At 72.0% G+C, this 57,671-nt stretch carries 42 protein-coding genes (1 of these 42 running past the window's edge); 17 read left to right on the forward strand and 25 right to left on the reverse strand.

What is annotated here, in order from left to right; all coding sequences use genetic code 11:
- Together Mam01_RS07725 and Mam01_RS07730 are read right to left on the reverse strand one after the other, a co-directional pair.
- On the reverse strand, positions 1-660 hold a 660-nt coding region (locus tag Mam01_RS07725; RefSeq protein ID WP_204284717.1), incomplete at its 3' end, for a cellulose-binding domain-containing protein.
- A gap of 34 nt (positions 661-694) precedes the next feature.
- Positions 695-2,071 (reverse strand): glycoside hydrolase family 10 protein, encoded by a 1,377-nt coding sequence (locus Mam01_RS07730; protein ID WP_239101124.1) that lies wholly within the window; start codon positions 2,069-2,071, stop codon positions 695-697.
- A gap of 784 nt (positions 2,072-2,855) precedes the next feature.
- On the opposite strand from Mam01_RS07730, the gene Mam01_RS07735 reads away from it, so the two are divergent.
- Complete coding sequence (locus Mam01_RS07735; protein WP_204284718.1) at positions 2,856-4,136, forward strand: hypothetical protein; 1,281 nt, start codon at positions 2,856-2,858, stop codon at positions 4,134-4,136.
- Between the two features lie 16 nt (positions 4,137-4,152).
- Here the strand turns inward: Mam01_RS07735 and Mam01_RS07740 are convergent, their stop codons facing one another.
- Positions 4,153-5,304 (reverse strand): acyl-CoA dehydrogenase family protein, encoded by a 1,152-nt coding sequence (locus Mam01_RS07740; protein ID WP_204284719.1) that lies wholly within the window; start codon positions 5,302-5,304, stop codon positions 4,153-4,155.
- An 87-nt stretch (positions 5,305-5,391) separates the two neighbouring features.
- Between Mam01_RS07740 and Mam01_RS07745 the strand changes: the two genes are divergently transcribed.
- Positions 5,392-6,072: a winged helix-turn-helix transcriptional regulator gene (locus Mam01_RS07745; RefSeq protein WP_204284720.1), complete on the forward strand. Its 681-nt coding sequence runs from the start codon at positions 5,392-5,394 to the stop codon at positions 6,070-6,072.
- A gap of 14 nt (positions 6,073-6,086) precedes the next feature.
- Here the strand turns inward: Mam01_RS07745 and Mam01_RS07750 are convergent, their stop codons facing one another.
- Positions 6,087-7,223 carry a HupE/UreJ family protein gene (locus tag Mam01_RS07750; protein WP_204284721.1) on the reverse strand — a complete coding sequence of 379 codons (1,137 nt, stop codon included), beginning with the start codon at positions 7,221-7,223 and terminating at the stop codon, positions 6,087-6,089.
- 93 nt (positions 7,224-7,316) lie between these two features.
- Positions 7,317-11,267: a metallophosphoesterase gene (locus tag Mam01_RS07755; protein WP_204284722.1), complete on the reverse strand. Its 3,951-nt coding sequence runs from the start codon at positions 11,265-11,267 to the stop codon at positions 7,317-7,319.
- 374 nt (positions 11,268-11,641) lie between these two features.
- Here Mam01_RS07755 and Mam01_RS07760 point away from each other — a divergent pair, with 374 nt between their 5' ends.
- From Mam01_RS07760 to Mam01_RS07770, 3 genes are all read left to right on the forward strand, one after another.
- The gene (locus Mam01_RS07760) at positions 11,642-14,098 is read left to right on the forward strand and encodes an ExeM/NucH family extracellular endonuclease (protein ID WP_204284723.1); all 2,457 of its coding nucleotides are present in this window, start codon (positions 11,642-11,644) and stop codon (positions 14,096-14,098) included.
- Positions 14,099-14,441: 343 nt separating this feature from the next.
- Positions 14,442-15,737 (forward strand): cytochrome P450, encoded by a 1,296-nt coding sequence (locus tag Mam01_RS07765; RefSeq protein ID WP_204284724.1) that lies wholly within the window; start codon positions 14,442-14,444, stop codon positions 15,735-15,737.
- A 142-nt stretch (positions 15,738-15,879) separates the two neighbouring features.
- On the forward strand, positions 15,880-17,004 hold the full coding sequence (locus Mam01_RS07770) for a HesA/MoeB/ThiF family protein (protein WP_204284725.1): 1,125 nt from the start codon (positions 15,880-15,882) through the stop codon (positions 17,002-17,004).
- A 2-nt stretch (positions 17,005-17,006) separates the two neighbouring features.
- On the opposite strand, the gene Mam01_RS07775 is transcribed toward Mam01_RS07770, so the two are convergent.
- From Mam01_RS07775 to Mam01_RS07805, 7 genes are all read right to left on the reverse strand, one after another.
- Positions 17,007-18,308 (reverse strand): sensor histidine kinase, encoded by a 1,302-nt coding sequence (locus Mam01_RS07775; protein ID WP_204284726.1) that lies wholly within the window; start codon positions 18,306-18,308, stop codon positions 17,007-17,009.
- Positions 18,305-18,994 carry a response regulator transcription factor gene (locus tag Mam01_RS07780; RefSeq protein ID WP_204284727.1) on the reverse strand — a complete coding sequence of 230 codons (690 nt, stop codon included), beginning with the start codon at positions 18,992-18,994 and terminating at the stop codon, positions 18,305-18,307. Before Mam01_RS07780 ends, Mam01_RS07775 begins: the two co-directional genes overlap by 4 nt.
- A gap of 140 nt (positions 18,995-19,134) precedes the next feature.
- Positions 19,135-20,466, reverse strand: coding sequence for a cation:proton antiporter domain-containing protein (locus Mam01_RS07785; RefSeq protein WP_191910105.1), 1,332 nt, complete (start codon positions 20,464-20,466; stop codon positions 19,135-19,137).
- An 18-nt stretch (positions 20,467-20,484) separates the two neighbouring features.
- A complete protein-coding gene (locus Mam01_RS07790) occupies positions 20,485-21,849 on the reverse strand; it encodes a cytochrome P450 (protein ID WP_204284728.1) in 1,365 nt (454 codons plus the stop codon).
- Positions 21,843-22,889 (reverse strand): alpha-hydroxy acid oxidase, encoded by a 1,047-nt coding sequence (locus tag Mam01_RS07795; RefSeq protein WP_204284729.1) that lies wholly within the window; start codon positions 22,887-22,889, stop codon positions 21,843-21,845. Before Mam01_RS07795 ends, Mam01_RS07790 begins: the two co-directional genes overlap by 7 nt.
- Complete coding sequence (locus tag Mam01_RS07800) at positions 22,886-24,454, reverse strand: NAD(P)-binding domain-containing protein (protein ID WP_239101125.1); 1,569 nt, start codon at positions 24,452-24,454, stop codon at positions 22,886-22,888. The genes Mam01_RS07795 and Mam01_RS07800 overlap by 4 nt, the downstream gene beginning before the upstream one ends.
- A 64-nt stretch (positions 24,455-24,518) precedes the next feature.
- Positions 24,519-26,159, reverse strand: a complete 1,641-nt coding sequence (locus tag Mam01_RS07805; RefSeq protein WP_204284730.1) for a class I adenylate-forming enzyme family protein — start codon at positions 26,157-26,159, stop codon at positions 24,519-24,521.
- A gap of 256 nt (positions 26,160-26,415) precedes the next feature.
- On the opposite strand from Mam01_RS07805, the gene Mam01_RS07810 reads away from it, so the two are divergent.
- Positions 26,416-27,057: a GNAT family N-acetyltransferase gene (locus tag Mam01_RS07810; RefSeq protein WP_204284731.1), complete on the forward strand. Its 642-nt coding sequence runs from the start codon at positions 26,416-26,418 to the stop codon at positions 27,055-27,057.
- Here Mam01_RS07810 and Mam01_RS07815 read toward each other — a convergent pair.
- The 5 genes from Mam01_RS07815 to Mam01_RS07835 all read right to left on the reverse strand — a co-directional run bounded on the left by Mam01_RS07815 (position 27,054) and on the right by Mam01_RS07835 (position 31,153).
- Positions 27,054-27,464, reverse strand: a complete 411-nt coding sequence (locus Mam01_RS07815) for a DUF2000 domain-containing protein (protein WP_204284732.1) — start codon at positions 27,462-27,464, stop codon at positions 27,054-27,056. The two genes, Mam01_RS07810 and Mam01_RS07815, sit on opposite strands and share 4 nt — an antisense overlap.
- Positions 27,465-27,574: 110 nt before the next feature.
- Positions 27,575-28,036: a PPOX class F420-dependent oxidoreductase gene (locus Mam01_RS07820; RefSeq protein WP_150933887.1), complete on the reverse strand. Its 462-nt coding sequence runs from the start codon at positions 28,034-28,036 to the stop codon at positions 27,575-27,577.
- Between the two features lie 54 nt (positions 28,037-28,090).
- Positions 28,091-30,289, reverse strand: a complete 2,199-nt coding sequence (locus Mam01_RS07825; RefSeq protein ID WP_204284733.1) for an ATP-binding protein — start codon at positions 30,287-30,289, stop codon at positions 28,091-28,093.
- A gap of 90 nt (positions 30,290-30,379) precedes the next feature.
- Entirely contained in the window at positions 30,380-30,607 is a 228-nt protein-coding gene (locus Mam01_RS07830; RefSeq protein WP_204284734.1) for a hypothetical protein, read from the reverse strand.
- Positions 30,608-30,679: 72 nt separating this feature from the next.
- The gene (locus Mam01_RS07835; RefSeq protein ID WP_225311461.1) at positions 30,680-31,153 is read right to left on the reverse strand and encodes an NUDIX domain-containing protein; all 474 of its coding nucleotides are present in this window, start codon (positions 31,151-31,153) and stop codon (positions 30,680-30,682) included.
- Between the two features lie 174 nt (positions 31,154-31,327).
- On the opposite strand from Mam01_RS07835, the gene Mam01_RS07840 reads away from it, so the two are divergent.
- On the forward strand, positions 31,328-33,580 hold the full coding sequence (locus Mam01_RS07840) for an MMPL family transporter (RefSeq protein ID WP_204284735.1): 2,253 nt from the start codon (positions 31,328-31,330) through the stop codon (positions 33,578-33,580).
- Between the two features lie 48 nt (positions 33,581-33,628).
- Positions 33,629-34,705, forward strand: coding sequence for an MFS transporter (locus Mam01_RS07845; protein WP_275408915.1), 1,077 nt, complete (start codon positions 33,629-33,631; stop codon positions 34,703-34,705).
- On the opposite strand, the gene Mam01_RS07850 is transcribed toward Mam01_RS07845, so the two are convergent.
- The 3 genes from Mam01_RS07850 to Mam01_RS07860 are packed head-to-tail and all read right to left on the reverse strand — an operon-like array spanning position 34,702 to position 36,288.
- Complete coding sequence (locus Mam01_RS07850) at positions 34,702-35,214, reverse strand: GNAT family N-acetyltransferase (protein ID WP_204284737.1); 513 nt, start codon at positions 35,212-35,214, stop codon at positions 34,702-34,704. The two genes, Mam01_RS07845 and Mam01_RS07850, sit on opposite strands and share 4 nt — an antisense overlap.
- A complete protein-coding gene (locus Mam01_RS07855) occupies positions 35,211-35,516 on the reverse strand; it encodes a type II toxin-antitoxin system TacA family antitoxin (RefSeq protein WP_150933880.1) in 306 nt (101 codons plus the stop codon). Before Mam01_RS07855 ends, Mam01_RS07850 begins: the two co-directional genes overlap by 4 nt.
- Positions 35,517-35,556: 40 nt before the next feature.
- Positions 35,557-36,288, reverse strand: a complete 732-nt coding sequence (locus Mam01_RS07860; protein ID WP_204284738.1) for an MBL fold metallo-hydrolase — start codon at positions 36,286-36,288, stop codon at positions 35,557-35,559.
- Between the two features lie 54 nt (positions 36,289-36,342).
- On the opposite strand from Mam01_RS07860, the gene Mam01_RS07865 reads away from it, so the two are divergent.
- Both Mam01_RS07865 and Mam01_RS07870 read left to right on the forward strand, forming a co-directional pair.
- Positions 36,343-37,158 (forward strand): putative RNA methyltransferase, encoded by an 816-nt coding sequence (locus Mam01_RS07865; protein WP_204284761.1) that lies wholly within the window; start codon positions 36,343-36,345, stop codon positions 37,156-37,158.
- A 110-nt stretch (positions 37,159-37,268) separates the two neighbouring features.
- A complete protein-coding gene (locus tag Mam01_RS07870) occupies positions 37,269-39,050 on the forward strand; it encodes a S9 family peptidase (RefSeq protein ID WP_204284739.1) in 1,782 nt (593 codons plus the stop codon).
- 19 nt (positions 39,051-39,069) lie between these two features.
- Here Mam01_RS07870 and Mam01_RS07875 read toward each other — a convergent pair whose 3' ends face one another.
- Complete coding sequence (locus Mam01_RS07875; protein WP_239101126.1) at positions 39,070-40,602, reverse strand: PP2C family protein-serine/threonine phosphatase; 1,533 nt, start codon at positions 40,600-40,602, stop codon at positions 39,070-39,072.
- A 158-nt stretch (positions 40,603-40,760) separates the two neighbouring features.
- Between Mam01_RS07875 and Mam01_RS07880 the strand changes: the two genes are divergently transcribed.
- The 3 genes from Mam01_RS07880 to Mam01_RS36425 all read left to right on the forward strand — a co-directional run bounded on the left by Mam01_RS07880 (position 40,761) and on the right by Mam01_RS36425 (position 46,836).
- Positions 40,761-44,975 carry a HAMP domain-containing protein gene (locus Mam01_RS07880; protein ID WP_204284740.1) on the forward strand — a complete coding sequence of 1,405 codons (4,215 nt, stop codon included), beginning with the start codon at positions 40,761-40,763 and terminating at the stop codon, positions 44,973-44,975.
- 3 nt (positions 44,976-44,978) lie between these two features.
- A complete protein-coding gene (locus tag Mam01_RS07885) occupies positions 44,979-45,611 on the forward strand; it encodes a response regulator (RefSeq protein ID WP_204284741.1) in 633 nt (210 codons plus the stop codon).
- 100 nt (positions 45,612-45,711) lie between these two features.
- Positions 45,712-46,836: a MerR family transcriptional regulator gene (locus Mam01_RS36425; RefSeq protein WP_239101127.1), complete on the forward strand. Its 1,125-nt coding sequence runs from the start codon at positions 45,712-45,714 to the stop codon at positions 46,834-46,836.
- A 242-nt stretch (positions 46,837-47,078) separates the two neighbouring features.
- Here Mam01_RS36425 and Mam01_RS36430 read toward each other — a convergent pair whose 3' ends face one another.
- Both Mam01_RS36430 and Mam01_RS07905 read right to left on the reverse strand, forming a co-directional pair.
- Positions 47,079-49,334, reverse strand: coding sequence for an NYN domain-containing protein (locus Mam01_RS36430; protein ID WP_239101128.1), 2,256 nt, complete (start codon positions 49,332-49,334; stop codon positions 47,079-47,081).
- A gap of 228 nt (positions 49,335-49,562) precedes the next feature.
- Positions 49,563-52,628 (reverse strand): RNA polymerase sigma factor, encoded by a 3,066-nt coding sequence (locus Mam01_RS07905; RefSeq protein ID WP_204284742.1) that lies wholly within the window; start codon positions 52,626-52,628, stop codon positions 49,563-49,565.
- A gap of 141 nt (positions 52,629-52,769) precedes the next feature.
- Between Mam01_RS07905 and Mam01_RS07910 the strand changes: the two genes are divergently transcribed.
- Positions 52,770-53,312: an orotate phosphoribosyltransferase gene (locus Mam01_RS07910; RefSeq protein WP_204284743.1), complete on the forward strand. Its 543-nt coding sequence runs from the start codon at positions 52,770-52,772 to the stop codon at positions 53,310-53,312.
- Here the strand turns inward: Mam01_RS07910 and Mam01_RS07915 are convergent.
- Complete coding sequence (locus Mam01_RS07915; protein ID WP_204284744.1) at positions 53,284-53,730, reverse strand: hypothetical protein; 447 nt, start codon at positions 53,728-53,730, stop codon at positions 53,284-53,286. The two genes, Mam01_RS07910 and Mam01_RS07915, sit on opposite strands and share 29 nt — an antisense overlap.
- Before the next feature lie 78 nt (positions 53,731-53,808).
- Positions 53,809-54,513, reverse strand: a complete 705-nt coding sequence (locus Mam01_RS07920; protein WP_225311455.1) for a DedA family protein — start codon at positions 54,511-54,513, stop codon at positions 53,809-53,811.
- A 177-nt stretch (positions 54,514-54,690) separates the two neighbouring features.
- On the opposite strand from Mam01_RS07920, the gene fbaA reads away from it, so the two are divergent.
- From fbaA to Mam01_RS07935, 3 genes are all read left to right on the forward strand, one after another.
- A complete protein-coding gene (fbaA, locus tag Mam01_RS07925; RefSeq protein WP_150933871.1) occupies positions 54,691-55,713 on the forward strand; it encodes a class II fructose-bisphosphate aldolase in 1,023 nt (340 codons plus the stop codon).
- Between the two features lie 101 nt (positions 55,714-55,814).
- Entirely contained in the window at positions 55,815-56,237 is a 423-nt protein-coding gene (locus Mam01_RS07930; protein WP_204284745.1) for a DUF3151 domain-containing protein, read from the forward strand.
- A gap of 160 nt (positions 56,238-56,397) precedes the next feature.
- A protein-coding gene (locus tag Mam01_RS07935) for an adenylosuccinate synthase (protein WP_150933869.1) crosses the window boundary here: on the forward strand, positions 56,398-57,671 show its 5' portion. 10 nt of this gene lie beyond the right edge of the window; only the first 1,274 of its 1,284 coding nucleotides appear in the window; its start codon is at positions 56,398-56,400; its stop codon lies off the right edge, out of view.

Below are 57,671 nucleotides of genomic sequence, written 5' to 3' on the forward strand. Positions count from 1 at the left end.
GCCCGACTTCGGCTGCGCCAGCGCGCCCGTCGAGGTCCAGCGGTACGACGACGGCAGGTTGCAGGTGCCGGTCGGCGTCGCGGACGGTGACGGAGACGCGGACGGAGACTGGGACGGGGACTGGGACGGCGTCGAGCTGGGCGACTGCGACGGGGTGGAGCTGGGAGTGGCGCTGGGCGAGCCCGGGCTGCCGGTGCAGGCCACGCCGTTCAGGGAGAACGAGGTGGGCACCGGGTTGCTGCCGTTCCACGAGCCGTTGAACCCGAAGTTGACGCTGCCGCCTGAGGGGATGGAGGCGTTGTAGGAGACGTTGGTGGCCGTCACCGTCGAGCCGGACTGGGTGTTGGTGGCGTTCCAGATCTGGCTGATCTGCTGACCGGCGCCGAAGGACCAGGTCAGCTGCCAGCCGTTGACCGCGTCACCGAGGTTGTTGATGGTGACGCTGGCGCCGAACCCGCCGCCCCACTGCGAGGAGATGGCGTAGTCGACCCGGCAGGCCACGGCGGCCTGGGCGGGCTGGGTGGCCACCAGGCCGGCTCCACCGCCCAGCAGGGCCGTGACGGCGCCGATCGCGAGGCCGCGACGCGAGGTACGCCGGACCGGAGCCGCGGTCGTGCCGTCGGACAGGCGCGGTGACCGCGCTCGCCAGGGCAGATGCATCTGAATTCTCCTTGTCGTCATGTTTCAGCCGCCGTCAGGGGCTGGTGCAGGTGGCGGTGGGGGTGGCCGCGTTGCCGTTGGCGGTGAAGCCGAAGGTCGTGGAGCCGCCCGCCGCGATCGAGCCGTTGTAGGACTCGTTGGTGACCGTCACCGAGGAACCGGACGTGCTCTGCCGGCCGTTCCACAGGCTGCTGATGCTCTGGCCGCTCGGCCAGGTCCACTTCACGGTCCAGCCGTTGACCGCCGAGCTGCCCGCCTGCACCGTCACCTCGGACTGGAACCCGCCACCCCAGCTGTTGATCGTCTTGATCGTCGCCGAGCATCCGCCGGGAAGCGGGGACCTGGTCGGCGAAGCCGACGGGCTCGAACTCGGGCTCGTGCTCGGGCTCGCACTCGGGCTCGCGCTGGGGGAGTTGGACGGGCCGGGGCCCGCGTTGTTCAGAGCGTTGAGGACCGCGTCGTAGGCGGGCTTCTTGTTGTTGCCGCTGAACAGCAGCGGGGTGTCACCGGACCGCCAGGAGTCCTGGTCGCGCACGCCCCACACGGTGATGCCGTTGCAGCGGGGCACCGCGAGGCAGTCGTTGGTCACGGCGGCGTAGGTCTGCGCCGAGGCGCCCTGGATGTCCAGCTCGGTGATCTGCACGTCGACGCCGAGGGCGGCGAAGTTCTGCAGGGTCGTGCGGAAGTTGCTGTTGTACGCGCTGCCGCTGTTGAAGTGCGACTGGAAGCCGACGCAGTCGATCGGCACGCCGCGCGACTTGAAGTCCTTGACCATGTTGTAGACGCCCTGCGTCTTGGCCCAGGTCCAGTTCTCGATGTTGTAGTCGTTGTAGCAGAGCTTGACGGACGGGTCGGCGGCCCGCGCGGTGCGGAACGCCACCTCGATCCAGTCGTTGCCCGTCCGCTGCAGGTTGGAGTCGCGCCGGCCACCGCTGTTGCCGTCGGCGAACGCCTCGTTGACCACGTCCCAGGCGTAGAGCTTGCCCTTGTAGTGGGCCATCACGCCGTTGATGTGGTCGATCATCGCCTGCCGCAGCGAGCTGCCCGACAGGGACTGCATCCAGGGCGGCTGCTGGCCGTGCCAGGCCAGCGTGTGGCCACGCACCCGCTTGCCGTTCTGCACCGCCCAGTTGTAGACCCGGTCGCCGCTGGAGAAGTTGAACTGGCCGCGGTTGGGCTCGGTCGCGTCGGGCTTCATCTCGTTCTCGGGCGTCACCATGTTGAACTCGCGGTTCGCGATGGTCGTGTAGTTCGAGTCGCCGAGCCGGCCGGCGGCGATGGCGGTGCCGAAGTAGCGCCCGCTCTGCGCGGCGGCCGCGCCGAGCGTGCTCGCCGCCGCGTCGGCCGGCGTCGTCGACACCGTCACCGCGGCGACCATGCCGAGTACGCCGACGGCGGCGGCGATCAGCACCCGCGGACTCCTGGAAGGCCGCGACGGAAGTAAGGCTTTGGTGCCCATGAGGGAGTGCTCCAGACTGAATCACGGGAAAAGCGGACACGCGAGGTCTCCCACGCGATCGACGCCGCGTCCCGTGATCGGGAAACGCACACCACTAGGGCGTCGCGAGCTGCGGTCCTCACCGCGCACCACCACATGGCAGGAGGAAGCCGCCTAGGGACACAGTTTGGAAACCATGCCGAAATGTGTCAAGCCCTCCGAGAAAGTTTCAGACTAATCCTCACGCCGTCACGGGCGGCGCCCGCCGATAACGCCTGATGAGCCACACACTCGCCCGCCACCCCTCGGCAGGCGCGGGGTGCCGTCCTTGACGTCTCCTCTTCGCCTCGTATTGGCTCCGATCTGCCCACCACCACCCGCCTGACAGAGAAGGAACCGCGACAGGGAAGACATGTGAGCGCTAACAGCCGAGCCGGGGCCTGACCCGGCGGCCGTGGCGCGGGGCGGTCCGGGGACAGACACCACGTCCCCGCAGCCGCCCTCTCGAACAGTCACCGATGAGGAGGTTCACGGCCGCAAAGACGAACGTCCCGCACGGTCGCCTTCGTCACGTCGTGTCAGCACCGGCCCGGCTCCGGGCCGTCCGGTCCCCCTTACGCGGGACACCCGCGTCACGAGTACATCAAGATCAGCAGCGACTCGCGTCAGGGATCGCTAGGGTGAGCGCCCGCCCCCTTGATCGATCTCCTGGATGTGACGCGTGCGCCGTTGTCGGCCGATCCTTCCCGCCGTCCTCGTGACCGGCGGTTACGCGGCGGCGCTCGTCGTCGCCGCCGGGCTCGCGCTGGCCTCTGACGACGTCGGCCTCCTGTGGCGGCTGTCGCTCTTCACCTGCGCGGACGAGGACGCCGCGGCCACCTGGCCGATCGTGACCGTGCTCGTCCTGGCGGGTGGTCTGTGGGCCTGGGCGCTGTGGCAGAGCCTCCGGGGCCTGCCGTTCCCCAAGCCCTTCTCGGACGACCGCGAGACCCGCTCGCTGCAGTGGGCGCTGTTCGCGGCGGTGGCGTTCTGGGCGTTCTACGCGGTCATGCCGATCTGGCCGTGGTGGGCGGTGGTGCTCGACGCGCTCCTGATGTCGGCGGTCATGGTGCTCTTCCACCCTGTGCTGCGCCGCGTCCTGCGCCACGCCGATCTCGCTCTGGGCGCCGGCCTGCTGGCCCAGGTGTGCGTGGCGGTGACCGAGGTGGCCGACGCGCTCGACTGGCCCCAGGGCTGGCGGACGGCCCTGGACGACAATCTCACCGGCCTCGGAACGCTGGTGTGGTGCGGGCTGGCGCTCGTGGCGCAGCGGCGGGACGGCCGCTGGGGCCGGACGACGGTGTGGTACGGCGTCGCCTCCCAGCTCGCGCCGTTCGTGCTCCTCATCCTGGGACAACCGCTGATGGAGGCCGGTGACCTCTACGGCGTCTACGACGAGGCCACCTCGGCCGCCGCCGACGCCCTGTTCGTGATCTGGCTGGCCCGGTCCGCCCACGAGCTCGCCGGACCATACGGCGGTCCCGCGCCGTACGCGCCGCCGGCCGGCGGGAGGGCCGCGCTCACCTCGGCGGCCCGCCTCACCGCGTGTGTGGTCCTGCTCCTCCCGCCGCTGGCCAACTACCACGCGGCGTGGATAGGTTCCCATGTGCCGATCGACCGGTTGGCCCGCGACCTGAGTGACGTGGCGGCCGGCGTCTCCCCGGCGCTTCTGCGGGGTCTCGACCTGTTCGTGGGCCTCGGCGGGCTGGCCGTGCCGGTGCTCGTCGCACTGCACCGGCGGGCCGTGTTCTGGCCGGCCATGGGCGCGCTGCTCCTCACCGCGTTCGCCGGGCCCGCCGCCATGGCCCTGACCGGCGGGCCCGATCCCGGCCTCTATGACGGCTGGGTTCTCACCCGGCCGGACGGGGCCGACCCGTTCGGGACGACGTTCCCGCCACCGCTGACCGTCTCCCCCTTGTGGGTCACCGCCGCCTGCCTGGTGTCGGCCGCCCTGCTCTTGTGGTCGCGCGCGTCCGGGCGCCTCCCCGGCAAGGGGTGAGCCGTTGACGCGCCGGTCACGGCACGCGTCTCGCCTCGGCCAGCGCGGCGGCGCCGGCCAGCGCCAGGGTCGCCTCGGGGGTGAGGGGGTGGAACGGGCCGCCGCGGACGTCCCGATATGCCCGTTCCAACGGGGAGGTACGGAAGAACGCGGCGCCACCCACGGCGTCGAGGGCGAGATCGACGACGGCCTTCGCCTCGCACACGGCGTGCCGCTTGGCCGTCATCAACGTGACCAGGGCCGGCTCGTCCGCCGGCGGGTCGTCGCCGACCTCCTCGACGGCGGCGAGCAGCGCCCACCGGGCCACCCGCAGGCGGGCGGCCATCTCCCCCAGCTGGCGCACCACGGCGGGAGCCGGGTCTCCGGCACGCGCGGCGATGACGCGGAGCGCCTCGTCGTACGCCCCCTGCGCGATGCCCAGGTAGACCGCGCCCGCGACGGGCGCGAAGTGGATCGCGGCGACCAGCAGCGGCCCCGCGAGCCTGCCGTACGGCCGCCGCCCGAGGATCTTGTCGGCGGGGACGAACACGTCCTCGAACACCAGGTCGTGGCTGGCGGTGCCGCGCATGCCGAGGGTGTCCCAGGTCTCCACCAGGGAGACGCCGGGGCTCGACAGCGGCACGCCCGCGTGCAGCACCTCGGCGCCGGGCCCGGGTTCGCCGAGCACCGCCGAGGTGGAGATGACGGTCGCGGCCGGCGCCTGCGAGCAGAACGTCTTCCGCCCGGTGAACCGGAACCCGCCGTCGACCTCGACGGCCGTCGTCGTCGGGCACACCCAGTCGGATCCGCCGCTGGTCGCCATGATCAGGCCGTCGGCGGCGATCCGGCGCAGCGCGCCCTCGGCGTCCGGCGCGCCCCGGCGGTGCCGCCAGCACTGGACCAGGGTCAGGTAGAGATGCATGGCGGCGGCGAGCGCGGCCGACCCGGCATGGCGGGCGAGCTCGCCCTCGGCCAGCACCACCTGACGCAGCCCGGCGCCAAGGCCGCCGAACTCGGCGGGTACGGCCAGCCGCAGATAGCCGTGGTCCCGCATCGCCTGGTAGCCCTCGGCCACGAAGGTGGCGTCCAGGTCGTGCCGCGCCTCGGTCAGGGCGCATTCCCGTCCCACTTCGGCGGCCAGCGCGACGACGCCGGCGTCGTGCAGGGGCTCGTTCATCGTCAGAGTCATGGCTCGACGCTAGAAAGGCCGGGAGTCCGTCTCTAGTACGAGATGTGTACCACCTGGTGGTTTCGTTCCGGGGTTACGCTGAGCGGCGTGGGTTCCTCGTACGGACAATTCTGTCCCGTCGCGAAGGCGATGGAGCTGCTCGACGAGCGTTGGACACTGCTCATCATCCGGGAGCTGGTCACCGGAAGCCGTTACTTCAACGAGCTGCGCCGCGGGGTGCCGAGGATGTCCCCCTCGCTGCTGTCCAGGCGGCTCAACCGGCTGGAGCGGGCCGGCGTCCTGGAGCGCCGTCCCGACGGCAACCGCGTACGGTACCTGCTCACCCCCGCAGGGCAGGAGCTGCGGCCGGTGGTCGAGGCGCTGGGCGCCTGGGGCATCCGCTGGATCCCGGAGCTGGGCGACGAGGACCTCGATCCGCAGCTGCTGCTGTGGGACATGCACCGCAACGTCGACCACGACGTCGTCCCCGGGCAGCGCACCGTGGTGCGGTTCAGCTTCACGGACGTGCCCGCGAACACCCGTGACTGGTGGCTGGTCATCACCCCCGGCGACGTGGACGTGTGCAACGACGACCCCGGCTATCCGCCGACGGTGAGCGTGATCGCCGGCCTGCGGCGGATGACCGAGATCTGGCGGGGCGACCTCACCTGGTCCGGCGCGCTGCGCTCCGGCGCCGTCGAGGTGCAGGGCCCGGAGGCGGCCCGCCGCGCCCTGCCCCGGTGGTTCAGGCTGTCGACGTTCGCCCAGGTCCCCCGCCCCACCGGCTGACCTGCGGATCCGCGTCAGAGGGGCAGCGCGATCCGGTCGACGCACCAGTAGAGGCTCACCGCCACGATGGGGACCGACATCGCGGCTGTCATCCAGTGGGCGGCGGAGGTGCGACGCAGCAGCGCCAGCAGCGGGAAGAGCACGGCGATGATCAGGAGCTGGGTCGCCTCGATGCCGACGTTGAAGCTGAGCAGCGACAGGAGCAGCTCCCACGACCCCTTCTCCTCGATGTCCAGCGCGCTCGCGAAGCCCAGCCCGTGCACCAGGCCGAAGGCGAAGACGATCGGCAGCCGCCATCTGCCCAGTCTGTCCTCGTCGCGGCCCAGGAGGTTGGCGACGGCCACGACGATGATCGACACCGCGATGACCGGCTCGACGATCCCCGCGGGCACGTGCACGATCCCGAGCGCCGCCAGCAGGAACGTGATGCTGTGGGCGGCCGTGAAGGCGGAGGCCGTGACGACGACGTCGCGCGCGCGGCGGGCGCCGATGAGCAGGGCGAGCAGGAAGAAGACGTGGTCGAGGCCGGAAAGCAGGTGCTCGGCGCCGAGCAGGAAGAACTCCCCCACCTGGTGCGAGGCCCGGTGCTCGCCGACCCGCAGCGTCGGGTTCGCGGCGGTCAGCACCGCGGAGCCCGTCGTGCCGTCGAGCGTGTATCCGACGATCGTCTGCGTGCTGTGCACGAAGCTCTCGGCGTCGGGGAAGATCGCGCTGGAGACGGCGTGCCCGCCCTCTCCGCCGCCCGCGCAGCGGTAGGCGAGGGTCACCACCGCGAAGGCCACCCCGTCACGGGTGCGCACGTCCGCGTCGCCCACGGGGGTGGCCGTGCACGGCGAGTCGCCGTACGCCACGGCGAACCGGCGGGTGACGTAGCCGACGACCGCGGCGTGGTTCTTCTTCAGCTGGCGGAGCTGCTCGGCCCGTTCCTTCGCGTCGTACGCCTCGGCGTACAGCCAGGCCGACTTCATGAGGAGGTCGTACTCCAGGTCGAGCACGACTCTGACGTCCGCGCCCGTTCCGGTCACCGTGGCGTGCGCCTTCGTGGTCGCGTTGTGGGCCGACGCCGGGGCAGCGGCCAGCACACCGAGGGCACAGGCGACGGCACAGGCGAGAGCGAGGACGGCCGCGGACAGCCGGCGCCTGCGGGACATGTCTGTTTCTCCAGGATTCGAGTGTTTCGAGGGGGCAGGCCGCCCCGGGCGCTCCGCGGTGACGCGGGGCCCGGGGCGGCGGTCACGGACTGTTCAGCCCTTCTTGTGCTGGAACCAGCGGTAGAGAGGCGAGTCCGGTCCCCACGTGCCGGGACGGCCGTGCTCGTCCCTGGTGACGAACACGCTCGGTTCGGATGCGGTCACGCCGCCGCCGGTGGAGCGTGCGGTGACGAACCAGGCGTACGCCGTGTCGCCCTTGAGGCGGTTCCAGGTCACCGAGGCGACCTGACCCGATTCGACCGCGCTCGTGCCGATGACCCGGGTGGGCTTGTAGATGGCCAGCGAGTCGGTGGCGAAGCTCGTCGTACGGGTGGTGAGGTCGACCGGGAGCACCATGTTGTCCTCGCGCCCGTCGTAACGGCGCAGCGGGTCGAACTCGCCCGCCCCGAAGTCGTTGAGCAGGGGCGAGTAGGTGTCCACGGTCAGCTCCGCCCGCTTGACGTTGAACTGCAGCAGGCGGAAGAAGCTCGCGCCGAACTGGAGCTGGTCGTCCGGGTTGTACCCGCCGACCTGCGTGAGCCCGAGGCGATCGGCCGAGACCGTGTAGAACTGGTAGTCCGCCAGCAGTTCGACGACGCCGTTGCCGACCTGGCCCACCTTCGGCTTCACGTTCGTCCCCACACCGTGCTCGTGCCCGGCGAGGATGAGGAAGACGTTCGGGTTCTTCTCGACCACCGTCTTGTAGAGCATCGAGCCGTCGGGCGCCGAGAATCCCGCGCCCCGTCCGTCGGGGTTGGTGCTCGGCACGAGGTAGTCGTGCGAGAGCAGGATGCCGTTCCGGCCGGGGAACCGCTTGAAGACGGAGTCGGCCCACTCGGCCTCCTCCCGCGTGACGCCGTACGACAGGCCGACCACGACGAAGTCCAGTCCGCCCGCGGAGAACAGGTCGTAGTGGTTCTGGTTGTCGCCCTCCTTCCACGGCCCGCCGTACTCCGCGTGCTGCCAGCCCTGCGCCGCCGTCTGGTAGCGGCCGGGGCCGTAGTACTTGTTGTAGATCGCCTCCGGCCCGTCCTCGGTGCCCGACTGGTTGTCGTGGTTGCCGGCGATCACGCCGTTGGGGATGCCCGCGTCGTCCAGCACCTTCTGCTGCTTGGACGACACCTCCAGCTCGCCGGTGACCTCCCGCTGGGTGGCCTCGTCGGCGGGCTTCCTGATGTTGTTCTCGATGATGTCGCCGGTGTGCGCGACGTACGAGATCTTCCGCTGGTCCCTGTTGCCCTTGATCCAGTTGACGATCCCGGCGTACGCGGACTCCCACACCGCGCGCTCCTCGGCGGTCTCCTGCTCCACCGCGCCCTCCGACAGATACTGCGTGTCGGTGAAGTGGACGATCGAGAAGTCGTACGTGGAGGGGTCGGCGAAGCCGTTCGGGTCGCCGGGGTCGATGTCGTCGGCGAACGGGTCCTCACCCGTCACCATCACGTGGACCTGCTGCCCGTCGACGTACCGGTCGCCGACCACTGCGGTGAGGGCGGTCTGGCCCTCGGCGGCGCCGCGGGCGCTCGTCAGCAGATCCCACGCCCGGGCCTTGGTGTTCCAGGCCCGCAGCGACACCAGGCGCTCGGGGTCGATGACGCCCTCCCAGCGCAGGACCGGGGCGTCCACATGGCCCTTCACCTGGATGTCGTACCGCTGGTAGGTGACGTCCCGGCCGGCGGGCGCGTCGAGCGTGGCGCCGTCGGCGGGCTCCAGCCCGGTGGCCTTGAGCTTCTTCTCGCCCGGCACCTGGAGGGTCGTGGGGACGGCGTCGGCGACGCCCTGGTACGCCTGGTTCGGGGTCAGGATGTCGGCTTCGGAGAACGTCGCCTTGACCTTGCCTCCGCCGGGCTCGGCGACCTTCGCCGAGAGCGTGACGGTGCCCGGCACGTCGGCGGTCCCGGACGCCGGGGTGAGCTCGGCGGGGACGTCCGGGATTCCGGCGGACTCGAACGCGATCTCACGGGTGGCGGTGTTGCCGAGCGAGTCGGCGCCGGTCACGGCGAGGGTGTGCCTGCCGGGCGGCAGGCCGGGGCCCACCTGGGCGCCCAGCGCGATCGCCTGCCCGTCGAGCGTGGCGTCCGGCCCGGACACGACACCGGAGGCGTCCTCCAGCGTGACGTCCAGCACGACGGATGCGGTGATCTTCTCACCCGCGGCGGGGACGCTCGCGGCGACCTTGGGCGCCGTGTTGTCGGTGACCAGCGTGCGGGTGGCCTTCTCCCCCGTGGTCGAGGTCGCGGCGAGGGTGTGCCTGCCGTCCTTGATCGCGGTGGTGTCGAGGTCCGCACGCAGGCCGGCCGCGGGCGCGTCCACGAGGAACTCGAGGTCGATCTCGGTCAGCAGGTTCACGTTGTCGCCGCAGTTTCCGTCGCCCATGCTGTAGGAGCTCTTGAGCATCTGGCCGCTCGCCGTGCCCCGCACCGGCGCGAGAGCGATGTTCGAGATCGCGAAGTCGTCGCGGTTGTTGCCACACGACGTCGGATAGGTGCCGGTCACGAAGTCGATCGTGTTCCAGCCAGGCACGAGGTACTCGTTCGGGAAGGTGAAGTCGACGCGCCGGCTGACGAAGTCGCCGTCGAGCACGACCTTCCGCCCGTTGACGAGCAGGTGGTTCTGGTAGCGCGCCTCGATCGAGTTGCTGCCCACGGTGAAGCTGAGCGTCGCGTCGCCCGAGCCGAGCGTCCGGACGACGCGGACGCCCGGGGCCTCGATCGTGTAGCGCAGTTCGACCTCGCGGAGGGTCGCCTGGCCGCTGCCGCAGGTGCCGTCGCCCATGTCGTACGACGGCTTGACGTCACGGCCGGTCACGGTGGCGCCGTCGAGGGCGAGGCCGAGGTTCGCGATGGTGAAGTCGTCGCGGTCGACGCCGCAGGACGCCTTCCAGTCGCCGGTCACGAACTTGATCACGTTGTCGCCGGGCACCAGGAGCCGGGCCGGGACCGCGACGGTGACGCGCTGGTTGACCCAGGACCCGCCCAGGTCGACGCGCTTGCCGTTGACGAGCAGGAAGTCGTCGTACTTGTCCTCGATCGCGTCCGCGCCCACGTCGAAGCTGAACTTCGCCGCGCCGTCGCCCAGTGTGGCCTTGCCGGCGGGTTCGGCGCCGTCGACGGTGAGGGCAGAGACGCCGCCCGCGCCCGCGGCGGGCACGGTCGCGGACACCGGCGTGGTGCCCGCCACCAGCGTGCCGTCCGTGGGCGTCAGCCGGGGCGCCCCGGCCGGGGCGTTGTTCACGGTCACGGCGTTCTTGACGGTGGCCCCGGACGCGGTCGTGGCGGTGATGGCGTGCTCGCCGTTCGCCAGCGTCGTGGTGTCCAGATCCGCCGCGAGACCGGTCGTCCCCTGCGGGTCGCCCTTGACGAAGAACTTCAGCGCGGCCTGCTTGAGCAGCGCGGTGTTCGAGCCGCAGTTGCCGTCGCCGAAGGAGAGGGTGTACGGGTTGTCCTCCCCGTCCGCGACCTCGCCGAGCAGTTCGAGGCCCACGTCGGACAGGACGAAGTCGTCGTAGTTGGTGCCGCACGAGCTCTGGACCGTCCCGGCGAAGATCTCGATCGTGTTCTCGCCCTTGACGAGGTGTTCGTTCGGGATCTCGATGGTCGCCCGCTCGTTCACGAGGTCGCCGATGTCGGTCCGGTACGCGCCGTTGACGAGCACGTAGTTGTGGTATCGCGCCTCCGTCGAGTTCGAGCCGACGTCGAAACGGAGCCTGGACACGCCCACCGTACGGGTGGCGTTCAGCGCGCCGCCGTCGACGGCCAGTCTCGTCACGCTGTCACCGGCCGCGGCGGGGACCGCCGCGACCTTCACCATGCCTTCGAGGTACGAACCACCGGCGGGGCTGAGCGTCGGCGGGGTGGGGGAACCGGTCGGCGCCGGGCTGGGACGCCCGCGGCCCGCTTGCGCGGGGTCGGGGTCGGCGTGCGCCGCGGTCACGACGGCCCCGGCGAGCAGCGTCGCGACCATGGCGATCACGGCGGCCACGGCGAGACGCCCTCGTCGCCTCACGCCTCCAAGCAGCTTTCTCGCTGCCACTGGCTGCATCTGGTGCAGTCCCTTCCATCAGGTTCGATAAGACGCCGACAAAACGGCGTGGTCTTCGAGCGGCCACAGTGGATTTCAGGAGTGAACGACGTGCGTGAAGAGGCTGAAGCAAAGGCGAACTATCGCCTCATTCTGGGCATATGTCACAAATAGCCAACAAATAGGCCACAGCACACGCAACCGGCAGAAGGCGATAGCCCTGGGCGAACTTTCATCCCGTTTGGGCGATTTGTCGGCAGCGAGGCTCCGGGCCGTGCGTGCCGCCGCCCATCAGGCGTTCACCGTTCATACATAGAAAAGATGGTCTGTGCTGATTAAGGCGGCTTTACTCTCAGGCCATGCGCGCAACACCTCGGGCACTCGCGATCCTCGTCACCGCCGGCCTCGCCGCCGGCTCGATCGCCGCCCTCTCGCCCGCTCCCGCCGCCGCGGCGCCGGGAACAGTAGTGATCAGCCAGGTCTACGGGGGAGGCGGAAACTCCGGCGCCCCCCTCACCAACGACTACGTCGAACTCTTCAACCGCACCGGCGCCTCCGTCTCGCTGAGCGGCTGGTCGGTGCAGTACACCAGTGCGACCGGAACCGGGAACTTCTCCGCCAACAAGACCGACCTCAGCGGCACCCTCGCCCCGGGGCAGTACCACCTGGTCCAGCTCGCGGCGGGCACCACGCCCAGCGGCTCCCTGCCGACGCCCGACGACGTCGGCGGCGTCAACATGAGCGGCACGGCGGGCAAGCTCGCGCTGGTACGCTCCACCACCGGCCTGGCCTGCAACGGCTCCACCGTTCCCTGCACCGATGAGCAGCTCGCGCTCGTCGCGGACCTGGTCGGCTACGGCACCGCGAACTTCTTCGAGGGCACCCCCGCGCCCGGGCTCACCAACGGCACCGCCGCGATCCGCAGGGGCGGCGGCTGCACCGACACCGACGACAACGGCGCCGACTTCGAGGCCGCGGCGCCCGCGCCGCGCAATAGCGCCACCACGGCGGCCCCCTGCGCCGGCCCGGATCCGTCCCCGTCTCCCTCGGCCACTCCGAGCGAGAGCCCGAGCCCGTCCGCCTCTCCCTCCGCGTCCCCGAGCGAGAGCCCGAGCCCGTCGCCGTCCGCCTCCCCCTCGCCGAGCGCGAGCCCGTCGCCCTCCACCACCCCGAGCCCGCCGCCCACGTGCGACACGCCGGTCACCCACCGGATCGCGCAGGTGCAGGGCGACGGCGACGTCAGCCCCGTCGCCGGCCAGGACGTCCGGGTCGAGGGCGTCGTCACCGGCTCCTTCCAGGGCGCCGGTCAGCTCGGCGGCTTCTACGTCCAGGACCCCAAGCCGGACAAGGACCCGGCGACCTCCGAGGGCCTGTTCGTGTTCTCCTCCTCGCCGGTCAAGGCCGGCGACCGCGTCCTCGTCTCCGGCAAGGCGGTCGAGTACAACGGCCTCACGGAGATCTCGCCGACCACGGCGGTGAACGTGTGCGGCACCGGCACGATCAAGCCGGTTGAGGTGAATCTGCCGCTCAAGGAGGGCGTCACCTTCGAGCGGTACGAGAACATGCTCGTCACCTTCAAGGACGACATGGCCGCCTCCGAGATCTACAACCTCGGCCGGTACGGCGAGATCACCCTCGCGGAGGGCGGCCGCCTGTGGCAGCCGACCGACCGCAAGGGCGTGGACACCGGGAAGGACGCGCGGCGTTCGATCCTGCTCGACGACGGCTCCAACGCGCAGAACCCGCCGACCCTGCCGTACCACACCGAGGGATCCAACACGGTCCGGATCGGCGACGAGGTGAAGAACCTGACCGGGGTGCTCACCTACGGCTTCGGCGTCTACCGCGTCGAGCCGACCCAGCCGGTCGTGTTCCGGCCGGAGAACCCGCGGCCCGCGAAGCCGGAGAGGGTCGGCGGCAACGTCCGGGTGGCCAGCCTCAACACGCTCAACTGGTTCACCACCCTGAAGTCCCGGGGCGCGACCACCGCCGCCGAGCGGGACCGCCAGCTCACGAAGCTGGTCGCCAACATCCTCGCTCTCGACCCCGACGTGGCCGGCCTGATGGAGATCGAGCGCAACAACAACGTCGCGCTGAACGCCCTGGTCGACGCGTTGAACGCCGAGGCGGGCGCGGGCACGTACAAGGCGATCACCCACCCGAACCCGGGCACCGACCTCATCCAGACCGCACTGATCTACAAGCCGGCCAAGGTCACCCCGATCGGCGGGCCGCAGTCCTCCGCCGATCCGATCTTCAGCCGTCCGCCGCTGGTGCAGACCTTCGGCAGGGCGAACGGCAAGGGCGAGATCTTCACCATCCTGGTCAACCACTTCAAGTCCAAGGGCTGCACCGACGGGCCCGACTCGATTCCCGCCACCGGCGCCGACGCCGACCAGGGGGACGGCCAGAGCTGCTTCAACGCCAAGCGGGTCAAGCAGGCCCAGGCCGTGCTGGCCCTGATCGACAGCCTCAAGCTGCGGAACACGCTCGTCGTCGGCGACATCAACGCCTACGGCGAGGAGGACCCCATCCACACCTTCGAGGAAGCCGGGCTGGTCAGCCTGAGCAAGAAGCATGTCAAGAAGGAGGACCGCTACAGCTACCTCTTCGAGGGCCTGTCGGGCGAGCTCGACCACGCCCTGGCCGACAAGAAGCTGAACAGGCTGGTGACCGGCGCCACCATCTGGCACGTCAACGCCGATGAGGGCAGGTTCATGGACTACAACACCGAGTTCAACCCGCCCTACCTGTACGCGCCCGACGCCTACCGCTCCTCCGACCACGATCCGCTGCTGATCGGGCTCGGCCTCTGACGGAGCACGTCCCCCCGCCGGGGGGCCGGGGCCATGACGGGAGAGTCCCGCCATGGCCCCACCGCCGTGACGGCCCGCGTTGCCGGACAACCGGCAACGCGTGCTCGATCACGAGAAAGGAACAGTGCCGCCCCCTGCGCCTCCGGGCCGCTGACAGACGCGGCCGGGCACTCTAAGATCGCCGCCCAGACCCGGGCGTCGCGCAATCGGCGCCGTCCAGGCGACCGGAAAGGCGGGCGATTCCTTGACCCCCGACATATGGCCGGTGCCGGCCGCGGAAGACCTGGCGTCGATGCCCCTCGAATCCCTGCTGACGAGGGAGTACCAAGCGGATCCCGCACGCGTGCACGAACGCCTCCGCGCCGCGTACGGCCCGGTGGCCCCGATCGAGCTGCACGGTGTGCCGGTGTGGTTCGCCTTCGGGTACGACGAGGTGCGCTACATCATGCAGAACCCGGACGAGTTCTGGAGCAAGCATGTCGGCCACTGGCGGGCGTTCACCGAGGGCCGGATCCCCGCCGACTGGCCGCTGATCCCCCTCCTGTCCGCCGACAACTCGGGCTTCCACGACGGAGACCGGCACCGCGGTCTCCGGGGCGCGTGGATCGCCGGCCTGCGGGAGTTCCAGGAGCCCGGTGGGGAGCACACCCAGAAGTTGGAACGCGCCATTCTGAAGTACTGCGACGACCTCATCGGCGTCATGACGGAAGGCGCGCCCACCGGATGGGCGGACCTGGCCGCGCAGTACGGGCGGCCGCTGCCCCTCATGGTCGCCAACCACCTCCTCGGCGTCACCCTCGACCGCGGCGAAGAGATGATCATGGATCAGTGGCGCCTGCTGGACGGTCCCGACGCCGCCGGGGCCTACCAGCGCCTGAACACGGCCCTCCTGGAACTGGCGACGGCCAAGCGCCACCGGCCCGGTCACGACCTGCCCTCCGCCATGTTCGCGGCCGCCCCCGCCCTCACCCCCGAGGAGGTGGCGCGCGAGCTGTTCATGCTGTCCGGCTTCCTCGACTTCACCGGCAGCCTGATCTGCAACGTCATCCTCGAGGCCGTCGGCAACCCGAACCTGCGGACGTCGGTGACGTCGGGGCAGATCGAGGAGCTGGTCAACCGCGTCGCCCTGCTCAACCCCGCGCTGGCCAACCTGACCTTCCGTTACGCCAGGACGACCGTCAAGCTCGGCCGCTTCACGATCGCCGCCGGAGACCCGGTCATGCTGTCCATCTCGGGCGCGCACGCCGATCCCCTGTTCGCCTCCGCCCTGAACCGCGACACCGTACGCAGCACCCGGGCTCATCTCGCCTGGGGCGCCGGCCCGCACAGGTGTCCCAGCCAGCGGCTGGCCACCCAGATGTGCACGATCGCCGTACGCCGGCTGCTCGACCGGTTCTCGGCGCTCACCCTGGCGACCCCGCCCGAGCAGTTGCCCTGGCGGCCCTCCCCGTTCGTCCGCGCGCTGCGCTCCCTGCCCGTGCGGTTCGAGGTCAACCCCAACGCCGTGCCCGTGTCCCGCCCGGGTCAGGCGACCGCCGGCCAGGAGCCGCCGCCGGAGGAGACCGATGCCGACGGCTGGCGGCCGCCCGCCCGTTCCGGCTTCTGGACGTTCCTGCGGAAGCTGCGCCGCGCCCCCTGAGCCGGCCGAGTGAGCCGGCCCCGTAAGCCCGCCGATGCGCCTTCGGCATCGTTCTTGACAGACCTGGACACTTCCAGAAAGATCCACCTGTCGATGATGGTCATGCTCGCGATGCCGAGAGGTCGCCGTGCGGTTGCCCCGTGTGAAAGCCCAGCACCGTCCGCACAGATACGGTACGGACCGGATCCGGATAGGCGGGCCGACCTACGGCGCGACGGCGGAGATCCGCGATCCCGACGGCCACGCCTGGGCGGCGCTGAACGCGATGGACGGCACGCGGACCCCCGAGGAGATCGCCACCCGTCTGGTCCGCGCCTTTCCCGGGCTGCCCGAGACCGAGGCGGCCGGCGTCGTCCGTCTCCTGCTCGACTCGGGGTACGTCGAGGACGCCGCGGGCCCGCGGTCCGAGGAGTTCGGCCTGCCCGAGCTCGAACGATACTCACGCAACGCGGCGTACTTCCGCGGCGCCGACCTCGTGCCCCGCGACATCCCCCGCGAGGGCCCCCGTGATCACGGTTGGGAGGCGCAGGTGCGCCTCAAGCGCTCGCGTGTCCTCGTCCTCGGGCTGGGCGGCACGGGCAGCCACACCGCCTGGGCGCTCGCCGCGTGCGGCGTCGGCGAGATCCACTGCGTCGACCGCGACGTGGTCGAACTGTCCGACCTCACCCGGCAGGCCCTCTACCGCGAGGCCGACGTCGGCAGCCCCAAGGTGGAGGTGGCCGCCGCCCGGCTCGCCGAGGTCAACTCCTCCGTACGGGTGACCGGGGAGACCCGCGCGGCCGAGTGCGAGGAGGACATGCTCGACCTCGTCCGCGGCTTCGACGCCGTGGCGATGTGCGCCGACGAGCCCGCCGGCCGGGGCGGCATCCGCGTCTGGGCCAACCGCGCCTGCCTGGCGGAGCGGATCCCCTGGGCGCTCGGCGGCTACAACGGCCCGCTGGTCAGCGTGGCCGCGTTCGTCCCCGGCGGACCGTGCTACGAGTGCCTGACCGCGAGCGTCGACGCCTCACTCGCCCCCGGAATCCCGGTCGGCCTCGGCGGGCCGGGCGTGATCGCGCCCTCGGCCGGGGTGTCGGGGCACCTGACCGCCCAGGCCGTCATCGCGTTCCTGACCGGGATCCCCGCGGCCCTGGGCAGCCACGTCACCGGGGTCAACCTCGTCTCCCCCGACCAGCACGTCTACACCCGCCCTCCGGCGGCGCCGGACTGCCCGGCCTGCGCCCCGCACAGGCTGCCCGCCGAACCCCTCCGCAGCGTCGCGGGCTGAGGTCACCGGCCCGCCGTCCCGTCCCGGGCGGGCAGGGAGGTCCCGCTCCGCACCTGTTGCGGCAGCAGGAGCCGGGGCTCGCTCGGCACCGGTTCCGCCGCCGTACGGGGCAGGCTGATGGTGAAGACGGCCCCGGCCCCCGGCCGCCCGTCGACGTGCACCGTGCCGCCGTGCGCGTCCACCACCTCGCTCACGAGAGCCAGGCCGATGCCGAGACCTCCGCTGTGGGGCGCCCCGGCGTGCCGGGCGAACAACCGCTCGCCCTCACGCGGGTCCAGCCCCACCCCGTCGTCCCGCACGCTGAGCTGGACCACGTCGGGCCCCGAGCAGATCGTCACCCAGATGTGGCCGCCCGCGGAGGTGTGCCGGAGCGCGTTGTCGAGGAGCGCGGAGATCACCCGGCGGAGCGCGGACTGCGCTCCGCGCACGACGTGGTCGCCCGGCCCCCTCCGCACGTCGATCGTCACCCCGCGCTGGCCGGCGCGGGCCGCCTCGGCGCCGGCCGACTCCTCGGCGAGGGCGGCCAGGTCGACCGGCCCGGACGGCCGGTGCTGCCTGAGCTGGCTCGACAGCAGCAGGTCCTCGATCACCTCGCCGAGCTGCCCGATGCCCGTGACCAGCCGGTCGAGGTCGCCGGCGACGAGGACGGGGTCCGGTTCCCGGCCCAGACGCCGGGCGGCGAGCTGGGCGCGGACGTGCAGGCGGGCCAGCGGGCTGCGCAGCTCGTGGCTGACGTCGGCGGTGAACCGGCGCTGCCGGTCGAGCGCCTCGCCCAGCGGCGCGATCGCCCGGCGGGCGAGGACCTGGCCGATCAGCAGCGCCGCCAGGAGAGCCGCGATCTCGGCGGCGCCGAGGACCCGCAGCAGCCGCTGCCGCTCGGCGGTCTGGTAGCGCAGGTCCTGCACCGCCTGCACCGGCACGTCACCGCGAAGCTGGGTGTGGACCAGCAGGTCGCGCCCGGCGAGGTGGACGAGGCCGGTCCGCGTCCTCCCGTCGGCGGCGACCGCGTCCAGCGTCGCGCGGATCGGCAGGATCGACGGCGCCCCGGGCGAGCTCCGCATGGTGCCGCCGTGCAGTTCGAAGAGCCAGACGCAGGGCGGGGGCTGGGAGATCGGGGCCACCTGCGCCGCGACGGCGAGGTCCCGCCGGGCGCCGACGTCCTGCCCGTGCGCCACCGCCCAGAAGACGACCGCGCCCATCACCGCCGTCACCAGGCAGAAGACGCCCGCGACCTGCAGGGTGATCCGGCGGCGGGCGCGGATCAGCAGGCGGCGCTCCGGGTCGAAGGGCCGTCGGGGCGTCACAGCTCGCCCAGGCGGTATCCGACGCCGCGCACGGTGCGTACGACGCCCGGGCCCAGCTTGTTGCGCAGGTAGTAGACGTAGGTGTCCACGATCGACTCGGTGCTGGCCCCGTCGAAGACCCGCTGCCGCAGCGAGGAGCGCGTGTGGACCTGCCGGGGGCGGGCCGCCAGCGCGTGGAGCAGCCAGTATTCCCGGCCCGACAGCGTCACCTGCTCTCCGGACGGCAGCCGTACGGTGAAGGACGCGGAGTCGAGCCAGCCCGCGCCGAGGGGCAGCAGCGCGGCCTGGTCCAGGTTCCTGCGGTGCAGGGCGCGGATCCTGGCCAGCAGTTCGTCGATCTCGAACGGCTTGACCAGATAGTCCTCGGCGCCGGCGTCGAGCCCGGTGACCCGGTCGGCGACGGCGCCGAAGCCGGTGAGCATCAGCACCGGCACGGTGACCGCCTGGCGGCGCAGGCGTCTCAGCAGGTCGAGCCCGTCGACCACGGGAAGCCCGCGGTCGATGATCATGACGTCGTAGCCGCGGCTCAGTCCCAAATGCAGGCCCCGCTGCCCCTCCAACGCCAGGTCGACCGTGTATCCCTGGTCGGTGAGCACATCGGCCAGCATGTCTCCCAGCTCGCGGTCGTCCTCCACGAGCAGCAGGCGACGGGAGCGCGGTTCGGATGTCCCCGATATCCGTGCCACTGCAATACCGTGGCACCAATATCGGGAAATATCCAGACTTTTGGATCGCGCTTCCGGCTCCCGTCGCCTGCGTTCTGCGGTTTCAGCGGGTTTCCCCCGGCCGCCTCGCGACCGAAACGTGAAAGTAGCTGAAACCGGTCTCAGGCGGCCGCCCGCTCGCGCCCGGCCACGCTCTCCGCCTCCGCCGCGCGCACCCGCTCCAGGCGCTCCGGAAGCGCCAGTTTGTAGAGCGGCATGGCGCCCGCGGTGGTGATCACGGCCACGAGGACGAGCATCGCGAAGACCTCCTGCGTGATCATGCCCTGGGCCAGGCCGATGTTGATGAAGATGAGGATCATCAGCCCGCGGGCGTTCATCATCGCGCCCACCGCCCAGGACTCGCGCCAGCCGAAGCCCATCGCCCTCGTCGCGAGGGAGCAGCCGAAGTACTTCCCGCAGAAGGCCGCCGCCAGGATCACCGCGAACGCCAGCAGCGCGGGACCTCCGGCGATGCCCGCGAGATGGGTGTTCAGCCCGGAGAACGCGAAGAAGACGGGGAGCAGCAGGGTCGAGACGACGTCCATCATCCGGCTGTGCAGGGCGGCGCGGAACGCCGGCTCGCGCGGCATGGCGAGCCCGGCGATGAAGCCGCCGAACACCGAGTAGACGCCGATCGCGTCGGTGATGAACCCGGCGGTGAGCGGCACCAGGACGACCACGTAGACGGCGCCCGCGCCGAACTGCCCGGTGCGGGCGACCTGGCGGCCCAGCGGACGCAGCAGCCGGGCCACCACCAGGAGCATCACGGCCGCGAACCCCGCCGTCAGGGCGATGGTGCGCAGCGTGTCGGCCGGGCCGCCGCCCAGATGCACCGCCGACAGCGCCGCGAGCAGGCACCACGCCACGGCGTCGTCGATGGAGGCGGCCAGCAGGGTGAGCCGGCCGACACGCGTGTTCTGCAGCCCGCGCTCGTACAGGATCCGCGCGAGCATGGGGAACGCGGTGAGCGACAGCGCTCCCCCGAGGAACAGGGCGAACTCCAGCCGGCCGACGTCGGGGCGGGAGAGCTGGCCCCACATGAGGAGCCCGGCGCCGACGCCGAGGATCATCGGGGAGCCGATCCCCGACGCCGCCAGCACGCTCGCCTTGCGCAGCTCGCCCGGGGCGCGGGCGTCGTGGTCGATCCCGGCTCCGACGAGGAACATGTACAACGTCAGGCCGATGGTGCTGAGCACGTACAGGACGGGTCGGACGTCGGCGGGGAACAACGCCGCCTGGGCGTCGGGGAACAGCGCGCCGAGCAGCGTCGGCCCGAGCAGGACACCGGCGACCATCTCGCCGACGACGCGCGGCTGCATCACCATGGTGGCCAGGCGGCCGCACACCGCCGCGGCCAGCAGGATGACGGCCAGGGCCGGCAGCACCTTGAGGACCAGTTGGAGGTTGTGGTCGGTGGCGGGGGCGGCCGCCAGGGAAAGGGCCGGGACGAACATGACGTGCTCCTCAGCAGCTCATGATCGGATGGCGTCGCCGGGAAGATCGGCGAAGTGGCGCTCGCACAGTCGCAGCCTCCGCGCGTCCCAGACCATGTAGGTGCCGAGGACGAGCTGCACAAGACTGCGCCAGAGGTTCTCCCAGTCGTCCCTGAACCGCATGAACAGCAACGTCAGGCGGTGTCCGGGCCCGCGCGGGGCCCCCAGGGGGGTGAGAAGGCAGGGTCCCCGGTTGGGCAGGGACCGGGTGTGGGCGGCGGTGGAGTCGAGCCGGTACGCCCGGAGGGTCTCCCGCACCGCGACCCGCATCATCAGGGGAGCGAGCCGCCAGGCCGGGCAGGGACGGTTCGCCGGCATGCCGAACGGGATGTGGTTGAGCTCCCGGACCGGGGCGTGGCCGGGGGCGAAGCGCTCCGGATCGAAGCGCTCCGGATCGGGGAAACCGGCGCGGTGGAAGGAGGGGTAGTCGAAGCACAGCACCGAGCCGGCCGGGATCGCGGACCCCTCCCCGAGGGGGATGTCGCCGGTGGTGACGCGGTGCGCGATGCCGAAGAGCGGATAGAGCCGCAGCGTCTCCGAGATCACCTGGTCGAGGTAGCGGTCGTCGCCGCCCCGCGCCCTGTCCTGGACCTCCGGATGCTGCGCGAGGGCCATCAGCACGTGCGCCGTGGCCTCCGACATCTGCACCACGGCGGTGTTGAAGAAGGTGCCCTGGAGATACAGCGCCTGCTCCCGGTCCGTCAGGCCGGGCGGGAGTTCCTGCCGCACCCGTGGCAGTGACTCGACGAGATACGCGGTCAGCCGGTCGCGCCGGTCCATGTGCCGCAGGCCGCAGCACTTCAGGGCGGTCACGACGTCGTCCGCGTTGCCGACGATCAGGTCGCGGGCGTACGGCGGGCACTCCTCGCCGAAGACGAGCTCGTAGGAGAACTCGGCCCACGCCGGCATCATCAGGTCGCGCAGCCGGACCACGCCGCGCCTCTCCCGCCCCTGCCCATCCCGCAGCGTACGGGTGACACAGCGGCGGGTGAGCGCCTCGGCCCGCGCCCGCGGCACGGACAGGATCCGGCGGGTGGCCAGGGCGACGGCGTCGTAGCGCTCTCCCTCCTCCAGATGTTCCTGGTGCATCTCGGGCCCCGGCGACAGCCAGTACCAGAACAGATCCGACAGGGCGGCGCCCCTGCTGCGGCCGGAGGCCGCCGGGTGGGAGTAGACCTCCCTGAACCGATCGACGCCGACGAGGTCTCCCGGGACCGGGATGCTCTCGTCGCCGTTGATCCGGGTGAAGACCCACCCGCGCACCGCGACGACCCGCCCGGGGAGCCACCGGGGCAGGCTGATCACGACGAGGGCCGCGGCCGCCGCCCACAGCGCGGTCAGCACGGCCGCACCAGGTCGGGTCCGAGGTCCCGTACGGAGGCGACGCCGCACAGGGCGAGCGCGTGCTCGATCTCGTCGCGGAGCAGCCCGAGCACGCGGGCCGCGCCGCGCTCGCCGTCCGCCGCGAGGCCCCAGATCACCGGACGGCCCACCGCGACGGCGGACGCGCCGAGTGCCAGCGCCTTCACCACGTCGGTGCCGCGCCGGATCCCGCCGTCCACCAGCACGGGTACGGCGCCGCCGACGGCGGCGGCGATCGCCGGCAGCAGGTCGACGGCGGCCGGGACGGTGTCGAGCTGCCGTCCGCCGTGGTTCGACACGTACAACGCCGACACGCCGTGGTCGAGGGCGAGGCAGGCGTCGGCGGGGTGGGTGACGCCCTTGAGCACGATCGGCAGCCGGGTCATCCGCCGCAGCAGGTCGACGTGCTCCCAGCCGATCTCCGGCGACATGACGATGGACCGCACCCGGTCGCCGTCGCGCAGGTTCTCGCAGCACATGCCGTCGGGCAGGTCGTCGAAGCCGTTGCGGGCGTCCCGGTCCCGCCGCCCCCGGGCTGGGGAGTCGACCGTGACGACCAGCGCCGCGCAGCCGGCCGCCTCCGCCCGCCGGACGATCGCCTCGGTGAAGTCCATGTCCGGCTGGAGGTAGAGCTGGAACCACAGGGTCACGCCCGACGCGGCGGACGCGACGTCCTCGACGGCCATGGTCGAGGCCATGCTCACGATCATGACGGTGCCCGCGGTGGCCGCCGCGCGGGCCGTGGCCCGCTCGCCCTCGGGATCGGCCAGCCGGTGGAACGCGGTCGGCGCCACCAGCACGGGCATGGCCAGGGAGCTGCCGAGCAGGGTGACCCCGGTCCGGGGGCTCCCCGCGCCGCGCAACACGCGCGGCAGCAGCGCGAGCCGGGCGAACGCCGTCTCGTTGGCGCGCAGGGTGATCTCCTCGCCGGCCCCGCCGGCGAAGTAGTCGTAGTGGGCGGGGGCGAGGCGGTCGCGGGCCGCCGCCTCGTACTCCCCGATGGTCGCGAGCACGGTCGTCACACCGAGACCGCGATGCTGTGGTGCTGGAAGAAGTCCCGCAGCGGATTGAGATGCACCTGCTCGGACGTCCAGTCGTTCTCCAGGTTCTCGGTGACGTGGTGGACCGCCTCCACCACGCCGTTCCGGAAGCGGCGCACCACGGGGTGGAGGTAGTGGCCCTCGTGCGCGCGCTCCGCGTCGCTCTGGGTGATCCGCCCCACCGAGATGTCGAAGGGGTCCACCTGGTCGTGGCCGGGGCCGTACTCCAGTGTGACGGCGAAGTGGCCCTGGTCGCCGACCGGTGGCCCCTGCAGGTCGAGCGGCACCTCCTCCAGGTAGCGCGCGCCGCCGCGGCCGTCGGGCACGATGACGTCGGCCAGCACCCCGAACTGCTGCCACAGCGCCGAACTGCGGTTGACCCGTTCGAGCACGGCCGCCGCGAGCGCGCCGGGCTCGGCGGGCAGGTCGCGGCCCGGCCACTCCACGCCGTGGTACCGCGCCTCCAGGGCCCGGTGCAGGGCGCGCACGCCGTACCGGAACCCGTGGATGAACCCGCTGGTCCCCCGCTTGAAGTCGCGCGACTGAGTGATCGTCCCGGCGAAGTGGAGATCCGGCACGTTGACCGACTCGAACGCCGGGGTCAGCGCCGGGAACCTGTCGTTGATCGCCAGCTCCGGCCGGCATTCGGGAGCGAAGATCGAGGGGTCGAACCGGAATCCGGTGCAGACGATCACCCGGTCGTACGGGATGTCCTTGGTGACCTCGTCGGCCCGGACGAAGGCCACGGTGACCAGGTAGGAGCCGTCGGCCCGGCGCTCGATGCGCCGGACGTCGCCGTCCAGCACGGCGTTCTGCAGCTTGAGCTGATAGGTGTCGAGGAAGTTGTTGTTGTACGCGCGCAGGTGCCCGACGAAGTGGGTCCGCCAGGCCAGCTTGACCGAGTGCGGCCCGGCCACGTGGATGACCGCGGCCGTCTCGATGAGGTTGTCGGCGGTCTCGAAGGCCGAGTTGGCCTTGCCGATGATCAGCACCCGCTTGTTCGTGTAGTCGGCGGGATCGACGGAGACGTCGCCGTACTGCTCGGCGGTCTCGACGCCGGGGATCGGCGGGACGTTGGGCCGGGTGACCCCCGTCGCGACGATCACCCGCCGGGCCTGGTATGTCCGGCCGCGCTCGTCGGTCACCGTGAACGGGCCGCCGGCGTCCGGGCGCGCGACCTCGGCGACCCGCGCGTCGTACGTGATGTGCGACTCCTGGGTGGCGGCGAAGTCCTCCAGGTAGCGAACCATGTCGTCGGCGTCGGGGAAGTAGCGGTCGCTGTAGTGGGTGAACAGGAGCCGGGGGTCGTCGGACAGCAGCGAGTTCCAGTCCATCCGGAGGTTGAGCTCCGGGTCGTCCCAGCCGGTGTACTTCTTGTTGATGGAGATCAGCTTCCGGTGGCGGGGGAAGGTCCGGAAGAACGCGCCCGGCGCGGGCGTCGCCTCCAGGATCCGGTAGCTCCGCCCCGCCCGGTGCAGGAAATGGCCCATCTGCAGGCCCGCCGGTCCGGCGCCGATCACCAGGTAGTCAAGGGTCTCTTCCGGCACTGCCGCCTCCCTCGCTGGGTGGTTGAAGTTTCACCAGTGTTGGCGGGGGATTCTCAGAAATCTCTCAGAGCGCTACCGGCGGGTGCCGCTCCAGCAGGGCGCGCTTGTCCGGTTTGCCGCTGGCCGCGACCGGCACGCCGGGCACCGTCGTGATCGTCCGGGGCACGCTGTCCGCACCGAGTTCGGCGCGGACCAGGGCGGTGAGGACGGCGGGGTCCGGCGCGCGGCCGGGCACGGGGACGACGAAGGCGTGGACGGCCTCCCCGGTCCGCTCGTCCGGCGCGCCGGTCACGTACGCCTCGGCCACGTCCGGGTGCCCGGCCAGCACCCGCTCGATGGGCCCGGCGTAGACGACGATCGCGTTGACGATGACGACGTCCCTGGTCCGGCCGGCCAGATAGAGCAGGCCCGCGTCGTCGAGGCGGCCGAGGTCGCGGGTGCGCAGCCAGCCGTCCCGCAGCACGTCGCGGGTCTCCTCCGGCTGTCCCCAGTAGCCCGTCATCAGGAAGGGGCTGCGCACGTGGACCTCACCCGTGCGTCCCGTCCCGACCGGGCGGCCCTCCTCGTCGCGCACGCTGATCTCGACGCTGGGGTGGGCACGGCCGACGGAGTCCGGCGCGCGGCCGAGGTCGCCGGGGTTGAGGATCGTGATCATCCCGGCCTCGGTCGCGCCGTACCCCTGATAGACGACGGGACCGAGCCGGTCCGCCGCCTCCCGCATCCGGTGCGGGCTGATGGGCGATCCGGCGACCATCAGCATGCGCAGGCTGCCGACGTCGGCCCGCTCCTCGCGGAGCAGGTCGAGCATCTGGCACAGCCGGGGCGGAGTGACGATGGCGCTGGTGATGCGGTGACGCTCGACCGCGTACGGGAACAGCGGCCGGCCGTCGTCCTCCGGGATGACCGCGGTGCCGCCGCCGAGCAGGCACGGCGCCAGGAAGTCCAGCACCACCTGGCTGGCCAGGGTGCCGAACAGCATGTGCCGCCCGAACCTGCCGGCGAAGCCGGGCTCGACCGACGACCAGACGCGGGGCCAGGACCAGTGCGCGCCGAGGCCGCGATAGCTGAGCACGCAGCCCTTCGGCTCGCCGGTGCTGCCGCTGGTGAAGGTCAGCAGGGCCACGTCGTCCGGACGCGCCGTGACGGCGGGGATCGGGCTGCCGCCTCCTCCGGGTGCGGCGAGGATGTCGACGGCGGCGGGCACACCGGCGAGGGGACCGAGCGACAGCACCGTGGCCGCCCCGGCCGCGCCCAGCACGTCCGGGGTCGCGGACGCCGGGTCGACGACCACCGCGTCGACTCCAGTGTCGACTCCAGTGTCCACTCCCGCCCCGACTCCCGCCCCGACTCCCGGCCCGAGGACGTGCGCGAGCTGGCGGGGCGTGTATCCGGGCTTCACGGCCACGACGCGGCAGCCCAGCACGTGCGCGGCGATCTGGGCGGCGAACGCCTCTGGCGTCACCCCGGTCCGTACGGCGACGCCCCGGCCGGGGCCGAGGCCCGCCTCCCGCATCGCCACGGCCATGCGCCCGATCAGGTCGAGCAGCTCACTCCGGGAGACGGTCCTGTCCCCCTGTTCGAAGGCCGGGCTACCGGGCGCGCTCCGCAGCGCGTCCAGGAGGACCTGCGGAAACACCCCGCCCTCTGCCTCGGTCTCGGTCTTGGCGGGCTCGGCGGGCAAGGGGGGTGCGACGGGATCGTGCACGTCCGGCTCCTTCGTCTCGCGGGCGCCCTGCCGCGGCGACGACGCCGTCGGCCGCGGCGCGGGTGCCGGTGCGCCACCGGCCTCACGCCCGCCGACGGTAGGAGGCGCACATCAGAGCCGCATCAGAGCCGAACCAGAGCCGAATCAGAGCGCCTCGTTCCGGGTCCGCGGCGGTCGCGATCACTCCGAGGCCCGTGGAAGGCCGTTCGCGGAAATCGGGGTGCGGCGAGGCGCAGGGTCTTGTCAGGATCGGCGCATGCGACACTGGCCGCTCTTCGCGCTCAGGGTGACGACTCCCCGGCTGGAACTCCGGCTGCCGACCCTGGACGACCTCGACGCGCTCGCCGACCGCGCGGCGGAGGGCGTCCACGAGCCCGGGGGGATGCCGTTCGGCGTGCCGTGGACGGACGCCCCGCCGGACGAGCGCGCCCGCTCGACCGTCCAGATTCACTTCCGGCAGTGGGGCACCTGGTCGCCCGACAACTGGAGTTGCAGCTTCGTCGTCGCCTGGGAGGGCCAGATCGTCGGCACGCAGGGGATGGCGGGCCGCGACTTCGCGTACACCGGGGAGATCTCCACCGGTTCCTGGCTGGGCCTGCGCTTCCAGGACAAGGGCATCGGCACCGAGATGCGCGCCGCCGTCCTGCACCTCGCGTTCGCCGGGCTCGGGGCGCGCCACGCGACGTCGTCCGCCTTCGTCGACAACCCGCGGTCGCTCGCCGTGTCGCGCAAGCTCGGCTACCGCGACGACGGCATCGAGGTGCACCGGCGCCGGGACGGGGCGGCTCAGCAGCAGCGGGTGCGGCTGGCCCGCGAGGACTGGACGGCCCGGGCGGGGTTCGAGATCCACGGCCTCGACCCCTGCCTGCCCCTGTTCGGCCTCCCCCCGCGCGCTTAGGCGTGCAGGGCGAGCCCCTTGAGCGTCTTGTCGACGGCGTTCCTGGGTCCGTACACGGCCAGGCCGACGAGTGACATCTCCCCGGCCGTCACGGCCCGTACGGCGGCGCGGTTGTCCGCGTCGTTGCCGGTCTTGAACATCTCCTCGATGTAGACGGCGACGTCGAGCCCCCGTTCGACGGCGCGGTCGCGCACCCGGGCCAGCTCCGCCGCGTCCGCCGCGTAGACGAGGACGGGCTGGCGGAACATGGGCAGGTAGGAGGTGCCCGAGCCGTCCTCGTACGGCTCGCCGATCACCTCGGGGACTCCCCCGGCGACCGCGCTCGCCAGGAACGCCGTCACGTTGAGCTTCTGCCAGTCGGCCAGGTCCCCGCGCACGACTATGCCGATCTTGGTGGTGAAACGCATGGGTCCAGGCTGGCCGGGACCGCGACACCGGGTCTTGTACGCTCGTGCGCCGCGCTGGTTCGTCCGCTGCTACGGCATCAGCCCGGGGGAGTACCGCGCGGCGGGGCCGGTCAGGCCAGGCGCGGCGGGAACCCGCCAGTGGCCACCGGACCCCAGGAGATCGGGGTGATCCGCAGCAGCGACTTGCCCTGCCGGACCATCGCCGCGCGATACTCCTCCCAGTCGGGGTGCTCACCCGAGATCGACCGGTAGTACTCGACCAGCGGCTCAAGGGCGTCGGGCAGGTCGAGCACCTCGGCGGCGCCGTCCACCTGCACCCACGGCCCGTCGAAGTCGTCCGACAGCACGACCACGCTGACGCGGGGGTCGCGGCGGGCGTTGCGGGTCTTGGCCCGCTCGGGATACGTCGAGACGACGATGCGCCCCTCGGGGTCGACGCCGCAGGACACCGGGGACGCCTGCGGCCCGCCGCCGCTTCTCGTCGTGATCAGGATGGCCTTGTGGCGGTCACGGACGAAGTCGAGCAGTTGTTCACGGGAGACGGTCTCGGCGGTCGCGATCCTGGGACTCATGACGCAACTCTAGTAACCGGCCCCCGCCTCGACGGGACCCGGATGAACCCGTCCTCAGACGGCCGTCCTCCCGTTGACCCAGGCAGCGACCTGGACCCGTGAACTGAACCCCAGCTTGTCGAGGATGTGCTCGATGTGGCCCTCGGCGGTGCGCTGCGAGATGACCAGCCTGCCCGCGATGTCCTTATTGCTCAGGCCTTCCGCCACCAGCCGCGCGATCTCGGTCTCCCTGCGGGTCAGCGGCCCGATCTTCCCGGGCGCCTGGGCGGCGGGCAGCCTGTCCGTCAGGGCGTACGCGACCGCCTCGCCCGGCGGCATGGCCGCGCCCCGGGCGAGCGTGGCCCGGAAAGCGGCCTCGCCGAGCCCCGTACGGACGGCCGCCACGCACGCGTCGCGGAAGCGGCTCAGGTAGCCGAACTCCCCCATCCGCGACCCGGCGGCCGCCCAGACGGCATCGGCCGCGCCGAGCAGCCGGGCCGCCCGCTCGTGGTCGCGCGCTCCCGCCGCGAACCAGGCGCGGGCCTCCAGGTTCACGCCCAGGCCGAGCCGGTCGTCCAGCAGGGCGCTGTGCCGCAGGCTCTCGTCGCCGTGCTCCACGGCCGCCCGCGTGTCGCCCCGGCGCCAGGCGGAGATCGACAGCGCGAGCAACGCGTACGCCCGGTGCCGGCCCTCGCCGTACAGGTCGCACAGGGCCACGCACTCCTCGGCGAGGTCGCGGGCCGCGGCGCGGCCGAGGGACGCGTGCGCCAGGGCGAGCCGGCTGAGGGCGAGCGCGAGGCCGACAGGGTCGCCGACGGCGCGGTGGGCCCGTACGGCCTCCTCGTACCACCGCATGCCGGTGCGCAGGTCACCCCCGCGGACGGCGGTCATGCCGGTGAGGAACGCGACGTGGCCGCGGATCCCGCGCAGGCCGAGCCGTCCGGCGATCGTCCCGGCCTCCTCCAGCCGGGCGGTCGCGGTGGCGCGGTCCCCGGCGAGCAGGGCGATCCAGGCCCCCGCCCACAGGCCGTGGGCGCGCGCCTCCCCCGGATCCGTCTGGGCGGCCAGGCCCCGGTCGAACCAGCCCGCCCCCTCCGGCAGGTGGTGACCGCTCCAGTGGTACAGCAGCTCCGCGATCATCGTCAGGGCCGTCTCGGCCCCTCCCGGCTCGCGCAGCGACCAGTCCAGCGCCGTACGCAGGTCGGCGTGCTCGCGCCGGAGACGCTCCGTCCAGGACCTCTGCGCTACGCCGGAGGGCTCCGCCCAGGCCCGCGAGGTGATCCGGCGGTAGTAGTCGCGGTGCCGCCGGCGCAACGCCGCCTCCTCGCCGGACGCCGCCAGCAGCGCACGGCCGAACGCCCGGACCGTGTCCTGGAGGTGGTAGCGGACCACGCCGTCGTGTTCACAGGGGCGCAGGACCGACGCGCCCACCAGACCGGCGACCAGCGCGGGCACGTCCTCCCGGGCGATGCCGTCCCCGGCGCACACGTGCTCGGCCGCCTCCAGGTCCACGCCACCGCTGAAGACGGAGACCCGCCGCCACAGCAGCCGTTCCCCGGGTGTGCACAGGTCGTGGCTCCACTCGAACAGCGCCTGCGGCACGCGCCCGTGCCGGAGCCGGTCGTCCAGCCCCCGCAGCACCTGCCGCGCTGTCAGGTCGCGCAGCCGTACGGCGGTCATCTCGATCGCCAGGGGCAGCCCGCCGAGGCGGCGGCAGATCTCGGCCGTCTCGGGCCCTGCGCCCTCGAACCCCGGCGCGACGGCGGCGGCGCGATCCGCGAACAGCCGCACCGCGTCCGGCTCCGGGAGCGGGGCGAGTTCGACGACCCGCTCGCCCGGAAGGCCGAGCGGCCGCCTGCCGGTGGCCAGGACCCGCAGCTCGGGAAGCGCGCGGACCAGCGTGTCCACGAACGGCGCGCACCCGGGAAGGAGGTGCTCGCAGTTGTCGAGCACGACCAGGGCCGGCCCGCCGCGCAGCCTGTCGATCACCGCCTCCAGCGGCGGCCTGGCCGAGTGACCCGCGACCGGCAGGGCGTCGCCCACGGCGTGCGCCAGCAGCGCGGGGTCCTCCAGGGCGGCGAGCTCGGCCAGCCGGACGCCGCCGGGGAAGCTCCCGCCGGCCTCCTCGGCCGCCCGCAGGGCGAGGCGGGTCTTGCCGACGCCGCCCACGCCCACCACGGTGACCACGCGGGCGGTCCCCAGCAGGCGCCCGATCTCGGCCAGCTCGGGCCCGCGCCCGACGAAGCTCGCGCCTCCCGGTCCCCCAGCGGTCATGACGCCCATGCCGCCCCCGTCGTCCGTACGCCAGTGGCCTCTACCAGCGTACTTTCCCCGCTCGGCCGGAGAGGTGGGCGCGGCCGTCGCTCAGGCGGAGCCCATCCGCCGCAGGATCTGCTCGCGCCTGACCTGCAGGTCGTCGATCAGCGCCTCCAGCTGTTCGACGTTGGTCAGCAGGGTGGCCCGCTCGGCCATGTCGGTCGGCGCGTCCCAGCTCTGCCCGATCTCCTCGCGCATCTGCGCGCTCTCCTTGCGCATGCGCTCGATCTGCGCGTCCAGCTCCTCAAGCTCCTTCTTGAGCTCCGGATCACCCATGCCACACCGTCCCGCTTCCGTCACTCGCGCTCGTCGTTCCGTTCGCCCACCCCATTTCCACGCGGAGGAGAACTATTCGAGGACGGAGCCGCAGAGGTACTCGGTCGTGCCGTGCTCCCGCGCCCGCTCCGCGGCGGTCAGCCGGGCCAGCAGGTACGCCGGGAGGAGAGGGGCGGCCTGCTCGGCGGTGAAGAATCCGTAGTCCTCCAGCTCCTCCTCCTGGAGCACCATGCCGGCGCCGTCCTCCACGACCCCGCAGTCGAACAGGAAGTGGACCAGCGGAACCGGCCGGTCGTCGAGCGGCGGCACCCAGTGGACGACGAGCAGGCGGCCCACCGGCCGGACCAGGCTCAGCTCCTCGGCCAGCTCCCGGCGGCAGGCCTCCTCGGGCGACTCGCCCTCGTCGACGTGCCCGCCCGGCCAGCCCCAGTGGTCGCGGTAGCCCGGCTTGACGAGCAGGACCCGGCCCGAGGGATCGGTGACGAACCCGGCCGCCGCGGCGGCCACCTTGAACAGGCCCGCGTAGAAGGCCTCCGCCGGTATCACCGCAGTTCCGATCGCATGTCCCTGAGCCTAGTCGGGGACGTCCCCTAGATCGTGGGGAGGAGGAACGTACGCCCCTGGCAGTACGCGCGATCTGGTCTGCGCGCCCGATGTACCGCCCTTGATCGACTTCTACCGTCGAGACAGACGTGAAGAGGTCCGTGAAAAGGGGAGGTCATGAGAGGCCGCAGGAACATCGCCGCCGCCATCGGTGGCTGGAGCGCGCGCCACCGCTGGGCGGCGCTGCTCATCTGGATCGCGTTCGTCGCCCTGGCGACGGTCGCGGGCAACGCCGCCGGCACGGTGGAGATGCGCGGCTACGAATCCGCGAACGGCGACTCCCGCCAGGCGGAGCAGATCCTCGACGGCGCGGGGTTCAAGAACGTGGCCGGCGAGATCGTGCTGGTCCAGTCGCGTACGGGGACGCTGACCATCGCCGACCCGGCCTTCCGCCGGGCGGTCGAGGACGTCAGGAAGGCCGTCGAGGCCACCGGCCAGGTCGAGCACGTGCGCACGCCGTACGACAAGGAACCCTCGCCGGTGACGCAGGACCGGCGGACGACGCTGGTGCAGTTCGACATGAAGGGCGACGGCGGCACGGCGGAGGAGCGGATCCAGCCGGTGCTCGACGCGGTGGCCCGGGTGCAGGGGGCGCATCCGGACCTGCGCGTGGAGGAGGCCGGATCGGCCAGCGCGGACAAGCTGATCGGTGAGGCGATCGACAAGGACTTCGTCCGTGCCGAGCAGCTTTCACTGCCCATCACGATCGGGATCCTGCTCGCCGCGTTCGGCGCGCTGCTGGCGGCGATCGTGCCGGTCGCGCTCGCGATGACCGCGATCTTCGCCGCTACGGGCCTGCTGGCCTTCACCAGCCACCTCCTGCACGTCGACTCCGCCACGAGCAACGTCATGCTGCTCATCGGCCTCGCCGTCGGGGTGGACTACTCGCTCTTCTACATCATGCGCGAACGGGAGGAGCGGGCCAGGGGCCGGAGCAAGAAGCGGGCCATCGAGATCGCGGCGGCCACCTCGGGACGCGCCGTGCTGATCTCCGGCATCACCGTCATCGTCGCCATGGCGGGCATGTTCCTCACCGGCAACGGCGTCTTCATGGGCTTCGCCGAGGGCACGATCCTCGTGGTGCTCACGGCCGTCGTCGGCTCGCTGACGGTCCTGCCCGCCCTGCTCTCGCTGATCGGCGACAAGATCGACGCCCGGCTGGTCCACGGCGCCGTACGGGTCGTCACCGGCGGCCGGGTGACCTGGCGCCGGATCCTCGGCGTGCGCGGCGGCGAGAGCCGGGTCTGGGGGGCGGTCATGCGGCCGGTGCTGCGCCACCCGCTCGTCTCGGTGCTCCTCGCCGGCGGCCTGCTCGTGGGCCTCGCGATCCCCGCCTTCCAGCTGAAGACCGGCACGCAGACCATCGACGACCTGCAGGGTGACTACCAGATCGCCGAGACGTTCAAGCGGATCGACAAGGCGTTCCCCGGCGGCAACGAGCCCGCGGTCGTCGTGGTCGAGGCCGCCGACGTGACGACGCCCGCGTTCACCGCGAAGATCGAGGACTTCAAGCGGCGGGCCCTCGCCACCGGTGAGGCCAACGAGCCCTTCGCCGTCGCCGTCAACCCCGCGAAGACCGTGGCGAAGATCAGTATCGGCATCAAGGGCACCGGCGCGGACGAGGTGTCCGAGCACGCGATCCGCACGCTGCGCGACGAGGTCGTGCCGGCCGCCCTCCCCGGCGCGCACGTCACCGGCAACACCGCGGGCTCGATGGACTTCAACGAGCAACTCGGCCGCAGGATCCCGCTGGTGTTCGCGTTCGTGCTGCTGCTGGCCTTCGTGCTGCTGCTGGTGTCGTTCCGCTCGCTGGTCGTGGCGGTCAAGGCCATCGCGCTCAACCTGCTGTCCGTCGCCGCGGCGTACGGCGTGCTCGTGCTGGTCTTCCAGAAGGGGTACGGCGAGAGCCTGCTGGGCTTCCACTCGACCGGGGCGATCACCAACTGGCTGCCGTTGTTCCTGTTCGTGATCCTCTTCGGGCTGTCGATGGACTACCACGTGTTCATCCTCAGCCGGATCAGGGAGGCGTACGACAAGGGCATGAGCACCGAGGACGCCGTGGCGTTCGGGATCAGGAGCACGGCGGCCGTCGTGACGAGCGCCGCGCTCATCATGGTGGCGGTGTTCTCGACCTTCGCCACGCTGTCGCTGCTGACGTTCATGCAGATGGGCATCGGCCTCGCGGTGGCGGTCCTGATCGACGCGACGATCGTCCGGGCGGTGCTGCTGCCGGCCACGATGAAGCTGCTCGGCGACTGGAACTGGTATCTGCCGCGCTGGCTCGGCTGGCTCCCTCGGCTTTCGCACGGGGACGACGCGGCCGAGGAGGCCCCGGAGACTCCCGAGGAGCGGGTCCCCGCCCTCGTCTGACCCACGCGAAGCCCGCGCCGGGACGGTCCCAGCCGTCCCGGCGTCGGCCTGACCGGCATCGACGCGGCGGCGAGGTTCGGGGTCGGGTCGGCGGCGCTGTCCACCCTCGCGATGCTGCAACTGCTCGTCTACGCGGCCATGCAGATCCCCGTCGGAGTGCTGGTCGACCGCCTGGGCTCCCGGCGGATGCTGCTCGCCGGCGCCGCGGTGATGGCCCTCGGCCAGCTTCTGTTCGCCGTCTCGGCCGATCTCACCACGGCCGCCGCCGGGCGGGTGCTGGTCGGCTGCGGCGACGCCATGACGTTCATCAGCGTGATCCGGGTGGTCAACGTCTGGTTCCCGCCCCGCCGCAACCCGCTGATCGTGCAGCTCACCGGCATCCTCGGCCAGTTCGGCGCGGTCGTGTCGGCCGTACCGCTGATCACCTCGCTGCACGCGTACGGCTGGACGCCGACCTTCCTGTGGGCGGCGGGCCTTGGCGGGGTGGCCCTGGTCGCCGTCGCGGCCGGGCTGCGCGACCGGCGGCCCGAACGCGCTCCGGCGGCGTCGGGAGTGCGCGCCGCCTGGGCCGAGCCGGGCACCCGCCTCGGCATGTGGACCCACGCCGCCACCTCGTCGTCGGCTGCGGCGTTCACCCTTCTGTGGGGATATCCGTACCTGGTGCAGGGCCAGGGCCTGTCCCCCCGGACGGCCGGGACGCTGCTGACCGCGCTGACCCTGCTCGCCATGGCCTGCGGGCCGCTGCTCGGCCACCTCGCCGGCCGCTTCCCGCTGCGCCGCTCGTGGATGGTGCTGACGATCATCGGTGCCACGGCCGGCGCGTGGACGCTCGTCCTGCTGTGGCCCGGCCGCGCCCCCGTCTGGACCCTCGGGTACGCCAGGACCTTCAACCCCGCCGAACGCATCGGCGTCGCCACCGGGATCGTCAACGGCGGCGGCTTCGCGGCCTCGATGTCTCTGATCGCGCTTATCGGCGTCACGATGGACCTCCAAGGCGGCTACCGCTGGGCCTTCGCCGTGCAGTACCCCATCTGGCTGCTCGGCGCCGTCCAGGTCATGCGCTACCGCACCCGCGCCCGCCGCCGCGCCTCCACTCCCCTCACCCCCACCCCGGCCCCCGCCTAACCGCCCGGGAGTGCCCGCCGCAGGTCCTTCATGAGCAGCAGGAGGTGCAGCGGATCGCTCGGGCTCTGCTCGAACGCGGCGAGCCGCAGGTAGAAGGCCCGGGCCGTCTCGCTCTCGCAGTGGATGAGCATGGCTCGGACACCGATCTGGTCGGCCACCCGCGCCACCCTGCGGAAGGCGTCCACCACCAGCGCTCGTCCCAGTCCGATCCCCTGTGCGGCCCTGTCCACACCCAACCGCGCCAGGATGACGACGGGCTGATCGCGACGACCTGCCCCCTTGAGCAGCCGTGCGGGAGCCGCCGCCGAACCGACGCTCCCGGCCGCGAGCGCGTAGTAACCCATCACTCTGCCGGACCCGGCGTCGCGAACGACGTACACACGGCACCCTCCGCTCGCGTGCGCCTGCAGCGCATGGCGTGTCAGCCACTCGCTCTGAGCGGGAGAGCCGCAATCGAAGCCGTCGAGGTCGTCGTCGCGTGCGATGGACGACACCTGCGACAGCTTCACGGGTTCTCGTCCAGCAGCGTCGGGGTTCGCATGAGCTCGGCCAGCCCCGGCACGTCACGGGGCTCCCGGGACAGAGCCGTGTCGAAGGCCCGCCACTGCTCCTCGTCGAGGCGGAAACCCGTGCGGTCCGCCAGCAGTTCGCGAGCGGCCGTGGTCGCGGCGCCGAGCACGAACGAGGAAACGGTGTCCCCCGCGACCTCGCTCGCGCTCTCCAGCAGCCGTTTGGTCTCCCCGTCCACGCGCAGGTTGATGCGCTCCTCCTTGGCACCCACGACCAGAGCGTACGTACGTTGTGCAGCCATGACCAAGAGCCTAGCAAGAAGATTGGCGATACGTAATCGATTAATTACGCAGAGCGATGAAGGGCTGGGGGAAGTGGGCGGGGGCGAGGACGGCGGTGCGGGCGAGGAGGTTACGGCGCGTCCGTACGGCGAGATCGGGATCCTCGTCGTACACGTAGCGGATCGAGAGATCGGCGAGCTGCGCCGGGTGGTGCAGGAGGTCGCCGCTGATCAGCACGTCTCCGACCGCCACGCACTGGTGGCCGGGCGTGTGCCCGGGGGCGTGGAGCACCCGGACGCCGGGAACGGCCTCGGCGTCGCCGTCGATCACGTCCAGGCTCTCCCCCAGCGGCGCGATGATCCGCTCGCGCACCGGGCCGGACGCCCACTCGACCTCCGCCCGCTGCAGCACGTAGCGGGCGTTCGGGTAGGCCGGGGCGCCGTCCACGACGCACCCGCCGGCGTGGTCGCTGTGCAGGTGGGTCACCACCACGACGTCGACGTCCGCCGGGGCGACCCCGGCGGCGGCCAGTTCCGCGCCCAGCCGTCCGGGCAGGGGCGCCCAGGTCGCGGGTGAGTCCGCGCCGCCGATGCCGGTGTCCACCAGGACCGTACGGCCCCCGGCCCGCAGCAGGTAGCAGTGGAAGTGGAGCACCCACTCCTCGTCGGGGCCGAACGACGAGCCGGGGAACATCTCCGGCAGCGGTTTGCGGATGGGGGGACCCATCGGGCCCACGGCGTCGCACAGGGGAGTGATCTCGACACCGGCCACGACTCTCGGCTCGTACGGCATCGGACCACGATACGGCGGGTGCGACGACGCCCGGGCGGCCGGGATGATGGAGGGGTGCTCGCCGACGTCATCGACCTGCTCGTCTGCCCGCTCTGCACCGCGAAGATCCACCTGGAGGGGGGATCGGTGCGGTGCGGGAGCGGCCATTCCTTCGACGTCGCGCGCCAGGGATACGTGAACATGCTCACCCGGCCCGCCGGCACGGCCGACACGCCCGGCATGGTCGCGGCGCGGGCGCGCTTCCTCGACGCGGGCCACTACGCTCCGCTGGCCCGCCGCCTCACCCGGCTGTGCGCGGGCGCGGAGGTGGTCGCCGACGCGGGCGCGGGCACCGGCCACTACCTGGCGGCGGCGCTCGGCGACGGCGCGGTGGGGATCGCGCTCGACGTGTCCAAGCACGCGCTGCGGCGGGCCGCGCGGGCCCATCCCCGTGTCGGCGCGGTCGTCGCGGACGTGTGGCGGCCTCTGCCGGTCGGCGACGCCCGCGTCGACGTGCTGCTGAACGTCTTCGCGCCGCGCAACGCGCCGGAGTTCGCCCGGGTCCTGCGGCCGGGCGGGACGCTGGTCGTCGTGACGCCCGGCCCCGGCCACCTGCGCCCGCTCGTGGAACGGCTCGGCCTGCTGTCGGTGGACGAGGACAAGGAGCGCCGCCTGGAGGAGAGCCTCGGCGGCGCGTTCACCCGGGAGGGCGAGGAGACGGAGGAGTTCACGCTCTCCCTCGGCCACGAGGAGGCCGGAGCGGTGGTCGGCATGGGCCCGAGCGCCTGGCACACGCGCCCGGAGGAACTGGCCGCGCGAATCGGCGACCTGCCCGACCCGGTCGAGGTGACCGCCTCGTTCCGCGTCTCCCGCTGGACGGCCCGCACCTGACCTTTCCTCTGTGGGCGGAATCCTCGCCCGACATCACCCATTTAGCGGTCATTGTCGCGCCTCACAGGACATACTGAACGCGACCCCGTAGGTGCGCAGGGGAGGGCGGCATGAAGGCCGAGGAACGCTGGCAGGCCAGGTTCCGGGCACCGCGCGTGACCCTGCCCACGTGGGCGCGGCAGGCGCCGCATCGTGCCGTCTACCGCGGCAACGCCTCCGGCGCCTGGGAGATCTACGCCTGGGACCGGTCGAACGGGCGCACCCGCCAGGTCACCGACCGCCCCAACGGCACCCGGCACGGCGCGATCGACCCGACCGGCCGCTGGGTCTGGTGGTTCGGCGACGCCGGCGGCGACGGGCAGGGCGTCTGGTCGCGGCAGCCGTTCGACGGCGGTCCCGACGTGCCCCTTCCCCTGCCACCCGGTCATCCGAGCGGGCTCGCGCTCGCCTCCGACGGCACCGCGGCGGTCGGCCGTTCCTCCCGGGACGGTTTCGAGATCCTGCTGGCCAGGCCGGAAGACGAGCCGGTGCGGCTCTACCACCACGACGAGTACGCCGTGGTCGCGGACATGTCCCTCGACGGGGCGGTCGTCGCCGTCACCCACAGCGAGCACGGCGACCTGCTGCACCCGGCCGTACGGGTGCTGAAGGCGAACGGATCGGTGGCCGCCGAGCTGGACGACGGGCCCGGCAAGGGGGTGATCGGGGTCCGCTTCGCCCCCGTGCCCGGCGACCGGCGGCTGCTGGTCCTGCACGAGCGCCGGGGCCGCCGCGAGCCGCTCGTGTGGGACACGGTGACCGGCGAGCAGCGGGAGATCTGGTTGCGTGGGCGCGGGGAGATCTCCGCCGACTGGTACGACGACGGCCGCGCCCTGCTGATCGTCCACAACCACCGGGGCCGCACCGAACTGCTGCGCTACGACCTCGCCGGTGGGGGCCTCACGCCCATCGACAGCCCGCACGGGGTGATCGAGGCGGCGGCGCCGCGGCCCGACGGCACCGTCGAGTACGCCTGGTCGAGCGCGGCCCACCCTCCGGTGATCAGGTCGAGCAACGGCCACGTCGTCTTCAGCCCCGGCCGTACGCCACCGCCGTCCGTGCCGCTGGAGGACATCGACGTGGAGGGTCCGGCCGGCCGCATCCACGCCCTCGTCTCCCGGCCGGAACGGGCCGCCGCGCCGTACCCCGCGGTGTTCCTGCTGCACAGCCAGCCGGCCGCGTTCGACGGCGTGCCGGGCGGGCAGGACGACGACTCCTTCCAGCCGCAGGTGGCGGCGTGGGTGGACAGCGGCTTCGCGGTGATCCGGGTGAACCACCGCGGCTCGGCCGGGTACGGCTCGGCCTGGCGCGACGCGCTGCGCGGAGACGTCGGCCACATCGAGCTCGCCGACGTGGCGGCGGTGCGCGACTGGGCCGTGGAACACGGCATCGCCGACCCCGACCGTCTCGTGCTCGCCGGGGCCTCGTGGGGCGGCTACCTGACCCTGCTCGCGCTCGGCACCCAGCCGAAGGCCTGGGCGGCGGGGATCGCGACCATGCCCATCCCCGACCACGCGGCGATGTACGAGCAGGAGGCCGAGTGCCTGCGCGCGGCGCACCGGGCGCTGCTCGGCGGCTCTCCGGCCGAGGTGCCCGACCGGTACGCCGCGTCCTCCCCGATCACGTACGCCGACATGGTCGAGGCGCCGCTGCTGATCATCGCGGGGGACGACGATCCGCACTGCCCGATGGAGCAGATGGAGCGCTACGTGCGGGCCCTCGCCGACCACGGCCGCGAGGCGACCCTCTACCGGTACGCGGCGGGGCCCGACGGCACGCCGGCGGTCGAGGAGAGGGTCCGGCAGATGGCGGCGTCCATCGACTTCGCCGTACGCGCCCTGGGCCGGGCCTGACCCGCCCGAAACGCGGCGGTCAGGGGGCGCGCAGGACGAGGATGGCGAGGTCGTCGGCGCTCGGTTCGGGCGCGAAGTCCTGCACGGCGCGGCGGATGCGCTCGGCGACGGCGCGGGCGGACAGGTCGGCGCACTCCGCCAGCAGCCGGGCGAGGCCGCCGTCGTCGTCCAGCAGCCGGTCGCCCGACCTCCGCTCGGTCACCCCGTCGGTCACGCCGAGCAGCACGTCACCGGGCGTGAGCCGCAGCTCGTCCTCCTGGAACCTCGCCTCGGGGAACACCCCGAGCAGCGACTGCGGCGAGGCGACGACCTCGACCTCGCCGTTCGGCCGCAGCCGCATCGCCTCCGGGTGCCCGGCGGAGACGAGCCGGATGTCGAGCCCTTCGGGCACGACGTTGATCTGGCCGTGCAGCAGCGTCAGGAAGCGGGCGCGCTCCCCCTCCTCCAGGATCGCCTGGTTGAGGCGGCCCACTACGGCGGCCACGCCGTACCCCTCGCGGGCGAGCAGCCGGAGCGTGTGCCGGGCCAGCCCGGTCACGGCGGCGGCCTCGGGGCCGGTGCCGCACACGTCGCCGATCGCGAACCGCCAGACGCCCTGGGCGACCGGGAACAGGTCGTAGAAGTCGCCGCCGACCTCGTTGGTCTCGCCGGCCGGCTCGTAGATCACGTGGAAGTCGAGGCCGGGCGTGTCCGGCTCGTCGGGCGGCAGCAGGCTGCGCTGGAGCGCCCGGTTGGCCGCGGCCTGCTGCGCGTACAGGCGGGCGTTGTCGAGCGCCAGCGCCGCGCGCCGGCCGAGGTCCTCGGCGATCTGCATCGCCTCGTCGGGGAAGTGGTCGCGCCGGCCCAGGCACATCACGCCGAGCCGCCGCCCGCGCGCGGTCAGCGGGTACGCCAGCGCCTGCCACTCGCCCAGCGGCAGCACGGCGGGCCCGTCGTCCGCCGGCAGCGCGACGTCCTCCAGCTCGTCGCGCATGACGTCGATCTGCGTCTCGTCCGCGTGCCACAGGTACGCGGGGCGCAGGTCGCCCGAGCCGTCCTGCGCGGTGTAGACGGCGCACCAGCTGGCCAGGCGCGGCACCACGATCTGCGCGATGATCGCCGGCACCATCTCGGGGTTGAGCGTGCCCGCCAGCAGGTCGCTCGCGTCGGCCAGGAAGCCGAGCCAGCCCGGGCCGTGCGCGGCCTCCAGCAGCCACTCGTCGCTCTGCACCGGCTCACCGCCGGGCAGGTCGAGCCGGGCCCACCGGGTGCGCAGGGACGAGGTGAACGTCACACCCCAGGTCGCGGCCTCGGCCTGCGGCCCGAAGTCGGGGTCGTCCGACTTCTCCCGCACCTCCACCTGGACGGTCTCCCCGTGGTGCAGCCAGGCCACCTCGAAGGGCCCTCCGGACGCCCCGGCGACGAGTTCGCCCACCAGGCGCTCGGCTTCCGGGCACACGGACAGGGCCGCCCACGCGGTCATCACTTCACGCGTGAACCGCTTCGCGTCGGGTACGGCCGTCTCGCCCGGCGTGAATGACGCGGCGAGAACGGCACGAGGGGAAACAGCCACCGCTTCTTGCTTACCACACTTCGGGCTGACGCCGGGTCAGGCAAGGGGGCCCCGCACTCCACGGAACGTGACAGACTGGCATGGAGTCCACGGCTGGACAAGGCCGTACTGGCCGCTGCCTTGGTCGCGTCAGCCCCGATCGGGGTAAAGGAGGCTAGATGTCGCCCGCCAACGTCGAACTGGCCGGGACCGAACGGACCTACACCGAATCCGATCTCGTTCCCTTTCTGGAAACCCTCATCACCTGGCGGGACGGCGACTTCCGCCGACGCGTCTCCCACGCCCCCGCGGGGATCCTCAGCGAGATCAGGCTGCTGCTCAACGAGGTGGCGGACAGGCGTGAGCACCTCGCCAACGAGCTGGCCCGGGTGCGCCGCGAGGTCGTCAAGGAGGGCCGGTTCACCGAGCGGCTGAGCCCGGGACCGGGCGTGGGCGCCTGGGCGGAGAGCGTGGGCTCGGTCAACGACCTGATCGACGCGATCGTCACCCCGGTCAGCGGCGCCGCCGACGTCATCGACGCGGTGGCCAAGGGCGACCTGTCCCGCCGGATCGACGTGGACCGCGCGGCCCGGGGCGAGGTGCGGCGGCTCGGCAAGGCCATCAACGGCATGGTCGACCAGCTCTCGCTGTTCACCTCGGAGGTGACCCGGGTCACCCGCGACCTCGGCACCGAGGGCCGGCTGGGCGGCCGGGCCAACCTGCGCGGCATGTCGGGAAGCTGGCGCGACCTCACCGAGGCCGTCAACACGATGTCCGACCGCGTCTCCGCGCAGGTGCGCGACATCGCCGAGGTGACGACCGCGGTGGCCAAGGGCGACCTGAGCCGCAAGGTCACCGTCGACGCCGTCGGCGAGATGCTGGAGCTCAAGCACACCGTCAACACGATGGTCGACCAGCTCTCGGCGTTCGCCGAGGAGGTCACCCGGGTCGCCCGCGAGGTCGGCACCGAGGGCATTCTGGGCGGCCAGGCGCAGGTGCGCGGCGTCTCGGGGACGTGGAAGGACCTCACCGACAACGTCAACTTCATGGCGAACAACCTGACCTCGCAGGTCCGGCAGATCGCCGTGGTGTCCACCGCCGTCGCGAAGGGCGACCTGTCCAAGAAGATCACCGTGGACGCCCAGGGCGAGATCCTGGAGCTCAAGGAGACCCTGAACACGATGGTCGACCAGCTCTCGGCCTTCGCCGACGAGGTCACCCGGGTCGCCCGCGAGGTCGGCACCGAGGGCAAGCTGGGCGGCCGCGCCGAGGTGAAGGGCGTGTCGGGCGTCTGGAAGGACCTCACCGACAACGTCAACTCGATGGCCAGGAACCTCACCTACCAGGTGCGCAACATCGCCCAGGTGACCACGGCCGTCGCCAACGGCGACTTCACCCGGAAGATCGACGTCGACGCCCAGGGCGAGATGCTCGAACTCAAGAGCACCATGAACACGATGGTCGACCAGCTGTCGTCCTTCGCCTCGGAGGTGACCCGCGTCGCCCGCGAGGTCGGCACCGAGGGACGCCTCGGCGGCCAGGCGCAGGTGCGCGGCGTGTCGGGCAACTGGAAGGACCTCACCGACAACGTCAACTTCATGGCGAACAACCTGACGTCCCAGATCCGTCAGATCGCCGTCGTGTCCACCGCCGTCGCCCAGGGCAACCTGTCGAAGAAGATCACCGTGGACGCCCAGGGCGAGATCCTGGAGCTCAAGGACACGATGAACACGATGGTCGACCAGCTCTCGGCGTTCGCCGCCGAGGTGACCCGCGTCGCCCGCGAGGTCGGCACCGAGGGACGCCTCGGCGGCCAGGCCCGGGTGCCGGGCGTCTCCGGCGTCTGGAAGGACCTCACCGACAACGTCAACTCGATGGCCAACAACTTCACCTACCAGGTGCGCAACATCGCCCAGGTGACCACGGCCGTCGCCAACGGCGACCTGACCCGCAAGATCGACGTCGACGCCCAGGGCGAGATCCTCCAGCTCAAGAGCACCATGAACACCATGGTCGACCAGCTGTCGTCCTTCGCCTCGGAGGTGACCCGCGTCGCCCGCGAGGTCGGCTCGGAGGGCCAGCTCGGCGGCCAGGCGCGTGTCGAGGGCGTCGAGGGCACCTGGAAGCGGCTCACCGAGAGCGTGAACGAGCTGGCCGGCAACCTCACCACGCAGGTCCGCGCGATCGCCGAGGTGACCAGCGCCGTCGCCAGGGGCGACCTCACCCGGTCGATCACCGTGGAGGCCCCCGGCGAGCTGGCCCAGCTCAAGGACAACATCAACACGATGGTGTCCACCCTGCGCCAGACCACCAAGACCAACCAGGAGCAGGACTGGCTCAAGTCCAACCTGGCCCGCATCTCCCGCCTCATGCAGGGCCACCGCGACCTCATGGAGGTCGCGCGGCTGATCATGAGCGAGCTCACCCCGCTCGTGTCGGCCGGTCACGGCGCCTGCTATCTGTACGACGACGGCCGGCTCAACCTCATCGCCGGGTACGGCATCCAGCCGGGGTCCTCCCCCAAGCCGCGCTTCGAGCTGGGCGAGGGGATCATCGGCCAGGCCGCCCTGGAGGCCAAGCAGATCATCCTGGAGAACGTGCCGGCCGACTCGATCACGATCGAGACCGGGCTCAGCCGGTCGCACCCGGCGCAGATCGTCGTGCTGCCGATCCTGTTCGAGAACAAGGTGCTCGGCGTCCTGGAGATGGCCTCGTTCACCCAGTTCAGCCAGGTGCACGTGGCGTTCCTCACGCAGCTCGTCGAGACCATCGGCGTCACCATCAACACGATCATGGCGAACTCCCGGACCGAGGCGCTGCTGACCGAGTCGCAGCGGCTCGCCATCGAGCTGCAGGAGCGCTCCGACGAGCTGCAGCGCCAGCAGGAGGAGCTGCGCCGGTCCAACGCCGAGCTGGAGGACAAGGCGGCGCTGCTGGCCAAGCAGAACCGGGCCATCGAGATCCAGAACTTCCAGATCGAGCAGGCCCGGCGGACGCTGGAGGAGCGCGCCGAGCAGCTCGCGGTGTCGTCCCGCTACAAGTCCGAGTTCCTGGCGAACATGTCCCACGAGCTGCGCACCCCGCTGAACAGCCTGCTCGTGCTCGCCAAGCTGCTCACGGAGAACGCCGAGGGCAACCTGACGCCGCAGCAGGTCGAGTTCGCCCGCACCATCCACGACGCGGGCTCGGCGCTGCTCCAGCTCATCAACGACATCCTCGACCTGTCCAAGGTCGAGGCGGGCCGCATGGACATCCACCCGCAGGCCATGTCGGTGGCCGCGCTGGTCGAGTACATGGAGGCGACGTTCGCCCCGCTCGCGCGGGACAAGGGGCTCTCCTTCACCGTCGACGTCGACCCCTCGGTGCCCGGCGACGTCAGCAGCGACGAGCAGCGCCTGCAGCAGGTGCTGCGCAACCTGCTGTCCAACGCGGTGAAGTTCACCCACGAGGGCGAGGTCAGCCTGAAGGTGACCCGCGCGACCGCCGACGTGCCGTACGTGGACGAGAAGCTGCAGGGCGCGCGGGACATGCTCGCCTTCAAGGTCGTCGACACCGGCATCGGCATCGCGCCGGACAAGCTCGAAGTGATCTTCGAGCAGTTCCGGCAGGCCGACGGCACGACCAGCCGCAAGTACGGCGGCACCGGCCTCGGCCTGTCGATCTGCCGGGAGATCGCCCGCCTCCTCGGCGGCGAGATCCACGTCCAGAGCACGCCCGGGGCGGGCAGCACCTTCACGCTCTATCTGCCGCCGAGCTACTCCGGCCCGCTCGCCGCGTCCGACGGCGGTGCGATCACCTCGCTGGCGTCCGTGGACGGACCCGAGGTGGACGTGCCCGAGCTGCACATCAAGGAGATCCTCCCGGAGATCCCGCTGCCGACCGACCCGCCCATGGCGCAGCTCACCCCGATCCCCGACGGCCACGTCCACGACTGGCAGGGCGACGACCCGCTGTCCGGAGCCAAGATCCTCATCGTGGACGACGACATCCGCAACGTCTTCGCGCTGACCAGCGTGCTGGAACGGCACGGCTCGACCGTCGTCTACGCCGAGAACGGCCGTGAGGGCATCGAACAGCTCGAACGCAACGAGGACGTCGCGCTCGTCCTGATGGACATCATGATGCCCGAGATGGACGGCTGGGCGACGACCTCGGCGATCAGGAAGATGCCGCAGTTCGCCGATCTCCCGATCATCGCGCTGACGGCGAAGGTCATGCGGGGCGACCGGGAGAAGAGCATCGCGTCGGGCGCGTCCGACTACGTGCCGAAGCCGGTCGACGTGGACCGGCTGCTCGAACGACTGCGCGGATGGCTCATGCGCGGGCGGAACGTGGGCACAGAACGGACGAGGGGCGTGCCGGCCCCCGAGTCCCGCGACTCCCAGGAGGCATGATCGATGCCTGACCGCGCCAGGGTCCTGCTGGTCGACGACCGCGAGGAGAACCTGATCGCCCTCGAGGCGATCCTGAGTTCGCTGGACGTCGTGCCCGTACGGGCGCGCTCCGGCGAGGAGGCGCTGAAGGCTCTCCTGTCGAGTGACTTCGCCCTCATCCTGCTCGACGTGCGCATGCCCGGCATGGACGGCTTCGAGACGGCCGCGCACATCAAGCGCAGAGAGCGCACCAGGAACATCCCGATCATCTTCCTGACCGTGGTCGACAGCGCGCCCGACTACGCCTTCCGCGGGTACGCCGCCGGAGCGGTCGACTATCTCACCAAGCCGTTCGACCCCTGGGTGCTGCGCGCGAAGGTCTCCGTGTTCGTGGAGCTCTACGCCATGAACCGGCGCCTCACCGAGCAGGCGGCGCTGCTGCGCGAGCGGCTGGCCGGCGAACTGCCCGGGGGCGGCGGGACCGACCTGACGTCCGTCCTGGCCGAGCTGGCCAAGCGGCTGGCCGCCGTCGAGGACGACCTACGCCGGGTGCGGGAACTGGCCGGCGAGCCGGACGACTCACCGCTGAGCGGCGCGATCTCCGACCTGGGCGAGCGGGTCGCCCACCTGCGGGCCGGCTTCGACGCCCTCGGCTGAGGCTCGACGCCCTCGGCTGAGACATCGCCTCATCCCCGCCGGACCGGACCTCCTCCGCCGGGTTGCGTCTCCCCCAGGGGGAGACGGAAGGGTGGGAGGCATGGACGGCGACACGTTGTGTTCGATCGGCGAACTGGCGGCGCGAACCGGGCTGACGATCAAGGCCATCCGGTTCTACTCCGACCGCGGGATCGTGCCGCCCACCGACCGAAGCCCGGCCGGCCACCGCCGCTACGGCCCTGACGCCGTGGCCCGCCTGCACCTCGTACGCACACTGCGCGACCTGGGGATCGACCTTCCCACGATCAGGAGGGTCCTCGACCGGGACGCCACGCTGACCGAGGTCGCGGCGGCGCACGCCGAGGCGCTGGCGGTGCAGATCCGCGTGCTGCGATTGCGGCACGCGGTGGCGCTCGCGGTGGCCAGGCGCGGCTCCACCCCTGAGGAGACGGATCTTATGCACAGACTCGCCCGGCTCACCGAAGACGAACGACGGCGGCTGATCGACGACTTCCTCGACGCCGCCTTCGGCGAACTGGACGCCGACCTGACCGGGATCAGACGCACGATGACCCCCGAACTCCCCGACGACCCCGAACCCGAGCAGGTCGAGGCCTGGGTCCAACTCGCCGAGCTGTCCGCCGACCCGACCTTCCGGGCCGCCCTCAGGCGCATCGCCGAACAGCTCATAGCCGACCGCACAGCCGCCACCGCCCCAGGTCCAGACACCGCCCTGCATCGGGACACCGCCCCACGTCCAGACACCGCCCCACGACCAGAGGCCGGACCACATCGGGGCACCGCCACACGTCCAGACACCGCCCTGCATCGGGACACCGCCCCACGTCCAGATACCGCCCCACGACCAGAGGCCGGACCGCATCGGGGCACCGCCACACGTCGGGGCACCGTCCCACGTCCGGACGCCGTCGCGATCGTCCGCGACCAGGTCGCCCCCGCGCTTGCGGCGGGCGTCGATCCCGCCTCGTCCGGCGCCGGACCATACCTCGCCGCGATCACCGCACGGTATGCCGCGACCCTGCGCCACCCGGACGACGCGGCCCTGCGACGCCGATTGCTCACGCTGCTGGAAACCGCGAACGACCCGCGCCGCCAGACCTACTCCCGGCTGCTCGCGGTGGTCAACGGCTGGCCGCCCCCGGACGACCCGACACCCGCCCTCACCTGGTGCGTCCGGGCCCTGCGCACCCGGACTCCGGGCTAGCGGGGATTCCTCGAACCTCGGCCGGGCCGGTCACTGCGCCGGAAGGAACCCCCGGTCCTCCTTTGGCCAGGTTGGTCACTGCGCCCGAAGAACCCCCGGACCTCCCCTGGCCAAGTCGGTCACTGCGCCGGAAGGAACCTCCGGTCCTCGCGAAGCCCGCTTCGCTGGGCCTTCGCTGCGGTCCTCGGTCCCTTCCGCTCCGCTCCCTCCACCCCGGTGATCGTTGGCGCTCACGGGGCCGGCTAGCGGCGGGCCCGCTCCAGGGCGTCCCAGAAGCCGCGCCGCAGCGCGTGCCGGACCTCGTCGTGGAGGAGGAAGTCGATCGGGAGCGACGACCCCTGCAGAAGCCTGGCCTCCAGGTCGGACGGCATGCGGGGCTTCCGGGCGAGCACCGCCTCCAGCCAGAGCGCGGGAGCGTCCCTGGCCACGGACTCGCCGAAGTCGTGGCCCTCCTTGTGCGCGGCCTGCACCGCCTCGGCCAACGTTGTGGTGCCTCCGGGCTGCATCGGCACCGGCGCTGGCTGTGGGCCGGTGTACGGCCCGAGCTGGGAGGGCGAGTAACCGCCGGGACCGGAGGAGTACTGGGTGTGCAACGGCGTCGTCGGTGGCGCCTGACCTGCGGGTGGCGACGGCGGAGGGGGCGCCGGTGGAGCCGGCAGCGGCATGGACGGGGGCGGCATCGATGAGGGCGGTGAAGCCGGGCGCTGCTGCGACTGGCTGAGCGACTGCTGGGCTTCCGGCGGATAGCCGTTGTAGACCGGTGGAGACGGCTGCGCCGGAAGCGCCGGGCGGGCATGCCCGGAAGATCGGCCGCCACCGTGGGCCCCGGAGTGGGCGGCGGAGTGGGTCCCGGAGTGAGCCCCAGAGCCGTGCGCGCCCGAACCCTGCGTTCCCGAGCTGTGGGTCTCCGAACCGTGGGTTCCCGAACCGTGGGTTCCCGAACCGTGGCCCCCTGAACCGTGGGTCTCAGAGCTGTGCGTCTCTGAGCCTCGCGTGCCCGAACCGTGAGCACCCGAACCGTGAGCACCCGAACCGTGAGCGCCGGAACCGAACGCACCTGCGTCCTGCGCACCGGAACCATGCGCGCTCGACCCGTGCGCACCAGAACCATGTGCGCTCGACCCATGTGCGCTCGACCCATGCGCACTCGAACCATGTACACCGGATCCGAGGCTGCCCGACATGTGACCGCCCGACATGTGACCGCCGGACGAGTGACCGTCCGACATGTGGCCGCCTGACCCCGTGGTGCCTGACGCGTGAGCGCCGGACGCATGGCTGCCGGACGAGTGGGCGCCCGTGCTGTGTGCCCCGCCGCCGAGCGACCCGCCCAGTGACGATCCTCCATGCGACGCCGAACCGAGCGATCCCGGATCATGCGAACCGGCACCATGCGAAGTGGCGCTGTGCGAACCGGTGCCGTGCGAACCGGTGCCGTGCGAACCGGTGCCGTGCGAACCGGTGCCGTGCGAACCGGCACCATGTGAACCGGCGCTGTGGGAGCCAGAGGCGTGTGACCCCGAGCCGTGCGACCCACCGCTCTGTGCCGGCCCACCGCTTTGTGCCAGCCCATCGGACGCCGGCGCACCTGATGCCGGAAGACCCGGCGTGGAAGCGTCTGACGACGAGGTGCCCGGCGTCGAGGCGTCGTGTGTGCCCGGATCACGTGAGCCGGAGCCGTGCGCATCCGGACCGCTCAGGCCCGAGCCGTACGAGGCGCTGTCGTGCCCGCCGGAGGCGGGAAGGCCTGCGGTGTGCGAGCCGAGGATGTAGCCGGCCTGCGACTGCGACCCCTGCGAGCGCGGCCCGTTCGGCGGCGAACCGTGCAGGTGGGAGCCGTTGACCTGGGTGCCGGCGGGCAGCGAGCCGTTCGCGTGGGCGACGACGCCGTTGCCGTGGTGCTGGCCGTTGCCCGCCGTGAGCTGGTGCTGCCCGTTGCCGATGTTCTGGCCCGCGTCCGCCGCGGTCGAGAGCGCGACGTACGGCCGCAGGTGCGCGCCCGCGATCTCCACGAGGTCGTCGCACTCCTGGCGCAGGGTGCGCGCGGCGGACCAGGCGCCGTCCGCGGCCAGTTGCATGACCGTCACGCGGATGCCGAGGTCCTGCGCGTCGCTCACCACCTGGGTGAGATCCTCGTCACCGCTGACCACGACCGCGTCGCAGACGGCGTTGTTGCGGGCCAGGGTCATCAGGTCTCGGTGGACCTGCGCGTCCACGCCCTCGCGGCGGCCCGGACGGATGCGTCCGAGGCGGAGCTTGAGACCGGGAATGTCGGCCAGCACGTCGTGCTCGGGCGTCCGGCGGCCCTCGACGGTCGCCTCGTACCAGTAGCAGCGCAGCAACGGCAGGCCGGTGCGCTCGCGCGACAGGTTCGTCAGGAACCGCAGCAGCCCGGGATAGTCCCAGGAGACGGCCTCGCGATGGCGGGTCCCATGGACGGCCATCGCGCCGTCTGCCAGCAAGTAGCCGGCGTCAACGAACAGCGCGCAGCGATCCACGCGACACCGCCCTTCCTACGTGGCTCTCTCAGGGTAGTCAAGCGTGTGTTCCCGCGAGGGTGATTCCCGGCGATTCAGCCCTCGCCCCCTAATGGGAGATCGGGACATCCGCGGCCCCTGGAATCGGAAGCGTTCACGCCGACCGTACCAGTTTGTCCAGGTATTACCTGCCACTCATTCGTTATCGGTCACCTTCGGGAAAAGCTCCCCTCGAAGAGGCGGAATATGTCAGGACCACGTCCTCGCGCTCACGACCGCGACCCCGAAGAAGGCCGGCTCGCGCCTGGTGGCGAGACGCAGCGTGGGGCGGCGCCCTAGCAGCGTGTGGAGTGAGTCCACCGCGACGCCGCCGGTGGTGTCCGCCGCGAGGACACCCGCGTCCCGCCGGTCCTCGCCACGACCCCGGCCGCGGTCGGTGGCGATCCCGGCCCTGACCCCCTCGGCGTTCCACACCATCAGGTCGATCCGCGCCGGGGCGCCGCCGGGAGCCAGGCCGTCGAGGGGGATCCGCAGCGCCTCCTCCTCGACCCCGACGACGGCCGCGGCGTCCAGCACCACCACCCGCGTGTACGGCTGCCGCTCGTCCACGGCCAGCACCACCAGGCCCCAGGCGGCGTGGCGAACCGTCCCCGTACGCGCCGGGGCCGCCCCGGCGACCCACCAGCGGCCCCCGCCCGCGGCGCGGACCAGGGACGTGACGTCGGCGAACGCCTGGTAGCCGGGTCCCGTCGGCAGATTCCGCCGCGCGATCTCGGCCGCGCGCACGGTGACGTACGCCGGGCTGCCCGGCGCCCGCACCCGGACGTCGCCGGTGGGATGCGCCCGCCTGCCGTCCGCCGACCAGTAGAGCCCGGCCCACAGCACCCGGCCGGCCCTGGGCAGAGCGAGATCGGCGCAACTCGACGTCGGCGTCGAGTCGTCCGCGTCGAGGTCGACGGGCACGCTGACGCCCGCGCCACCACCGGGAGCGGCGGAGGCGACGGCGCCGCAGGGGACGGGCGGCGCGGCGGTGCTCACGAGCGCGTTGCCGACGACCCGCGTCACGAGACGGCCGTCGGCGGCGAACCGGGCCGCGACACCCGACCCGCGTACTCCCGCCGTCGATCGCGCGGTGGCCTCCGTCCGCCCCGAGCGGACCCGGACCGTGAACGCCCTCCCCGTGGGCGCGTCCGCGGCCACGGCCACCTTCAGGAAGAGCGCGGTCACCTCCCCGGCCGCCAGCGGCTCGCGGGCACACCGCACGACCCGGCCCTCCGCCGTGCAGGTCCACCCGTCCCCCGTGCCGCCGCCCTCCGTATCGCCGTCCTCCCTATCGCCGCGCCCCGTCCCGCCGCTACCCGTGCCACCGCTCCCCGTGCCACCGTCCTCCGTATCACTGCCACCGTCTTTCGCTCTCCCGTCTTTCGTACGCCCGTCTTTCGCGCGCCCGTCCTGATGCGCGCGGGAAGGTACGCCGACCTGCCCGTATCGGCTCCGGGCCACGAACCTGACTCCCGGCGGGAGCGTCACGGTCGCGACGACCTCGTCCTTCCCTGCCGCCTTCTTCCCCTCCGCGTTCTCCCCCTCTGTGGGTGCGCCGCCCGCGTTGCGCAGCCGTACGGCGACGAGGCCCGGCTGCCCGCGCAGCAGGGCGCCGAGCGGGTCGATGGCGACGACCGGCCCGGCCGCGCCGGGGTGCGGGGTACGCGCGGCGTGCCGCTTCCCGCTCTCGCCGCCGGGCCGGGTGCGCCGTCCGGCGTGATCCTGGGCGGCGTGATCCCGGACGTCGGCGCGGGTCTGCCCGGGAACCCGCTGACGCACCTCCTGGCGGGTGGGGAACTGCTGGTGCGCCTCCCAGTTGCCCTGTTCGCGGTTCGTCTCGTACGGCGCACGAGGAACCTGCCGGCGCACCCGCTGCCGTTCCGGGGCCGAGGAGCGGCCCTCCTGTGCGCTGTTCTCCTGTGCGGGGGCGTGCCCCGCGTTCACCCGGACGTCGGAGGAGTGCCGGGGAGCCGGAGGCCACCCGGCGTGCCCTCGGCGGTCAGGCGGCGGCGGGACCGGGTCGTCCGGCCGGGCCGGCTCCGGCATCGCGGCCGTCCCGGCCGGTGTCACGGGGCTGACCGGCTCGTCCGGCGCCGCTCCCCGCGCGAGAGCCGGGCCGGGAGTGCCTGTGCCGGGCGTGCCAGGTGTGCCGGTGGCGGGTCCCTGCCGGTCCGGGGCTCCTCCCGGCTCGCCCGTCCGGTTCGGTGATCCCGAGATGCTCACCGGAAGCACGCCCGCCGGTTCGGCGACGAGCAGGAAGGCCACCGTCGCCAGGCCGGCCACAGCGATGCCGCCCAGCACCGCGCGGTACGGCGCCGGCACGCTTCGCACGAGGGCCGGCAACCGCGTGAGGGGCGTCCGCACCCGGTCGCCGGTGGCGCCGAGCGTCGCGACCGCGCCCGTCCAGGCGCTTCGCACGGAGACCCCGGCTCTGTCGTAGGCGGCCCGCAGGCCGGCCAGGGGGCTGCCGCCCACCCGGGCGCCCGACCTGGCCTTACCGCCGGAGGCCTGCTCGTGCCGCCTGTGCGCGGCGAGGTCCGCGAGGTACTCGTCCACGGCCGGCCCCGCGACAAGCTGGCCGACAACGTCCCGCAGCCCCTGCGTGAGGTCCACCATCTCCAGGAAGACCGACCGGCAGTCGATGCACTCGGCGACGTGCCCGTCGACCTCGGCGGCCTCCTGCTTCGGCAGCCCGTTCTCCATGTAACGCAGGATCGTGATGAGGATCGGCCGGCACTCCTCGCGCGGACCGCCGTCCAGGCGCAGCCGCACGTACGCCTCCCGCAGCGCGCGGCGGGCCCTCCCGGTGAGCTCGACGGTCGCCCGTCCCGAGAGCCCGAGCAGCGGGCCCGCCTCCGCCGGATCGGCTCCCTCGATCTCCACGTGCCACAGCGCCATGCGCCAGCGCTCCGGCAGCGAGAGATAGGCGCGGGCGAGCGGCGCGCGTTCGAGCCCCTTCAGCTCGGGGTCCACGTAGAGGGAGTCGCCGTCGGCCAGGTCGACCGCCCCGGTGGCGGCGTACCGGCGCAGCGACGCCAGCAGGTAGGGCCGGAAGGCGGAGGCGGGGCCGCCACCGCGCCGCACCAGCTCCAGCACCCTCGCGAAGATCTCCACGAGGAGGTTCTCGACCGCCTCCTCACTCTGCGTGAGCTGCCGGGCCAGGGACCGGGCGGCGGCGGAGTGGCGCCGGTAGAGCGTTCCGTACGCCGCCGTGTCGCCTCCCCGGACGGCTTCGAGCAGCTCCACGTCGGTAAGCCGGACTTGTCTACGCATTGCGACCTCGCGATTACGATGAGTTGCATCGCCAATCATTCCGCAGTCCGCGTCCTGGCTAAACCGCAGCCGGGTCTTTACTCTGCGTAGCCATCGGCCCCTGCGAACCGTCCCGCCGGGCCGGCCGTACGCTGAGGTTCCATGAGTGACCGCGAGAAGCTGCTGGACGAGATCAAGAACAAGGGCATCGTGCACGGGCGGGTCGTGCTGTCCTCGGGCAAGGAGGCCGACTGGTACGTCGACCTGCGCCGCATCACCCTCGACGGCGTGGCGGCGCCTCTGGTGGGGCGGGTCATGCTGGATCTCACCGAGGATCTCGGCTACGAGGCGGTCGGCGGCCTGACGCTGGGCGCGGACCCTGTGGCAACGGCGATGCTGCACGCGGCGGCGGCCCGGGGCCGCGCGCTCGACGCGTTCGTCGTCCGCAAGGCGGGCAAGGCCCACGGCCTGCAGCGCAGGATCGAGGGCCCGGACGTCGCCGGGCGCCGGGTGCTCGCCGTGGAGGACACCACCACGACCGGCGGGTCGGTGCTCACCGCCGTGGAGGCGCTGCGCGAGGCGGGCGCGGAGGTCGTGGGCATCGCGACGATCGTGCACCGGGGCGGCGACGAGGCGCTGGCGGCGACCGGGGTGCCGTACCGCTCCGCCTACACGCTCACGGACCTGGGGATCGCGTCACACTGAACGCCTGCCGCTCGCCGGGCGGCCCGGGGGACCTGGCGGTGCCGTTCGCGAAGACCTCGACCGTGCTCGCGTCGTCCAGGACGACGTCGAGCTCGGGGTCGAAGTAGGACGCCTGCTCGCCCCGGGCCAGGTCCCGGTCGACCAGCACGTCGCCGCCCGGCACCCGGACGAACACCGGGCACCGGTCGGCCTGGCACACCACCCGTACGGTGGGAACGGGGGGCGGGGACGTCGCCGTGGAGGACCGGGCCGCCGGGGGCGGGGACGCGACGGCCGGAGTGCGCCCGGACTCCCCTGATCCGAACGTGGAGAACAGCGCCCTGCCGCCGATCACGATCACGGCGAGCAGCAGCACGACCGCCAGGCCGACGAGTGCCAGCCTCGCGATTCCGAGGGGATCAGACCTGTGGCGTCCCACAACCCGGAGAGTAGCGGTTGTGCGGGAAATTCATTGCTGAGCTGTCATTTATCGTCGGGCACGCGTCATCGGCTCTCGTCAGACGCCGGGGTGGTTCCGCTGCTCCACGCCGGCGTGGTGGCGGCCCTTCGGCACGACGACGGCGGCCCGGCGGCTCTTGATCACTTCACGCACGATGGGGATGATCGACAGGAGGACGACGACGAAGACGCCGGGAAGGATGTACTTGTCGATGCCGTCGACCTTCTTGCCGAGAAAATAGCCGAGCAGCAGCAGCGCCTCGACCCAGACGACGCCGCCGACGACGTTCCAGACGAAGAACCGGCGCGCGTCCATCTCCAGGACACCGGCCACGGGATTCATGAAGGTGCGGACGATCGGCATGAACCGCGCGACGACCACCGCCTTCGCCGGGCCGAACTTCTCGAAGTAGTGCTCCGCCTTCTCGACGTGCTCTCTCTTGAACAGCCGGGAGTCCGGCTTGTCGAACATCCTCCGGCCGACTTTCGCGCCCAGGAAATGACCCAGCTGCGCCCCCGCGATCGCGGCCAGCGGTGCGCCGATCAGCAGGGTCGGCAGCGACAGCGGCGCGATCCCGAAGCCCTGGGCCGCCGCGGCCGTACTGAAAATTCCAGCGGTCACGAGCAGCGAGTCGCCGGGCAGGAAGAACCCGACGAGCAGCCCCGTCTCCGCGAACACGATGGCGATGACGCCGATCGTGGCGAAGGCGCCGAGCATGCCCAGCCACCACTTCGGGTCAAGAAGGTCCAAGAGCACGTCCACGGCCCGAGCCTACCTGTCCGGGATGAGACGAGACTGAGAAGCGACAACGGCTGTGGAAAACCCGAGTCGCGGAATGACCGCGGCTTTCGGCGGCCTCCACCCGGCCCGGCTTTCCGGATCGGCCCGGCCTTCGGGATACTGGCCACGCCGCATACCGTCAGAAGGAGATGACTTCGCATGCCTATCGCGACTCCAGAGGTCTACGCCGAGATGTTCGACCGCGCCAAAGCGGGCGGCTTCGCGTACCCGGCGATCAACGTGACCTCGTCGCAGACCCTGCACGCCGCGCTGCGCGGCTTCGCGGAGGCGGAGAGCGACGGGATCATCCAGGTGTCGACCGGAGGGGCTGAGTTCCTGTCCGGCACCACCGTGAAGGACATGGTCACCGGGTCGGTGGCGTTCGCCGAGTTCGCCCGTGTTGTCGCCGAGAAGTACCCGGTGACGGTCGGCCTGCACACCGACCACTGCCCCAAGGACAAGCTGGGCTCTTTCGTCCGCCCGCTGCTGGACATCTCCGCCGAGCGCGTCGCGCGCGGCCAGGACCCGCTGTTCCAGTCGCACATGTGGGACGGCTCCGCCGTGCCGCTGGACGAGAACCTCCAGATCGCCAGCGAGCTGCTGGACAAGACCGCCGCCGCCAAGGTGATCCTCGAGATCGAGATCGGCGTCGTCGGCGGCGAGGAGGACGGCGTCGTCGGCGAGATCAACGAGAAGCTCTACACCACGCCCGAGGACGCGCTGGCCGTCGCCGAGACCCTCGGCCTGGGCGAGCGGGGCCGCTACATCGTGGCCGCCACCTTCGGCAACGTGCACGGCGTCTACAAGCCGGGCCACGTCAAGCTCCGCCCGAGCGTGCTCAAGGAGATCCAGGAGGCCGTCGGCGCGAAGTACGGCAAGGAGAAGCCCTTCGCCCTCGTCTTCCACGGCGGCTCCGGCTCGGCCATGGAGGAGATCCACGAGTCGATCTCGTACGGCGTGGTGAAGATGAACATCGACACCGACACGCAGTACGCCTTCACCCGCCCGATCGTGGACCACATGTTCCGCAACTACGACGGCGTGCTGAAGATCGACGGCGAGGTCGGCAACAAGAAGGCCTACGACCCGCGCGCGTACGGCAAGCTCGCCGAGGGCGGCATGGCGCAGCGCATCGTCGAGGCCTGCCAGCACCTCAAGTCCGCGGGCACCAAGCTCAAGTAGCGGGCGGATCGGTGGGAACGGAAGATCATTCTCGTATCGATCTTCCGTTCCCACCGGCCGGACCATACCCCTTGGGGTGTTCGGCAGGTAGAACTGTCCCCATGGAAACGCACGAGAACCTCCTCGCCGGCCCGCCGCCCACCCTGCTGCCGGACAACGCCGAGGCGCGGCAGATGCTCGAGTCGGGCGCCAAGGCGGCCGACGTGGCCGCGCGCTTCCCCGCCTACCCGGCGGCCTGGGGCGCGCTCGCCGACGACTACTTCGCCTCGGGCCACGCCGTCACCTCGTACGCGTTCGCCCGCACGGGCTACCACCGGGGTCTCGACCAGCTTCGCCGCGCGGGCTGGAAGGGCCACGGCCCGATCCCGTGGGAGCACGAGCCGAACCAGGGGTTCCTGCGCTGCCTGAACGCCCTGGCCAGGGCCGCCCAGGCGATCGGCGAGAAGGACGAGGCCGAGCGCTGCGCCCAGTTCCTGCGCGACAGCAGCACGGCCGCCGCGGAGGCGCTCGCGACCGCCTCCTGACGAGCTCCCCGCACGATTCGGGCACACAGTGGCATCCGGGGCCGTCTCGCGAGTTAAGACGCCGTTCACCGCCGGCGCGGCCCTCGGGTAGTCTCTGTGTGCAAGAGGCCCCTGCCGCGCTTGCGCCAGGGGCTTTCGTCGTGGTTCGGGAGATTTGACCATGCCGGCTGTCGTTCTCGTTGGTGCCCAGTGGGGCGATGAGGGCAAGGGGAAGGCCACCGACCTGCTCGGTGGTGACGTCGATTACGTCGTCCGTTACCAGGGCGGCAACAACGCGGGTCACACCGTGGTCATCGGCGACCAGAAGTACGCCCTGCACCTGCTGCCGACCGGGGTGCTGTCGCCGGACGTCGTTCCGGTGATCGGCAACGGGGTGGTCGTCGACCCGGGCGTCCTGCTCTCCGAGATCGACGGGCTGGCCGAGCGCGGCATCTCCTGCGAGCGGCTGCTGATCTCCGCCGGCGCGCACCTGATCATGCCCCAGCACAAGGCGATCGACAAGGTCAGCGAGCGTTTCCTCGGCAAGGCCAAGATCGGCACGACCGGCCGCGGCATCGGCCCGGCGTACGGCGACAAGATCTACCGCATGGGCATCCGGGTGCAGGACCTGCTCGACCCGGGCATCCTCGGCAAGAAGATCGAGGCCGCGGTGGGCGAGAAGAACCAGGTCCTCACCAAGATCTACAACCGCAGGGGCCTCGACCCGGCGAAGGTGCTGGAGGAGTACCTCGGCTACGCCGAGCGGCTGCGCCCGCACATCGCCGACACCTCGCTGGTGCTCTCGCGGGCGCTCGACCAGGGCAAGGTCGTGCTGCTCGAAGGCGGGCAGGGCACGCTGCTCGACATCGACCACGGCACCTATCCCTTCGTGACCTCCAGCTCCCCCACCTCGGGCGGCGCCTGCGCCGGCTCCGGCATCCCGCCGACCCGGCTGACCAGGATCATCGGCATCCTCAAGGCGTACACCACGCGGGTGGGCTCCGGGCCGTTCCCGACCGAGCTGCTGGACGAGCAGGGCGAGTGGCTGCGCCAGACGGGCGGCGAGTACGGCGTGACCACCGGCCGCGACCGCCGCTGCGGCTGGTTCGACGCGGTCATCGCGCGCTACGCCACCCGGATCAACGGCGTGACCGACTTCTTCCTGACCAAGCTCGACGTGCTGTCCGGGCTGGAGCGCATCCCGGTCTGCGTGGGGTACGACGTCGACGGCACGCGCCACGACGAGATCCCCATGACGCAGACCGAGTTCCACCACGCCACGCCGGTCTACGAGGAGCTGCCCGGCTGGCAGGAGGACATCACCAGCGCCAAGACGTTCGAGGACCTGCCGCCGAACGCGCAGGCGTACGTCAGGGCGCTGGAGGAGATGAGCGGCGCCCCGATCTCGGCCATCGGCGTGGGCCCCGGCCGCACCCAGACCATCCAGATTCGCCC

This window comes from Microbispora amethystogenes, assembly GCF_016863015.1.
GTDB classification, from domain to species: domain Bacteria; phylum Actinomycetota; class Actinomycetes; order Streptosporangiales; family Streptosporangiaceae; genus Microbispora; species Microbispora amethystogenes.

What these genes read in the sequence shown, in the direction of transcription:
- Mam01_RS07740 (WP_204284719.1), bottom strand. Translation starts at nt 5,304, where the DNA reads ATGACTCTGACGATGAACGAGCCCCTGCACGACGCCGGCGTCGTCGCG.
- Mam01_RS07750 (WP_204284721.1), bottom strand. Translation starts at nt 7,223, where the DNA reads ATGTCCCGCAGGCGCCGGCTGTCCGCGGCCGTCCTCGCTCTCGCCTGT.
- Mam01_RS07760 (WP_204284723.1), top strand. Translation starts at nt 11,642, where the DNA reads ATGCGCGCAACACCTCGGGCACTCGCGATCCTCGTCACCGCCGGCCTC.
- Mam01_RS07785 (WP_191910105.1), bottom strand. Translation starts at nt 20,466, where the DNA reads ATGTTCGTCCCGGCCCTTTCCCTGGCGGCCGCCCCCGCCACCGACCAC.
- Mam01_RS07810 (WP_204284731.1), top strand. Translation starts at nt 26,416, where the DNA reads ATGCGACACTGGCCGCTCTTCGCGCTCAGGGTGACGACTCCCCGGCTG.
- Mam01_RS07815 (WP_204284732.1), bottom strand. Translation starts at nt 27,464, where the DNA reads ATGCGTTTCACCACCAAGATCGGCATAGTCGTGCGCGGGGACCTGGCC.
- Mam01_RS07820 (WP_150933887.1), bottom strand. Translation starts at nt 28,036, where the DNA reads ATGAGTCCCAGGATCGCGACCGCCGAGACCGTCTCCCGTGAACAACTG.
- Mam01_RS07825 (WP_204284733.1), bottom strand. Translation starts at nt 30,289, where the DNA reads ATGACCGCTGGGGGACCGGGAGGCGCGAGCTTCGTCGGGCGCGGGCCC.
- Mam01_RS07830 (WP_204284734.1), bottom strand. Translation starts at nt 30,607, where the DNA reads ATGGGTGATCCGGAGCTCAAGAAGGAGCTTGAGGAGCTGGACGCGCAG.
- Mam01_RS07840 (WP_204284735.1), top strand. Translation starts at nt 31,328, where the DNA reads ATGAGAGGCCGCAGGAACATCGCCGCCGCCATCGGTGGCTGGAGCGCG.
- Mam01_RS07855 (WP_150933880.1), bottom strand. Translation starts at nt 35,516, where the DNA reads ATGGCTGCACAACGTACGTACGCTCTGGTCGTGGGTGCCAAGGAGGAG.
- Mam01_RS07860 (WP_204284738.1), bottom strand. Translation starts at nt 36,288, where the DNA reads ATGCCGTACGAGCCGAGAGTCGTGGCCGGTGTCGAGATCACTCCCCTG.
- Mam01_RS07870 (WP_204284739.1), top strand. Translation starts at nt 37,269, where the DNA reads ATGAAGGCCGAGGAACGCTGGCAGGCCAGGTTCCGGGCACCGCGCGTG.
- Mam01_RS07880 (WP_204284740.1), top strand. Translation starts at nt 40,761, where the DNA reads ATGTCGCCCGCCAACGTCGAACTGGCCGGGACCGAACGGACCTACACC.
- Mam01_RS07885 (WP_204284741.1), top strand. Translation starts at nt 44,979, where the DNA reads ATGCCTGACCGCGCCAGGGTCCTGCTGGTCGACGACCGCGAGGAGAAC.
- Mam01_RS36425 (WP_239101127.1), top strand. Translation starts at nt 45,712, where the DNA reads ATGGACGGCGACACGTTGTGTTCGATCGGCGAACTGGCGGCGCGAACC.
- Mam01_RS07905 (WP_204284742.1), bottom strand. Translation starts at nt 52,628, where the DNA reads ATGCGTAGACAAGTCCGGCTTACCGACGTGGAGCTGCTCGAAGCCGTC.
- Mam01_RS07910 (WP_204284743.1), top strand. Translation starts at nt 52,770, where the DNA reads ATGAGTGACCGCGAGAAGCTGCTGGACGAGATCAAGAACAAGGGCATC.
- fbaA (WP_150933871.1), top strand. Translation starts at nt 54,691, where the DNA reads ATGCCTATCGCGACTCCAGAGGTCTACGCCGAGATGTTCGACCGCGCC.
- Mam01_RS07930 (WP_204284745.1), top strand. Translation starts at nt 55,815, where the DNA reads ATGGAAACGCACGAGAACCTCCTCGCCGGCCCGCCGCCCACCCTGCTG.